Annotated in this window: 47 protein-coding genes and 1 pseudogene; 31 read left to right on the top strand and 17 right to left on the bottom strand. The window is 66.3% G+C overall.

Annotated features, from left to right (window positions below; all coding sequences use genetic code 11):
- The first annotated feature begins 561 nt into the window (after positions 1 to 561).
- Positions 562 to 4,917, top strand: a complete 4,356-nt coding sequence (locus WJ16_RS18715; protein WP_069258543.1) for a YadA-like family protein — start codon at positions 562 to 564, stop codon at positions 4,915 to 4,917.
- Here WJ16_RS18715 and WJ16_RS18710 read toward each other — a convergent pair.
- Positions 4,905 to 5,372 carry a hypothetical protein gene (locus tag WJ16_RS18710; protein WP_157126813.1) on the bottom strand — a complete coding sequence of 156 codons (468 nt, stop codon included), beginning with the start codon at positions 5,370 to 5,372 and terminating at the stop codon, positions 4,905 to 4,907. The genes WJ16_RS18715 and WJ16_RS18710 overlap by 13 nt on opposite strands.
- Here WJ16_RS18710 and WJ16_RS18705 point away from each other — a divergent pair.
- The gene (locus tag WJ16_RS18705; RefSeq protein ID WP_208607005.1) at positions 5,341 to 5,748 is read left to right on the top strand and encodes a VOC family protein; all 408 of its coding nucleotides are present in this window, start codon (positions 5,341 to 5,343) and stop codon (positions 5,746 to 5,748) included. The genes WJ16_RS18710 and WJ16_RS18705 overlap by 32 nt on opposite strands.
- Positions 5,749 to 5,770: 22 nt before the next feature.
- On the opposite strand, the gene WJ16_RS18700 is transcribed toward WJ16_RS18705, so the two are convergent.
- The gene (locus WJ16_RS18700; protein WP_069258541.1) at positions 5,771 to 6,301 is read right to left on the bottom strand and encodes a P-loop NTPase family protein; all 531 of its coding nucleotides are present in this window, start codon (positions 6,299 to 6,301) and stop codon (positions 5,771 to 5,773) included.
- A gap of 632 nt (positions 6,302 to 6,933) precedes the next feature.
- On the opposite strand from WJ16_RS18700, the gene WJ16_RS18695 reads away from it, so the two are divergent.
- The 4 genes from WJ16_RS18695 (at position 6,934) to WJ16_RS35595 (ending at position 12,822) form a co-directional block, all read left to right on the top strand.
- Positions 6,934 to 8,631 carry a M4 family metallopeptidase gene (locus WJ16_RS18695; protein WP_069258540.1) on the top strand — a complete coding sequence of 566 codons (1,698 nt, stop codon included), beginning with the start codon at positions 6,934 to 6,936 and terminating at the stop codon, positions 8,629 to 8,631.
- A gap of 557 nt (positions 8,632 to 9,188) precedes the next feature.
- A complete protein-coding gene (locus WJ16_RS18690; RefSeq protein ID WP_226243058.1) occupies positions 9,189 to 11,306 on the top strand; it encodes a putative bifunctional diguanylate cyclase/phosphodiesterase in 2,118 nt (705 codons plus the stop codon).
- A gap of 53 nt (positions 11,307 to 11,359) precedes the next feature.
- A complete protein-coding gene (locus WJ16_RS18685) occupies positions 11,360 to 12,394 on the top strand; it encodes a hypothetical protein (protein ID WP_236858242.1) in 1,035 nt (344 codons plus the stop codon).
- Positions 12,395 to 12,516: 122 nt separating this feature from the next.
- Positions 12,517 to 12,822, top strand: coding sequence for a hypothetical protein (locus tag WJ16_RS35595; RefSeq protein WP_226242727.1), 306 nt, complete (start codon positions 12,517 to 12,519; stop codon positions 12,820 to 12,822).
- Between the two features lie 418 nt (positions 12,823 to 13,240).
- Here WJ16_RS35595 and WJ16_RS35590 read toward each other — a convergent pair.
- A pseudogene (locus WJ16_RS35590) lies at positions 13,241 to 13,357 on the bottom strand (hypothetical protein); the annotation flags it as partial.
- 168 nt (positions 13,358 to 13,525) lie between these two features.
- On the bottom strand, positions 13,526 to 14,440 hold the full coding sequence (locus WJ16_RS18675) for a LysR substrate-binding domain-containing protein (RefSeq protein ID WP_069258537.1): 915 nt from the start codon (positions 14,438 to 14,440) through the stop codon (positions 13,526 to 13,528).
- A 190-nt stretch (positions 14,441 to 14,630) separates the two neighbouring features.
- Here WJ16_RS18675 and WJ16_RS18670 point away from each other — a divergent pair, with 190 nt between their 5' ends.
- The 5 genes from WJ16_RS18670 to WJ16_RS18650 all read left to right on the top strand — a co-directional run bounded on the left by WJ16_RS18670 (position 14,631) and on the right by WJ16_RS18650 (position 18,748).
- Positions 14,631 to 15,290 (top strand): RraA family protein, encoded by a 660-nt coding sequence (locus WJ16_RS18670; protein ID WP_069258536.1) that lies wholly within the window; start codon positions 14,631 to 14,633, stop codon positions 15,288 to 15,290.
- A gap of 28 nt (positions 15,291 to 15,318) precedes the next feature.
- Positions 15,319 to 15,999 (top strand): RraA family protein, encoded by a 681-nt coding sequence (locus WJ16_RS18665; protein ID WP_069258535.1) that lies wholly within the window; start codon positions 15,319 to 15,321, stop codon positions 15,997 to 15,999.
- Positions 16,000 to 16,002: 3 nt separating this feature from the next.
- The gene (locus WJ16_RS18660) at positions 16,003 to 16,647 is read left to right on the top strand and encodes an RraA family protein (RefSeq protein WP_069258534.1); all 645 of its coding nucleotides are present in this window, start codon (positions 16,003 to 16,005) and stop codon (positions 16,645 to 16,647) included.
- A complete protein-coding gene (locus WJ16_RS18655; protein ID WP_069258533.1) occupies positions 16,644 to 17,861 on the top strand; it encodes a pyridoxal phosphate-dependent aminotransferase in 1,218 nt (405 codons plus the stop codon). The genes WJ16_RS18660 and WJ16_RS18655 overlap by 4 nt, the downstream gene beginning before the upstream one ends.
- Positions 17,862 to 17,941: 80 nt before the next feature.
- Positions 17,942 to 18,748: an alpha/beta fold hydrolase gene (locus tag WJ16_RS18650; protein WP_069258802.1), complete on the top strand. Its 807-nt coding sequence runs from the start codon at positions 17,942 to 17,944 to the stop codon at positions 18,746 to 18,748.
- A 115-nt stretch (positions 18,749 to 18,863) separates the two neighbouring features.
- Here the strand turns inward: WJ16_RS18650 and WJ16_RS18645 are convergent, their stop codons facing one another.
- Positions 18,864 to 19,598 carry an IclR family transcriptional regulator gene (locus WJ16_RS18645; protein ID WP_069258532.1) on the bottom strand — a complete coding sequence of 245 codons (735 nt, stop codon included), beginning with the start codon at positions 19,596 to 19,598 and terminating at the stop codon, positions 18,864 to 18,866.
- A 165-nt stretch (positions 19,599 to 19,763) separates the two neighbouring features.
- Between WJ16_RS18645 and WJ16_RS18640 the strand changes: the two genes are divergently transcribed.
- The 10 genes from WJ16_RS18640 to WJ16_RS18595 all read left to right on the top strand — a co-directional run bounded on the left by WJ16_RS18640 (position 19,764) and on the right by WJ16_RS18595 (position 30,868).
- A complete protein-coding gene (locus WJ16_RS18640; protein ID WP_069258531.1) occupies positions 19,764 to 20,462 on the top strand; it encodes an RraA family protein in 699 nt (232 codons plus the stop codon).
- Positions 20,462 to 21,409: an NAD(P)-dependent oxidoreductase gene (locus WJ16_RS18635; protein ID WP_069258530.1), complete on the top strand. Its 948-nt coding sequence runs from the start codon at positions 20,462 to 20,464 to the stop codon at positions 21,407 to 21,409. Before WJ16_RS18640 ends, WJ16_RS18635 begins: the two co-directional genes overlap by 1 nt.
- Before the next feature lie 21 nt (positions 21,410 to 21,430).
- Entirely contained in the window at positions 21,431 to 22,360 is a 930-nt protein-coding gene (locus tag WJ16_RS18630; RefSeq protein ID WP_069258529.1) for an SMP-30/gluconolactonase/LRE family protein, read from the top strand.
- A gap of 91 nt (positions 22,361 to 22,451) precedes the next feature.
- Positions 22,452 to 23,831 (top strand): MFS transporter, encoded by a 1,380-nt coding sequence (locus WJ16_RS18625; protein ID WP_069258528.1) that lies wholly within the window; start codon positions 22,452 to 22,454, stop codon positions 23,829 to 23,831.
- Positions 23,832 to 23,878: 47 nt separating this feature from the next.
- Entirely contained in the window at positions 23,879 to 25,030 is a 1,152-nt protein-coding gene (locus tag WJ16_RS18620) for a porin (RefSeq protein WP_069258527.1), read from the top strand.
- A 10-nt stretch (positions 25,031 to 25,040) separates the two neighbouring features.
- On the top strand, positions 25,041 to 26,087 hold the full coding sequence (locus WJ16_RS18615) for an amidohydrolase family protein (RefSeq protein WP_069258526.1): 1,047 nt from the start codon (positions 25,041 to 25,043) through the stop codon (positions 26,085 to 26,087).
- On the top strand, positions 26,084 to 27,364 hold the full coding sequence (locus tag WJ16_RS18610; RefSeq protein ID WP_069258525.1) for an MFS transporter: 1,281 nt from the start codon (positions 26,084 to 26,086) through the stop codon (positions 27,362 to 27,364). Before WJ16_RS18615 ends, WJ16_RS18610 begins: the two co-directional genes overlap by 4 nt.
- Positions 27,361 to 28,599: an MFS transporter gene (locus WJ16_RS18605; protein WP_069258524.1), complete on the top strand. Its 1,239-nt coding sequence runs from the start codon at positions 27,361 to 27,363 to the stop codon at positions 28,597 to 28,599. Before WJ16_RS18610 ends, WJ16_RS18605 begins: the two co-directional genes overlap by 4 nt.
- An 11-nt stretch (positions 28,600 to 28,610) precedes the next feature.
- The gene (locus tag WJ16_RS18600; RefSeq protein WP_069258523.1) at positions 28,611 to 29,933 is read left to right on the top strand and encodes an MFS transporter; all 1,323 of its coding nucleotides are present in this window, start codon (positions 28,611 to 28,613) and stop codon (positions 29,931 to 29,933) included.
- Positions 29,934 to 29,935: 2 nt separating this feature from the next.
- Positions 29,936 to 30,868 carry an amidohydrolase family protein gene (locus tag WJ16_RS18595; RefSeq protein WP_069258522.1) on the top strand — a complete coding sequence of 311 codons (933 nt, stop codon included), beginning with the start codon at positions 29,936 to 29,938 and terminating at the stop codon, positions 30,866 to 30,868.
- Between the two features lie 169 nt (positions 30,869 to 31,037).
- On the opposite strand, the gene WJ16_RS18590 is transcribed toward WJ16_RS18595, so the two are convergent.
- Together WJ16_RS18590 and WJ16_RS18585 are read right to left on the bottom strand one after the other, a co-directional pair.
- Entirely contained in the window at positions 31,038 to 32,021 is a 984-nt protein-coding gene (locus WJ16_RS18590; protein ID WP_418219856.1) for a porin, read from the bottom strand.
- A 239-nt stretch (positions 32,022 to 32,260) separates the two neighbouring features.
- On the bottom strand, positions 32,261 to 34,687 hold the full coding sequence (locus WJ16_RS18585; RefSeq protein WP_069258521.1) for a membrane-bound PQQ-dependent dehydrogenase, glucose/quinate/shikimate family: 2,427 nt from the start codon (positions 34,685 to 34,687) through the stop codon (positions 32,261 to 32,263).
- A gap of 758 nt (positions 34,688 to 35,445) precedes the next feature.
- Here WJ16_RS18585 and WJ16_RS18580 point away from each other — a divergent pair.
- Genes WJ16_RS18580 through WJ16_RS18540 form a run of 9 tightly spaced genes read left to right on the top strand, consistent with a single transcriptional unit; the run spans position 35,446 to position 44,523 of the window.
- On the top strand, positions 35,446 to 37,026 hold the full coding sequence (locus WJ16_RS18580) for an acetolactate synthase large subunit (protein ID WP_069258520.1): 1,581 nt from the start codon (positions 35,446 to 35,448) through the stop codon (positions 37,024 to 37,026).
- Between the two features lie 48 nt (positions 37,027 to 37,074).
- Entirely contained in the window at positions 37,075 to 37,887 is an 813-nt protein-coding gene (locus tag WJ16_RS18575; RefSeq protein ID WP_069258519.1) for an SDR family NAD(P)-dependent oxidoreductase, read from the top strand.
- Positions 37,888 to 37,902: 15 nt separating this feature from the next.
- Positions 37,903 to 38,940, top strand: coding sequence for a WD40/YVTN/BNR-like repeat-containing protein (locus WJ16_RS18570; RefSeq protein WP_069258518.1), 1,038 nt, complete (start codon positions 37,903 to 37,905; stop codon positions 38,938 to 38,940).
- Between the two features lie 12 nt (positions 38,941 to 38,952).
- Positions 38,953 to 39,468: a VOC family protein gene (locus WJ16_RS18565; protein WP_069258517.1), complete on the top strand. Its 516-nt coding sequence runs from the start codon at positions 38,953 to 38,955 to the stop codon at positions 39,466 to 39,468.
- Positions 39,469 to 39,518: 50 nt separating this feature from the next.
- Positions 39,519 to 40,124: an amino acid synthesis family protein gene (locus WJ16_RS18560; protein WP_069258516.1), complete on the top strand. Its 606-nt coding sequence runs from the start codon at positions 39,519 to 39,521 to the stop codon at positions 40,122 to 40,124.
- Positions 40,125 to 40,151: 27 nt separating this feature from the next.
- A complete protein-coding gene (locus WJ16_RS18555; protein WP_208607004.1) occupies positions 40,152 to 41,030 on the top strand; it encodes an alpha/beta fold hydrolase in 879 nt (292 codons plus the stop codon).
- A gap of 3 nt (positions 41,031 to 41,033) precedes the next feature.
- Positions 41,034 to 42,665, top strand: coding sequence for a bifunctional 3-(3-hydroxy-phenyl)propionate/3-hydroxycinnamic acid hydroxylase (locus WJ16_RS18550; RefSeq protein WP_069258514.1), 1,632 nt, complete (start codon positions 41,034 to 41,036; stop codon positions 42,663 to 42,665).
- Positions 42,666 to 42,684: 19 nt separating this feature from the next.
- On the top strand, positions 42,685 to 42,987 hold the full coding sequence (locus WJ16_RS18545; RefSeq protein ID WP_236858241.1) for an NIPSNAP family protein: 303 nt from the start codon (positions 42,685 to 42,687) through the stop codon (positions 42,985 to 42,987).
- A gap of 54 nt (positions 42,988 to 43,041) precedes the next feature.
- A complete protein-coding gene (locus WJ16_RS18540) occupies positions 43,042 to 44,523 on the top strand; it encodes an NAD-dependent succinate-semialdehyde dehydrogenase (RefSeq protein ID WP_069258512.1) in 1,482 nt (493 codons plus the stop codon).
- Positions 44,524 to 44,555: 32 nt separating this feature from the next.
- On the opposite strand, the gene WJ16_RS18535 is transcribed toward WJ16_RS18540, so the two are convergent.
- Complete coding sequence (locus tag WJ16_RS18535) at positions 44,556 to 45,284, bottom strand: IclR family transcriptional regulator (protein ID WP_069258511.1); 729 nt, start codon at positions 45,282 to 45,284, stop codon at positions 44,556 to 44,558.
- A gap of 302 nt (positions 45,285 to 45,586) precedes the next feature.
- On the opposite strand from WJ16_RS18535, the gene WJ16_RS18530 reads away from it, so the two are divergent.
- Positions 45,587 to 46,642, top strand: coding sequence for a porin (locus WJ16_RS18530; protein WP_069258800.1), 1,056 nt, complete (start codon positions 45,587 to 45,589; stop codon positions 46,640 to 46,642).
- A gap of 68 nt (positions 46,643 to 46,710) precedes the next feature.
- Here the strand turns inward: WJ16_RS18530 and WJ16_RS18525 are convergent, their stop codons facing one another.
- The 9 genes from WJ16_RS18525 to nthA all read right to left on the bottom strand — a co-directional run bounded on the left by WJ16_RS18525 (position 46,711) and on the right by nthA (position 57,662).
- Positions 46,711 to 47,859: a porin gene (locus tag WJ16_RS18525; protein ID WP_069258510.1), complete on the bottom strand. Its 1,149-nt coding sequence runs from the start codon at positions 47,857 to 47,859 to the stop codon at positions 46,711 to 46,713.
- Positions 47,860 to 48,052: 193 nt separating this feature from the next.
- Positions 48,053 to 48,616, bottom strand: coding sequence for a cytochrome b (locus WJ16_RS18520; protein WP_069258509.1), 564 nt, complete (start codon positions 48,614 to 48,616; stop codon positions 48,053 to 48,055).
- A gap of 161 nt (positions 48,617 to 48,777) precedes the next feature.
- Positions 48,778 to 50,142: an aspartate aminotransferase family protein gene (locus WJ16_RS18515; protein WP_069258508.1), complete on the bottom strand. Its 1,365-nt coding sequence runs from the start codon at positions 50,140 to 50,142 to the stop codon at positions 48,778 to 48,780.
- Between the two features lie 55 nt (positions 50,143 to 50,197).
- Complete coding sequence (locus WJ16_RS18510) at positions 50,198 to 51,643, bottom strand: aldehyde dehydrogenase family protein (protein WP_069258507.1); 1,446 nt, start codon at positions 51,641 to 51,643, stop codon at positions 50,198 to 50,200.
- 274 nt (positions 51,644 to 51,917) lie between these two features.
- Entirely contained in the window at positions 51,918 to 53,357 is a 1,440-nt protein-coding gene (locus WJ16_RS18505; RefSeq protein ID WP_069258506.1) for an APC family permease, read from the bottom strand.
- Between the two features lie 281 nt (positions 53,358 to 53,638).
- Positions 53,639 to 54,583: a helix-turn-helix domain-containing protein gene (locus WJ16_RS18500; RefSeq protein WP_069258505.1), complete on the bottom strand. Its 945-nt coding sequence runs from the start codon at positions 54,581 to 54,583 to the stop codon at positions 53,639 to 53,641.
- Between the two features lie 458 nt (positions 54,584 to 55,041).
- On the bottom strand, positions 55,042 to 56,253 hold the full coding sequence (locus WJ16_RS18495) for a GTP-binding protein (protein WP_236858325.1): 1,212 nt from the start codon (positions 56,251 to 56,253) through the stop codon (positions 55,042 to 55,044).
- Positions 56,254 to 56,330: 77 nt separating this feature from the next.
- The gene (gene nthB / locus WJ16_RS18490; RefSeq protein ID WP_069258504.1) at positions 56,331 to 57,023 is read right to left on the bottom strand and encodes a nitrile hydratase subunit beta; all 693 of its coding nucleotides are present in this window, start codon (positions 57,021 to 57,023) and stop codon (positions 56,331 to 56,333) included.
- A gap of 39 nt (positions 57,024 to 57,062) precedes the next feature.
- Positions 57,063 to 57,662, bottom strand: coding sequence for a nitrile hydratase subunit alpha (gene nthA, locus WJ16_RS18485; protein WP_069258503.1), 600 nt, complete (start codon positions 57,660 to 57,662; stop codon positions 57,063 to 57,065).
- Positions 57,663 to 57,671: the final 9 nt, after the last annotated feature.

Below are 57,671 nucleotides of genomic sequence, written 5' to 3'. Positions count from 1 at the left end.
ATTGGATTTTACAATCTATAAAGAATGTCGCCTTCAATAATTTTAGATCGTGTCTCATAATTCGTCGGACTTTGAATGCGGGGTTGCACGGAGCAGTGCAGGGCAATACGGAGCGTGACGGACGTTGTGCGAATCGGTTCAGATGCATCAATTGATGCGTGATCGACGAGCGCGCCGGCCGTGTGCAAGCGAAACTCCGATTGCCGTGGATGAAATAAAAGAAACGGGGTTGGTCGCGGTCTGCGCGACATCCAATCGGGAATGTCCATAACGACGGATTGAATCTCCGGATTCATCCGAGGGGCGAGTTCGCCCATATAAAACAATATGCATTCCTAATGTGTTGCCTGAATGAACGGAACGGACCGTCACACGTACGGCAGGCCCGGGTTTTCGGCCGCGCCGTCGCGACGGGCGGGCGATGCGTGTCGCCTGCGACACGCCCGGCCGGGTGCCGGAGCCGGGTTCCGCACTGAAGTCGTAATCGCAATCGCAACTGAAGTCTTCAATAAAAAAGTCGTTCGTATTCAAACCAAACGCTACAAAACGGAGCAGAAGACCATGAAGAGGAAGCAGATTTCGGCGCTGGCCGCCGCGATGTTCACGGGGGCGGGGGTCCTGATCGCGGGCGCCGCGCATGCGGACAATTTCGTCGACCGCGGCAACCCGGACAACGCGCTGAGCGGGCAGTGCATCGACGGGACGAACCCGCTGTGCGTCGCGACCCGGAACGGCAGTTACGCGGCGGTCAGCACGACGAACGTGACGATGGGGACGAACGCCAAGGCCGGCGCCAGCGGCATCGCGATCGGCGACCAGTCGAATGCGGGCAGCAAGAGCGGCACTAGCAGCGGCGGCTCGATCGCCGTCGGCGTCGGCGCGCAGGCGCTCGCGAACTCGGCCACGGCGATCGGCACGGTAGCCGTCGCGCAAGGCAATACGTCGCTCGCCGTCGGTCGCCAGTCGGCCGCGGTCGGTGATTTCTCGATGGCGATCGGCAACGTCGCGGATGCGCACGGCACGAGCTCGATCGCGCTCGGTCACTCGGCGCTGGCGAGCGGCGATCGTTCGGTCGCGATCGGCGGCGCGAACCCGACGTCGAGCGACGGCGTATCGAACGGCGCCGCGTACGACGCGGCCACGCAGACGCGCGCCGGCGGCACGCAATCCGTGGCGATCGGCGCAGGCGCGCAGACGAACGACAACAACCAGGTGGCGATCGGCTCGGGCAGCGTCGGCGCGAACAATGGCGGCACGCCGGTATTCGGCGGCACGGCCGCGCCGGTGGGCGGCGCGGTGTCGTTCGGCGCGATCGGCAAGGAGCGCCAGCTCAAGAACGTCGCGGCGGGCGCGGCCGATACGGACGCCGTCAACGTCCAGCAGCTGAAGAACGTGAACGGCGCGCTCAGCACGAGCATCGCCACGGTCGACGCGCGCGTGACGTCGGTCGGCAATTCGCTGTCGACCTCGATCTCGAACGTCGACCAGCGCGTGACCAGCGTGGGCAACAGCCTCAGCACCAGTATCGTGACCGCGACGAAGAACGTCGTGAAATACACCGACGATTCGCATGCGGCGATCGCGCTCGACGGCAGCAACGGCACGACGATCAACGGCGTCGCGGCCGGCGTGGCGGACACCGACGCGGTCAACGTCGGTCAACTGAAGGGCAGCGTTGCACCGCTGCAATCGTCGATCTCGACGGCAGCGTCGAACATCACGAACCTTCAGGTTAACGTCACCGGCATCAATGCATCGCTGAGCACGGCAACCACCAACATCAGCAACCTGCAGGCAGCCGACGCGCGCAACGTGAAGTACGACGGCCAGAGCGGATTCGACTCGGTGACGTTCGCGGGCACGAACGGCACGACGCTGCGCAACGTCGCAGCCGGTGTCGCGAACACCGACGCGGTGAACGTCGGGCAACTGAACGGGGGCCTGTCGTCGCTGAGCACGAGCGTGACGGACAACATCAACACGACGCTCGGAAACCTGAGCACGTCGATCAACAACCAGATCGGCAACGCGACGAAGAACGCCGTGCAGTACGACGATGATGCGCACAGCGGCGTGACGCTCGGCGGCAAGGGCGCACAATCGCCGGTCGGCCTGCACAACGTGGCGGACGGCGTTGCCGCGAGCGACGCGGTGAACGTCGGCCAGCTCGGCAAGGCCACCGACACGTTGAACCAGTCGATCACGAACGTCGGCAACAGCGTGACGACGCTCGGCAACCAGGTGACGACGAACACGGGCAACATCGCGGCGCTCCAGCAGGACGCGCTGCTGTGGAACGGCACCCTCGGTGCGTACGATGCGAGCCACGGCGGCAATGGCCCGCAACGCATCGGCAACGTCGCAGCCGGCGTGGCCGACACCGATGCGGTCAACGTCGGCCAGTTGAAGGGCAGCGTTGCACCGCTGCAATCGTCGATCTCGACGGCAGCGTCGAACATCACGAACCTTCAGGGTAACGTCACCGGCATCAATGCATCGCTGAGCACGGCGACCACCAACATCAGCAACCTGCAGGCAGCCGATGCGCGCAACGTGAAGTACGACGGCCAGAGCGGATTCGACTCGGTGACGTTCGCGGGCACGAACGGCACGACGCTGCACAACGTCGCAGCCGGGGTTGCAAACACCGATGCAGTGAACGTCGGGCAACTGAACGGGGGCCTGTCGTCGCTGAGCACGAGCGTGACGGACAACATCAACACGACGCTCGGCAATCTGAGCACGTCGATCAACAACCAGATCGGCAACGCGACGAAGAACGCCGTGCAGTACGACGATGACGCACACAGCGGCGTGACGCTCGGCGGCAAGGGCGCACAGTCGCCGGTCGGCCTGCACAACGTGGCGGACGGCGTTGCCGCGAGCGACGCGGTGAACGTCGGCCAGCTCGGCAAGGCCACGGATACGCTCAACCAGTCGATCACGAACGTCGGCAACAGCGTGACGACGCTTGGCAACCAGGTGACGACGAACACGGGCAACATCGCGGCGCTCCAGCAGGACGCGCTTCAGTGGAACGCAAACCTCGGCACCTACGACGCAAGCCACGGCGGCAACGGCCCGCAACGCATCGGCAACGTCGCGGCCGGCAAGAACGGGACCGATGCGGTCAACGTCGACCAGCTGAACGCGGCGGTTCAGAACGGCACGAGCCAGCTCGATGCGCTCGCCGTGAAGTACGACGATGCGAACAAGAAGCAGGTGTCGCTCGGCGCGGGCAACGGCGGGAGCCCCGTGCATCTGACCAACGTCGCGGAAGGCAGCGTCGCGGCCGGCAGCACGGATGCGGTCAACGGCGCGCAACTGCGCCGCGCAATCGACGGCACGGCGGCCGCACTGGGCGGCGGCGCGACGGCAAATCCGGACGGCTCGATCAACGCGCCGGCCTATAAAGTCGGCGGCGGTTCGTTCAACAACGTCGGCGACGCGCTCACGAACCTCGACGGCCGCGTCGGCAGCAACACGGCGACGCTCGAGAACCACGAAACGCGCATCGGCAATGCCGAAACGAACATCGCCGGCAACACGGCCGCGATCGCCGGGCTGAAGCAGGACGCGCTGCAGTTCGACCCGACGCTCGGCGCATACAGCGCGGCGCGCGGCGGTGCGCCGACGAAGCTGACCAACGTGGCCGACGGCAACGTCGCCGCGGGCAGCACGGATGCGGTGAACGGCGGCCAGTTGTCGGGCGTGAAATCGTCGCTCGAACAGCAGATCACGCAGGTGTCGAATCAGGCCGGCGAGGCCGTGAAGAACGTCGTCAAGTACGACGTCGACGCGAACGGCAACCGACTGAATTCGGTGTCGCTGATCGGCGGCGACACGAACGCGGCCGTCGTGCTGAAGAACGTCGCCGCGGGCACCGACGATACGGATGCGGTCAACGTGAAGCAGTTGAAGGGCGTGCAGTCGAGCCTCAACCAGCTCGGCGCGCTCGCGGTGCAGTACGACGACGGCTCGAAGAGCACGATCACGCTCGGCGGCGCCGGTGGCACGCGCATCACGAACGTGCAGGCTGGTGCGCTAAGCGCGACCAGCACGGACGCGGTGAACGGCTCGCAGCTCTACGCGACCAACCAGCAGGTCGCGAAGAACACGACCGACATCACGAACCTGCAGGGGAATGTGACCGACATCGCGAACGGCAAGACCGGCCTCGTGCAGCAGCAGGACCCGAACGCTGCGATCACGGTCGGGAAGGACTCGGGCGGCACCAGCGTGAACTTCTCCGGCACGGCAGGCGACCGCGTGCTGACCGGTGTCGCGGCGGGCGTGAAGGACAACGACGCAGTCAACATGGGGCAGTTCAACTCGGCGCTGAAGAACGTCGCGGCGAACGACCAGATCCGCGCGGCGGCGACCGATGCGAACACGACGTGGATCGCGCGCGCCGATGCGGGCGCCATCGGGTCGACGGCCACCGTGACCGGCAAGAACGCGGTGGCGGTCGGCCAGGGCTCTGTCGCCGATCGCGACAATTCGTTCTCGGTCGGCGCGAAGGGTAGCGAACGCCAGGTCACGAACGTCGCGGCCGGCACCGCACCGACCGACGCGGTGAACGTGCAGCAACTGAACGACAACCTGTCGGCCGCGACGAATCAGGCGAACGGCTACACCGACCAGCGCATCGGCCAGGTGTACAACTCGTTCAACGACCTGAAGAAAGACATGTACGGCGGCGTGGCATCGGCAATGGCGGTGGCCGGCCTGCCGCAGCCGACGGGCGCGGGCCGCTCGATGGTCTCGGCGGCGACGTCGAACTATCACGGCCAGCAGGGTTTCGCGGCCGGGTACTCGTACGTGACGGAAAGCAACCGCTGGGTCGTCAAGGCGTCGGTCACGGGCAACACGCGTTCGGACTTCGGTGCGGTGGTGGGGGCCGGCTACCAGTTCTGACGTCGTTCGCGCAGCATCGATCGACCGGTGGTGCCGGGCAGCGGTAGTGCGCCCGGCACCGGCCGGAGATCCGTGGCCCGGGGTGCGTCCATCGACCCCGGGGCCTTCGCATTGGGTGCGTCGCGAAGATCGACGCGGCTGCGCGGGGTGCAGCGGATAGCCGATGCCGCGCGTCGGACGGTCGGGTCTTGCATCGCCTGTTTCGCCGTGTCGTCGTCGTGCTCGCCATTCCCGACCGAATGCGAGTTGCGCAATCCGCGGCGATCACATTCGCGCCGCGGGCCGCCGTGTCGCACGGGTTCGCGCGCCGTCGAATCGTGCGTCCAATGCGAGTTGTCGAATGCGAGCCCCGGCTCGTATTCTGCATGCGTCTGGCGGAACGGCGTGGGGCCGCCGCCGATCAACCCATGACAGAGACGCGCAATGACTGCCAACACGCAAACCATGAAACTCAATCACCTGAGCTTTCCGTCGGCCGACACGCTGGCGACGGCCCGGTTCTTCGAGCGGTATCTCGGCTTCACGATCGCCGGGAACTGGGACCAATCCTGGATTCTCAAACGTGCAGGCTTCGACGTGGTGATCGATCACGCCGGCGACGAAGTGCCCGCATGGCCGACGAATTTCCACGTCGGGTTCGAACTGCCGAGCCTCGATGCCGTTCGCGCGCTGTTCGAGCGCTTCAACGGCGAGGGCGTCGAGATGGTCACGGATGTCTTCAACAACGGGCGCGGTTCGCGTTTCTTCTGCCGCGCGCCGGGCGGCGTGATGTTCGAGCTGAACACGCGCGCGGATGCCGCGCCGGAATATCGCGGCACGTTCGACGACTGACCCGATACCCGTCGCGACGCATTCAGCCGCCGGCGCGGGTCAGCATGTCGATGACCGCGCGGGTGCGTGACGGTTGGGTGATTTCGATCCAGTGCAGATGCGCGTATTTCGGGTCGTCGCGCAGGCTCGCGAATTTGACGCGATTCTTCGCGAACGTGGTGAACGACCAAAGCAGCACGGACTCACGGGAGAATGCCATGCGCAGCGACTCGCGGTTTCCGTGCGAGAGCTCGGTGCGCATCAGCCCGCGGCTCAACGTGCGCCAGAGCACCCGGGAGAACACCGTTCGACGTCCGAAGTTGAGCCAGATCACGTGCGTGGCGCTCGACCAGAGCACGTCGCGCACGACGCTGTAGTTGCCGTCGGCGACCCACCGGTCGCCGGCCGTCGCGGCTCGCACCGCGCGCTCGAACTGTTCCGGCGGCACCGCAGTCCAGTCGGGGCCCCAGTAGAGCCGATCCAGTTCGATGTACGGGCAGCCGGCGGCTGCCGCCAGTGCGCTGGAAAAAGTGGATTTTCCCGCGCCGCTGGTTCCAACGACGACGAAGCGCATGGGGCTGCCCGCGGTTGAATGACGAAGCCGCGTATTCTGCCTGATGCATCGATGCCGCGCAGCGTTTTCGGTCCAACATTCCGACTGCGGTAGCGGCGTTGCATGCAGGTGCCGGACGATGCGTCGCACGCGTCGAATGAAAGATTCGTAGAAAGCGTTTTCTCGCGCGTCGGGCGTCATGCTTTTACTACGAAGTCAAAGGTTCCGTCATTTAAATCCCGAAGGGATGCGGTATTGAAAAGCTGCGTTGAGTCGCGCGGAACGGCAACAATCAAAATCAATATTTAATAAAGCAAGTAGTATCCGGCGCTTCGCCGCCGCATTACGTCGTCCGCCCCGTTGAAACCGCGCCACGCGTTGAGAGCCAAGCCGCGCGGGGTTCTCCGCACACATTTCACCGCTGCAATAGTGTCGATACCGTCATCGCGACCGACGAGATCATTGCAAATTCCTCACCAAATCATGACTCGATTCACATTGACGACAGTTAAAATTAACCTATCAGAAAATATCTTGTAATAATCGAATTGACCTTCTAGCATCCCTCTGCTGTTCGTGACATGTGTTGGATAAACGTCTTTCCTCCTTGATGCATTCCTCGCACATCACCCATTCATAATCCGGGGGATTACATGAAGAAACTGTCCCGTCTGCTGTCCATCACCGCGATTACCGTCGCGAGTCTCAGTGCTTTTGCGCAGGCCGGCGACCCGTCGGCCACGGTCGACAAGGCGCTGCAACTGATCCAGCAGAACCCGTCCGCCTTCAGTCTCGCCGTTGGCGGCACAGCACGCACGCTGAAATTCGCGGGGCCGCTGGCGAGTGCGCCGACGGACGGCGATCAGTTCCAGGTACGCGACGTGATCGTCGATCCCGACGGCACCGAGCACGTGCGTTTCGATCGCTTCCACGCGGGCCTGCCCGTGATCGGCGGCGACGTCGTCGTCCATTCGAGCAACGGGCAGTTGAAGCAGGCGAGCGTGACGCAGCTTGCGCCGATCCGTCTCGCCGGCACGATCGGCAAGGTCGGCAACCGCTCCGTGGTGCGCAATGCGCCCGACATCGGCGCCGACAGGGTCCGGCGTATCGCGGCCGCGCGTTTCGGCTCGGACGTGCGCCGTGTCGATGACGCGGAACTCGTCGTGTTCGCGCGCGACGTCACGCCGACGCTGGCCTACGCGGTGCGCGTCTACGGCAAGGCGACCGACACGCACGGCGAAGCGGTGCTGTACTACGTCGACGCGCGCACCGGCACCGTGCTCGACGCGCAGGACCTGATCAAGACCGCCGCGGCGACGGGCACCGGCCGCTCGCTGTACTACGGCAACCTGACGCTCACCACGGACCAGACGGGCACGAATGCATACCGGATGCTCGATCCGAGCCGCGGCTCCGGCTCGGTCTACGACGGTCGCGGCCTGACCTCGGACGACGTCGAACGCGCGACCGACCTGCCGATCTTCACGAGCAGCACGAACGTGTGGGGCAACAACACGACCACCGACCGGCAGACCGTCGCCGCGGACATCGATTATGGTCTAGCGCTTACTTGGGACTACTACAAGACCACGCACGGGCGCAACGGCATCTTCAACGACGGCCGCGGCGTGAAGAGCTATGCGCACGTCGTATTCGATACCGGCAGCGGCACGACCGGCGCGAATGCGGCCTGGCTGTCGTCGCGCGTGATGGTATACGGCGACGGCCAGCCCGGCACCAGTCTGCCGAAACCGGTCGTTTCGGTCGACGTCGCCGGACACGAGATGAGCCACGGCGTGACCGAGGCCACCGCGAACCTGGACTATTCGGGCGACGCGGGCGGCCTGAACGAGTCGACGTCCGACATTTTCGGCACGCTCGTGAAGTATTACGCCAACAACCCGAACGATCCCGGCAACTACGTGATCGGCGCGCGCGTGGTGAGCGGCGGCCTGCGCAAGATGTACAAGCAGGATCTCGACGGCCGGTCGTTCAGCTGTTACCCGTCCGGCGGCTTCTCGTGGTCGAATCCGCGCCATGATCCGCATTTCACGTCGGGCGTCGGCAACCGCCTGTTCTACCTGCTGGCCGAAGGCCCGACGGTGCCGTCGACCGATACGGGGCTCACGAAAGCGCAACTGGTCTGCAACGGCGACACGACCTTCAGCGGCCTGGGCCGCGAGAAGGCCGGCAAGATCTGGTACCGGACGCTGACCGTGTATCTGAACGCCAACTCCAGCTATCCGAACGCACGTCGCGCATCGATCCAGGCGGCGAAGGACCTTTACGGCGCGAACTCGGCGGAAAGCGCTACCGTCGCGCGTGCATGGAGTGCGGTCGGGGTGAACTGACCGAGTCTGGGCCGGTAGGTTGAACGCCTGAAGCGCGCGTGGCGGTGCGCCCGCATCGGAGCAATGCGGGAGCCACGCGACACACGCGGGCGAACGGCGGACGGAGGGAGATCGACGGGCTGCGATTGCAGGCCGTCGATCTTTGCACATTTGGCTTTCGTCGCATCTGCCGTCTGTCCGGCTGAGATCGTCACGATTGGCCATCCGTTGCGACACGCGCCGAGCGCGTTCTCGGGCGAGCCGTGTCAGCCGGATGAGCGCGGGCGACGCGGCTGCCTGCCGCGATAGCAGCGGCCGTGATGGCGTCTGCCGCCACATCGAGATACGGAATGGTTGCACCGGCCGCCTACCGCAACCTGACGCGCGTGTCGTTCCGGCATTGCTCCCGAAAAAATATCTTCCGTGCAATCGTTTGCGCGCAGCCGCCCGGCGTTCAGTTTGTTCATCCGCTGCCGATATCTCGAAGGCGCTCCCGAACGACGCGGCATCGCCCCTGCGTCCGCGCTGCGTTCAGGACCGCCATCAACCCATGCGACGGAAAGGGAAGTAAGGCTTTGGTGACAGTTTTCGGGTGCATCGTTCATCGGCACAATCACTGGCTGGTGCTGCTTGCGGCGCTGTTGTGCGGGACCGGCTCGTGGGTCACCGCACGCCTGTTCCAGCGCACGGCGAGCACCGCCGGCACGCAGCGGCTCGGCTGGCTCGTGCTGACGGCCATCTCGGCCGGCGTCGCGATCTGGTGCACGCACTTCGTCGCGATGCTCGGCTTCGACGCCGGCGCGCCGGTGCACTTCGACCTGCCGCTCACGCTCGTGTCGCTGCTGATCGCGGTCGGCGGCAGCACGATCGGCTTCGCGCTCACGACCCGCCGCACCGTCAGGGCCGCGCCCGCGCTTGGCGGCGCGATCGTCGGCATCGCGATCGTGCTGATGCACTACACCGGCATGCTCGCGTGGCGGGTTGAAGGTTTCGTGTCGTGGGACCCCGGCTACCTGATCGCGTCGGTGCTCCTGTCGCTCACCCTCGCGGCGCTCGCGCTGCACCTCGCACTGCGGCCGTCGCCGCACGCCGTCAACCAGATGGCCGGCGTGCTGTCGCTCGCGATCCTCGCGCTGCATTTCACAGGGATGTCCGCACTGCGCATCACGCCGCTGACGCTCGACGGCGCGTGGGACGACATGAACACGCTGCGTCCGCTTGCGCTGGCGGTGGCGGGCACCTCGCTCGTGATCGTCTGCACCGGGCTCGTGAGCTACCTGATCGACAGCAACGTGCGGGCCGAATCGCTCGAACACCTGCGCCGGCTGGCGCTGAGCGACATGCTGACCGGCCTGCCGAACCGGGCCGGCTTCAACGAGCGGCTGGACCTCGAAATCGAGCTTGCGCACGCGCAGGGCACCAAGCTCGCACTGATCGGCATCGACCTGAACCGCTTCAAGGAAATCAACGATCTGCGCGGCCACCATGCCGGCGACGAGGTATTGCGCATCCTCGCGCGGCGCATGGCGAACCTGCTGGGCGACGGCGAATTCGTGGCCCGCGTCGGCGGCGACGAATTCGCGGCGCTCTGCCGGATGGACGACGACACGCGCGTGATGGCGCTGCTCGAGCGGCTCGAGCCGGCGCTCTACAAGCCGGTGCGGCTGGACGACTACGAGGTCGTGCCGGGTGCGAGCTTCGGCGTCGCGATCTACCCGGACGACGCCGCCACCAAGGCCGCCCTCATCAACAACGCGGACCTCGCGATGTACCGCGCCAAGGGCAGCATCGCGCAGTCGATCTGCTTCTACGAGCCGGCGATGGACCTGATCGTCCGCGCGCGCCGCAGCCTTGCGGCCGACCTGCGGCGTGCGGTGGCCGACAACCAGTTGAGCATCCACTACCAGGTGCAGACGTCGCTCGCGACCGGCGAGATTCGCGGCTACGAGGCGCTGCTGCGCTGGCAGCATGCGACGCTCGGCCCGATTTCGCCCGCCGAGTTCATTCCGCTCGCCGAGGAGAACGGCATGATCCTGGACATCGGCGAATGGGTGCTGCGCGAGGCATGCGCGCGGGCGGCCGCGTGGGAGCCGCCTTATGCGGTCGCGGTAAACGTGTCGGCCGTGCAGTTCATGCACGCGGACCTGACGACGCTCGTGGCGGACGTGCTGGAAACCACCCGCCTGCCGGCGTCGCGACTGCAGCTGGAGCTGACCGAATCGACGATCTTCGCCGGGCGCGAGCGCGCGCTGGACACGCTGCGGCAGATCAAGGCGCTGGGCGTGAGCATCGCGCTCGACGATTTCGGCACCGGCTATTCGTCGCTCGACACGCTGCGCTCGTTCCCGTTCGACCGGATCAAGCTCGACCAGTCGTTCGTCGCGGACGCGCAAGCCCGGCCGCAAGATCGCGCGATCATCCGCGCGGTGCTCGCGCTCGGCAAGAGCCTGGGCATTCCGATCCTCGCCGAAGGCATCGAGACACGCGCCCAGCTCGCGCTGCTGGCCGACGAGGGCTGCGACGAAGCGCAGGGCTTCCTGCTCGGCCGGCCCGCCCCCTTGAGCGAGATCGTCGGCAGCGGGCAGATCGCGCTGACCGGGGGCAACCGCGCCGGCGCGCCGGCTGCCGCGTCCGGAACGATCGCCGCAGCCGTCGAGACCGTCGACGCCGACGCGGAACCGGACCCGCGCGGCTAGCCGCCGACGCCGGCCACGGCAACCCGAACGCGGGTTGCAGCATGCACGCTCACATGAAAGCCCATTACGCACGGATCGCAAGACTGGCGCGCATTGCCGCGCCGGCCCGCAACCCGGCGCTGCTCGCGGCGCAATTCCGGGTATTCGCCGGGCAGCTCCCGGTGATGTACCAGATCCTCATCTCGAGCACCTGGAGCCTCGCCGTCACGCACCTGGGCAGCACGCCGTGGTGGCTGTCGGTCGCGATGCCGGCCGCGATGACGCTCACGGTCACGAACTGGCTGGTGATCCCGATCGCGGCGACGTTCACCACGTGGGCGCTGCTGCTGTTTCCGTACGGCGACGCGTGGCAAAAGGCGCAGGTCGCGTTCTTCCTGTCGACGCACGAGCCGACGCTCGTCGCCACCGCGATCAACATGGCCTGCGTGTCGGCGGCGCTGATCGCGGTCATCTCGGTCAACGACCGGTGCTTCCTGAACACCGTCGACGCACAGGCCGAATCGCGTCTGCGCGAGCACGCGCAGACTCGGCTGGCGCGGATGATCGACGACATGCCGGTGGCCGTGATGACGGCCGACCCGCAGACGTTCCGCATCAACTACCTGAACGCGACCCCGCGCAACCTGCTGCGCTCGATCGAGCACCTGCTGCCGATCCGCGCGGACGAGGCGCTCGGCGCGCCGATCGACTTCTTCCCGCCGGGCCTGCAGCAGCGCCGCCTGCTCGCCGATCCGGCGAACCTGCCGCATTGCGCCCGCGTCCGGCTCGGGCCGGAAGTGCTCGACATCCAGGTCTCGGCCGTGCGCGATGCGGAAGGGGGCTACATCGGCCCGATGCTGTCGTGGTCGATCGTCACGCAGCAGGCCGAGGCGGAAGCGCGCATCCAGCAGCTCCCGCATCACGATTCGCTCACCGGCCTGCCGAACCGCACGACCTTTGTGGCCGAACTCAACGCGAGCCTGCGCCGCCCGGACACGACGCTCGCCACCTACGTGAGCAAGCTGCGCACGAGCCTGGGGCCGAGGCCGAAGAACGGGCTCGCGATCACGACCGTCTACAACTACGGGTATCGACTCGAGCGTACGTGAGCGTCGTGGCACCGTGACGCCGCTCGTCAAGTTGACGGTGTCACGGAACTCGAACGGTTCCCTGAAGTCCATGAAGGATTGCTTGCTGGCGTGCCGGCGCCACCGCGCTGCACGGCGATAGGGTGGCAAAGGATTCGCGTCGCCCGCCGCGTCATCGCAGCGACATCTTTCTCGCGTACATCTATGTCCATGGCACTTCGCCAGTCTGCGGGGTGTCGAATTTTCAAGGAATACCGACCATGGCGGCAAAACGTCTTCGCATCAACATGATTACCCGTCGCCAGTCGACGTTCGATGGCCGACATCTCGACAACGAAGCAGTCCGCCGTTCCGATGCACACGTGCAGGACGCGGTTCCCGCGCACCTGAAAGGCACGCAGGGCGCCGAGGCGGAGTGGCTGCCGCGCGTGAAGGTCAGCCAGCGGTAATCTGCTTGCTCGATCTCGCCGCCCGGCCGTTCGCGCTGTGTCGATCGACATGAAACGCGGCCGCCGGAGGGCGGCCGCATGACGGCGCGATGAGTGCGTCTCGTCGTCGGTGAATGATTTGCCGGCGGCCGGTTCTGCTGCGGGAACCTTTACGACGGGCGCCAAACCAGTCATGCGCGGGTGCGCTGTCGGTATTTGACGGCACCGTTCCATTTGTGCGAACGCTCGCGCCCATCATTCCACCGCATGTACAGGCTTCAAGCCTGTGTTCACCACCGCCGCCAGTTCCCGATACACGCGCTCGACGCGTTAATGATTGTCTCGCCAGCCTTCCCGGCGAAGCATCACGTACACGCGGGGCGCACCGTACCGACGTGTCGACACCGCCGATCACGATCTCGTCCAATGCGATTCGCATCCGTGCGATGGCCTCGTCACGTGTACGGCCGTGAGCGAGCAGCTTCGCTATCGGCGAATCGTAGGCAATGGGCTGGATCGGCAGGCCCGGCTCGGCGTCAGCCGGTCTGGATGTCAATGAACTGCTCGCGCGCCCGGTCGTCTCGATGAGCCGTGGATCGCAGCCCTATCTCGTACGCCGGGACGTATTCAAGCGGGCGGACGTGCCGATGGGTACCCGTGCCGTTCTCGCAGGGTTGAACATTGCAGTCGAAGCATCCGGGCAGGTCACTGGCACGCAGATGGTTCAGAGGCGGCGGGTCGCCTGCTTTTTCAACGAAGCAACGACTTCGTCGACCATCGGGTGGTAGCGGTTCGAGTTCCATACCAGTGCCGCCGTCACCACCATCACCCTTTCTTTCAAGGGTCTCACGACGACGTTTCCGGGTACCAGCTTGCGCATTGACGACGGCACCAGGGCAACCCCCTGTCCGCAACCGACGTAGGCCACCTGCGACGTAATCGATCGGACCTCATGCATGACACGCGGTGCCAACCCGTGAGATCGGCAAACGGACATCAGCAAGTCGAAATAGTCCGGGGCGACCTGTCGCGAGGAAACGACCATTTGCTCACCCGCCAAGGATCGCAATCGTACTCTCGGCAAGGACGCAAGCGCGTGATCTTTGGGAAGCGCGACGGCCAGGCGATCTTCGGCAAGCGGCATCGTCAGGATGCCGTTTCCGATTTCCTTGTCGACGCGCACGAATGCGAGGTCAAGCTCTCCCGCTTCGAGTGCGGGAATTGCGTCGACGCTGTCAATTTCCTTCACGAAGACCGTCAGGTCCGGATACGCGCGCTTGAGCTCGTCCAGCAGCGGCGGGACGGTTTCCAGCATCGCGGACGTAATGGCTCCCACGTGCAGGACACCGGACCGTCCTGATGCGACCTCACGGACGACGCGCTCCAGCCGTTCGACCTGACTCGTGAATTGTCGTACGGCAGGCAGGATCGCGGCGCCAGCGGGGCTGAGCTGCGTGCCCTGGCGGGAGCGATAAAAAAGCTGAAGCCCTAGCGATTGCTCGAGAATCTTTATCTGGGCCGTCAATGGCGGCTGAGATACGTTCAAGCGTTTCGCCGCTCGTCCGAAGTGCTGTTCTTCGGCGACGGCCAGGAACATCCACAGCTGGCGAATTAGCCTGAAGTCGATTGTATTGCTCATGCGGGTATCTCCGTCCTCGATGTTCGGCGATAGACCAGATGTGCCGAAGGCGGATATTTTCCGCCTGCGTGGCCCCACAGCACTGTTTTTCGCTGATCCGAAAATGGTATCAGGCAGATACGAAATTAGAAATTTACAGATCAACGTGGCAACGCGACGATTGTGACACCTGTCAACGAACGCTACCGCGATGAACTTCACCTCCATCCTCGATCGCCTTGCCGCGCTCGACACCAACACCGTTTCCGATGCGCTCGATTTTCTCGATCTCCCGGGGGCGACTTACGGCCTTCGCCCGCTGTGGGACTGCCCGAAGATCGTCGGTCGCGCGAGTACGATTCAGCTCGGCCCGAAAGTGGATGCCGGGCCTACCGTGCATTTGATCTCGCCTGTCATCGACGCGGTGACCACGACCGACCGAGTGTTGGTGATCGCCGGCGGTGCCGACGGAATTTCCTGCTGGGGCGACATCCTGGCCAATGCCGCCACGGCGAAACAAATCCGCGGGTCGGTGATCGACGGCCTGAGCCGCGACATCGAGGGCAGCGAGTCGATCGGCTACCCGGTCTACGGCCGTGGCGTGACGATGATCAGCGCGCGCAATCGCGTGATCCAGGTCGACTCGGGCAAAGCAGTCCAGATGGCGGGCGTCACCGTGCTCGACGGGGACTACGTCATTGCCGACCGCTGCGGCACGGTGTTTGTACCGGCAGCGCGTATCGACGAGGTGCTGGATTTCGGCGAGCGCATTGCGCGTCGGCAGGATGGGATGGTCGCCGCCGTGCGCGCAGGCCGCTCCGTTGCCGAGGTCATGCACGACAAGGAATTCGAGGCCATCGCGGCCCGCTGATTCGACACCATTCGGGGAGCGTTTTCATATGAAAAATCCGAACAGGACGAGCGCGGAAGATCGGGAATGGGTGTCGTTGTTCGCCGGGCTGAACACCCCCGGTGTCTCCGATGCGATGGACAAATTGGGCTTGCACGGGCAGTCGCTCGGCATCATGCCGCTGGCGAACTATACGAAGGTCGTCGTAGGGCCGGCATTCACCGTCAAGTACGTGCCGGCCAGCAATCCGCCCGGCACCGTGGGGGACTTCATTGATGACGTCGCTGAAGGCGACGTAGTCGTGATCGACAACGACGGTCGCACCGATTGCACGGTCTGGGGCGACATCATGACCCAGTACGCCGGGCTGCGCGAGATCGCCGGCACCGTGATCGACGGTGTCTGCCGCGACGTGAACAAGGCGCTGGCCGACAACTATCCGCTATTCACGGCTGGTCGCTTCATGCGGACAGGCAAGGACCGCGTGCAGGTCGAATCGGTGAATACCACGGTGGGGATTGGAACCGTGCGCGTTGCAGCGCGGGACATCGTGGTGGCAGACGCGAACGGCGTCGTCGTCGTGCCGCGCGGCCGCGCCCGCGAAGTAGCCGAAATCGCCCGCAAGATCGAGGAAGTCGAGCTGCGCATCCGTGAGCAGATCGCGGAAGGCAAGTCTCTCGGTGACGCGCGCGCCGCACTGGGCTATCACACACTTCAAACCAAGGACTGAGTCATGACCCACGCTCGTTCGTACGACCCGCTTCTGCTGGCGCAAGCGTGCACGCTTGGTACATCGACGCTGCACGAAGCGTCCGGTCTCGCCACTAGCTCGGTCGATCCCGCGATTCGCACGGTATGGCGGGGGGCCTCGATTGCCGGGCCTGCGTATCCGCTCGAATGTTCCCCCGGCGACAACCTGTCTATCCACATCGCGATGGAACAGGTGCCGAGGGGGAGCGTGCTCGTCGTGTCGACCGGCGGTTTCGTGTCGGGCTACTGGGGCGAAGTGCTGACCGTGGCGGCCGAAGCTGCCGGCGTCGTCGGTCTGGTCATCGACGGAGGCGTGCGTGACATCGCGGCCCTGATCAATCGGCGGTTTCCCGTGTTTGCCCGCGGCATCTGCATGCGCGGCACGATCAAGGCCAGCGCACCGTCGGTCGGGCAGCCGATCAGCTTTGCCGGCACGCCGGTGGCGCCCGGGGATCTGGTCGTTGCCGACGACGACGGTGTCCTCGTCATTCCGGCGGCGCACGTCGAGGGGACGCTCGCTCAGGGGCAGATCCGTGCCGACAAGGAAGCGAAGATGATGAATGCGTTGCGTGAAGGCCGCAGCACGCTGGAACTGATGGGGCTCACCAGCTGGAGGGCGGCGCAATGACCGTATCGGCAGACGTTCTGAATCGCTTCCTGGCCGAAGCCCGTCCGTCGGCCACCTATATGGTGATGGATCGGGTGGCCGCGCGGCGCGCCAGCGGTGCGGCGGCGATTTCGCTGAGCGCCGGCGAGCCGGATTTCGATACTCCGGAACACATTCGCGAAGCCGGCATCGCCGCGATCCGGGCGGGCCATACGCGCTACACGCAGGTGGCGGGGTTGCGCGCGCTGCGCGAGGCCATTGCCGCGAAGTTTCAGCGCGAGAACGGCCTGAATGTCGAATGGCGCGACACGCTCGTGTGCAATGGTGGCAAGCAAGTGATCTTCAATGCATTGGCAGCCACGCTTAACGAGGGCGACGAGGTGGTGGTGCCGGCGCCGTATTGGGTCAGCTACCCTGAAATCGTGCAACTCTGCGGCGCGAAGTCAGTGATCGTTCCATGCGGGGCGGAAAGCGGTTTCAAGCTTTCGGCAGACGCGCTGCAAGCGGCGATCACGCAGCGTACGCGCTGGCTGATTCTGAATTCGCCGTCGAACCCGACAGGCGCGGTCTACAGCCGTGCGGAACTGCTGGCATTGGCGGAGGTGTTGCTCGCGCACCCGGGGGTGCTGGTGCTCTCCGATGACATCTACGAGCATTTGATTTTCGACGGCATCGAGTTTTGTACGCTCGCCCAGGTCGAACCGCGTCTACGCGATCGCGTGCTGACGATGAACGGCGTATCCAAAGCCTATGCGATGACGGGCTGGCGCATCGGCTTCGGCACCGGTCCCGGCTGGTTGATCGAAGCGATGGAGAAGCTGCAAGGGCAGCAGACGTCGGGCGCATCGACCATATCGCAGCATGCCGCCGTCGCGGCATTGACGGGGCCGCAAGACTTCATCCAGCGCTCGCGCATCGCATTCCAGCGCCGGCGTGATCTGGTCATTGAACAGCTCGCCGAAGCGCCGGGCCTGCATTGCGCGGTACCGCAGGGCGCGTTCTACGTATTTGCGTCATGTGAAGACCTGATCGGCAAGACGACGCGTGCGGGCGTACTGCTCGACAGCGACGAGACAGTGGTCAATGCGTTGCTCGACGACGCTGGTGTCGCCACGGTGCATGGCAGCGCGTTCGGGCTCGGGCCTTACATTCGCATCGCATATGCGCTTGACGACAAGTCCCTGGCGCGCGCTTGCGCTGCCATTCGGGATTTCTGCGCGACGCTGGCGGATTGAACGTAGTCGCAGTGCGCGGGCCCGGTTACCTTCAGTGAATCGAGCCCGCGCCGCGGCGATATTGGTGCAAGGTGATTGAGATGACTCGTGAATTTACCCGGTCGCAGTTTCGATTCAACGTCGACGGCACGGTGCTGGACGTTTCGGCCATTCATCGCGACGGAAAAAAAGCACCGATCGTGTTCCTGCACGGCTTCGGTTCCACGAAAGAGGACTATGCCGACATCGTGCGTCATGCCGCATTTGACGGGCATCCGTTCATTGCATACGACGCACCGGGGTGCGGCGAGACCCGTTGTGCCGATCTGTCGCAGATCAATATCCCGTTTCTGGTGAAAACTGCGCGGGCTGTTCTGGGCCATATCGGTTTCGATCGGTTTCATCTAATCGGGCATTCGATGGGCGGCCTGACCTCGTTGATGCTCGCACACCAGCAACCGGAGCGTGTTCTGAGCTTTGTCGATATCGAAGGAAACATCGCCCCGGAAGATTGCTTTCTCAGCCGACAGATCGTCGACCATGCACGGGACGACGCGCAACTGTTCTTCGACGACTTTATCGAACGGACGCTGCACTCGCCCGCCTATGCGAGCGCGCTTTACTCGGCGAGTCTACGTCACAAGGTTCGCGCCGAAGCCGTCGGCGGGATCTTTCGATCGATGGTCGATCTGTCGGATAACGGTGACCTTATGGCGAAGTTCCTCGGTCTGCCGATGCCTCGGATGTTTATGTACGGCGAGCAGAATGCATCGCTTTCCTATCTGAAGCACATACAAGAGAACGGCGTTGAACTGGCCGAAATCCCGGATTGCGGACATTTTCCGATGTATTCGAATCCGGTGTCGATGTGGGAGGCGATTGCAGCATTTCAAAACCGATCAAGCTGAAACAACAGCGGTTCGCGGTGTTTCGGGATGTGATCGAGGCAGCCAAGGCACACGGTGCGGCAGATGTGCGCCGGGAATATCCGTCATTGCACCGCGCAATGGCATGCTGCGACGGCTATCGTGCGGACGAAGCTGGTGTCGATCTGCCGTAGAACCTTTCGCAGAATGCCGAACTCGCGCCGAGCCGGCGGGACAGATCGGCAGCCGCATCCAGCTGCAGGCGATCCAGCTCACCCGTTTCGTGGGCCGAACTCAGACGCGATGCGGGTCCCGAAAGAGTGAGGGCTGCCATGAACTTGTCGCCGACACCGAAGACAGGCGTTGCGAACGCCGCCGTATGGACATCGCGCGCGCCGGCGGTGAACATCGGCAGTGCAGGCGGCTCGTCATAGATCGGCTCGTCGAGTCCCCAGTAACGGATCACCTGGCTGATGGCCGTGTCGTCGAGCGGCAGTATCGTCCCCGCGAGCCGCGTTTCACGTAGCCCTTCGGACGGCTCGGCCCGAAACAGGCAAAGCCGCTGACCGTTGTCGTGCACGTAGTACGATGCGCTTTCCTTCGTCAGCGCGGCCAGCGCATGCAGCGCCGGTTCCACCACCGTCGACAGATGGAAGGACTGCTCGTACAGCTTGCCGAGGTACAGCACGCGATGTCCGAGCGAATAGTTGCCGGACTGCGCGCGCACGACATAGCCCATTCGCTCCAGCGAGTTCATCAGCCGATAGACCGTCGTCTTGTGCATGCCGGATGCCTGCGACAGCATCGCGAGCGATTGCGATTCGGCGCCGGGCTTGAAGCAGTCCAGCAGCGAAAGCGCCTTTTCCACAGCAACCACGCCGTCATTTCCCATTCTTTCTCTCCCGTCGACACTCTCAGGGAATTGTACAGAGTAAAACGCTGGTTTGCCACGTAAAAGGGTAAACGCCAGTGCCATGACGTATGTCCTCTGGTTATAGTGATTTCACTACGTACACCATCGTTGTACAGAGTACAACATCCAACCCGAGGTCGAATCATGAGCCAGCCATCCGTCAGCCCTTCTCCGATCAATCGCGACATCGAGCGCGTGTCTCCCGAACTCGTCCAGGCCGCCGCGCGCTTTCAAGCCGCGATCCTGGCCGATGTCGCCGGCCGCCGCGGCACGGTGCATGGCCGCGTGCGGCCGCTGTCGCCGAAGATGAAGGTTGCCGGCCCCGCAGTCACGGTCGAAGTCCGTGTGGGCGACAACCTGGCGATCCATGCGGCGCTTGCCGTCGCGAAGCCGGGCGACGTCGTCGTGGTCGACGGCAAGGGCGACATCTCGTGCGCGCTGCTCGGCGAAATCATGGCGACGCAGGCGAAGGCGAGCGGTATCGCCGGCATCGTTATCGACGGCGCGGTGCGCGACGCACACGAACTGGCCAACGGCGACTATCCGGTCTTCTCGGCCGGCCTCAATCCGTGCGGCCCGACCAAAAGCGTGGCAGGGCGCGTGAATGCGCCGATCTCGCTGGGCGGCACCGCGGTCAATCCGGGCGACCTGGTGGTCGGCGACACCGACGGCGTCGTCGTCATTCCGCGCGCTGACGTCGCGCGCATCGTCGAGCTTGCGCAGAAAAAACTCGACGCCGAAACCGCGCGTATCGCCGCGATCCACAAGGGCGACGTTCGTCCGGGCTGGATCGAGAAGGAACTGCGCGCAGTGGGGATGCTGGCCGAAGGCGAGGCACTCTGATGCAGGCCGGTTCGCATAAACCCGTCATTCTCGTGACCGCCGCCGACCTCGCGCCGCAAGCGCTCGACATGCTGGCGCAGTTCGACGTCGTGTTCGCCGGCAAGCAACCGACCGAAGACGACATCGCGGCGCTCTGCACCCAGCACAAGCCGGTCGCGATCATCGTCCGGTACGGCAAGATCAACGAACGCATCATGGACGCCGCCGAAAACCTGCAGGTGATTTCGAAGCACGGCAGCGGCATCGACGTGATCGACCAGGACGCTGCCGCCGCACGCGGCATCGCGGTGCGCGCCGCGGTCGGCGCGAATGCGGCCGCCGTCGCCGAGCACGCATGGGCGCTGCTGCTCGCCTGTGCGAAGTCGGTTCCGCAGCTCGATATCCGCATGCGCGAAGGCCATTGGGACAAGTCGACGCACAAGTCGGTCGAACTCGACGGACGCACGCTTGGCCTCGTCGGCCTCGGCGCGATCGGCCGGCGCGTGGCCGCGATCGGCACGGCGTTCGGCATGAAGGTACTCGCGTTCGATCCGTTCGCGAAGGAAGCGCCTGCCGGTGTGAAGCGGGTGCCGCTCGACACGCTGTACGCGGAGTCGGACTTCGTGTCGCTGCATTGTCCGTTGACGGCCGACAACCGCCGGATGCTCAACCGCGACGCGCTCGCGCGTTTCAGGCGCGGCGCGATTCTCGTCAATACCGCACGCGGCGGGTTGATTGACGAAGCCGCGCTCGCCGACGCGCTGGCGAGCGGCCAGTTGCGCGCGGCCGGGCTCGACAGCTTCGACGTCGAGCCGATGACGGTGCCGCACCCGTTCCAGCAGATCCCCAACGTGATTCTGTCTCCGCATATCGGCGGCGTGAGCGACGCCGCGTACGTGAACATGGGGAAGGGCGCCGCCGCCAACATTCTCGCGGCGCTCGACGAACGCGCGCACAGCGCGGCCTGAACCCCGAACATCGAGGTATGCATGTTTTATCTGACGAGTCCCGAAGTGCGCGAAGCTGAAGTGTTCACGCGCATGCCGGAGAAGTTTCGCAAGCCGGACGTTCGCACGGAATGGGCGCGCGCGAACCGCGGCGGCATGGTCACGGATTCCTTTCTCGAAGGGCCGGTGTGGGATCCGGACGGCTATCTGTTCGTGACCGACATTCCGCACGGGCGCATCTTCCGCATTTCGCCGTCGGGCGACTGGGATCTCGTCGTCGAATACGACGGCGAACCCAACGGGATGAAGCGCTTCGACGCATCGCACCTGATCATCACCGACTACCGGAACGGCCTGATGCTGCTCGATATCGAGCGCGGTGAAGTTCGTCCGTATCTCGAGCGCCGCAACACCGAGCGCTTCAAGGGCGTGAACGACCTGACGTTCGACTCGGCCGGCAACATCTACTTCACCGACCAGGGGCAGACCGGGCTGCACGATCCGACGGGCCGCGTGTATCGGCTGTCGCCCGACGGCAAGCTCGACATGCTGCTTGGCACCTGCCCGAGCCCGAACGGGCTCGTCCTGTCGCGCGACGAGAAGGTGCTGTTCGTCGCGATGACGCGCGGCAATGCCGTGTGGCGCATGCCGCTGCAGGCCGACGGGTCGGTCACCAAGGTCAGCCAGTTCTTCACGTCCTACGGACCGAGCGGCCCCGACGGCCTCACCGTCGATCTCGAAGGCCGCCTGTTCGTCGCGAATCCGGGGCTCGGCCGCGTGTGGGTGCTCAATCACTGCGCGGAGCCCGTCGAGATCCTGACCGGACCGAAAGGGGCGTCGCTCACGAGCGTGTGCTTCGGCGGCCCGGACATGAAGACGCTTTTCATCACCGAATCGACGTCCGGTTCGGTCCTGAAAGCGGAGATGGCCATTGCCGGTCCGCTGCCGAAACAGGCCGCTAAGAAGGACTGAGACCCACGAGCCGAACCGGGAAGCCGCTCGCCGGCTTCCCGCCCGCCTGCCGAAAGATCGCGCCGCCAGCCGCGCGACGAAGGAGACAAGCATGACCATTTCGCACGCGCTGCATGCCGGCGACGACGCACCGCGCGCCGACGCGCCAAGCGCGGAGCGCCTGGCCGGCGACGATTACGCGGCCAGCGAGCGCACGCTCGCCAAGGCGTTCCGGCGCATTCTGCCGTTCATCTTCGCCTGCTACGTGATCAGCTATCTCGACAGAACCAACGTCGGTTTTGCCGCGCTCACGATGAACAAGGATCTCGGTCTCACGGCCGAGCAGTTCGGTTTGGGCGCCGGCCTCTTCTTCATCGGCTACTTCCTGTTCGAGATCCCGAGCAACCTGATCATGCAGAAGGTCGGGGCGCGCGTGTGGATCGCGAGAATCATGATCACGTGGGGCCTGTTCTCGATGGCGACGGCGTTCGTCGTCGGGCCGAAGAGCTTTGCGGCTGCGCGTTTTATGCTCGGGCTCGCCGAGGCGGGGTTCACGCCCGGCATCTACCTGTATTTCACGCACTGGTTTCCCGGCAAGTGGCGGGCGAAGGTGACGGCCGCCTTCCTCGTCGGCATTCCCGTCGCGAACATGATCGGCTCGCCGATTTCCGGTGCGCTGCTCGAATTCGGCGGCCTGCATGGGCTGCGCAGCTGGCAGTGGCTGCTGCTGATCGAAGGCATCCCTGCGGTGCTGCTCGGCATCGCGTGCCTGTTCGTGCTGGCCGACCGTCCCGAGAAAGCTGCATGGCTCAGTGACGAAGAGAAGGCATCGCTCGCGAAGCGACTTGCGTTCGAGCAGCGCGACATCGGTGCGAAGCACGGCAGCAACCTGCGCGACGCGATGACGAACTGGCGCGTGTTCGTGCTCGCGTTCGTCAACTTCTGCGGGATCGTCGGCTCGCTTGGCGTCGGCTTGTGGATGCCGCAGATCATCAAGCAGTTCGGCGTCGAACACGCGGTGGTCGGCTGGCTGACGGCCATTCCGTATGCGATCGGCGCCGTCGCGATGCTCTGGTGGGCGCGTCTCGCCAATCGCGCGGCCAACCGCATTCCGTACGTTGCCGGTGCGCTGGCCATCGCCGCCGTCGCGTTGTGCGCGAGCGCCTTCATTCATGCGCCGGCTTTCAAGCTGATCGCACTGTGCGTCACGGTGAGCGGGGTCCTCGCGTTCCAGGCGACGTACTGGGCGATTCCGTCCGGATTCCTCACCGGCCGGGCCGCCGCGGGCGGACTCGCGCTGATCGTGTCGGTCGGCAATCTCGGCGGCTTCGTCGGGCCGTCGATGATCGGTGCGCTCAAGCAATTTTCCGGCGGCTTCACCGCGCCGCTCATCGCCGTGTCGAGTGTGCTGCTGCTCGGCGCGTTGACCATCGCGTGGCTCGGCGATCCGGGCTCGGGCGCCGGCGAAGCGCCTGCCGCCCGCGAGCCATGAATTTTCGTTCGTCGGATCTACCCACAAAAAAACAGTTTGGAGACTCCATGTTGTCGAATCAGGCCCGCCAGAATGCCCTCCCGTCATCCCGTTTCGTGCTGGGCGCCGTCACCGTCGCGAGCGCGACCTTGTGGTGCGGTGCCGCGCATGCGCAAAGCAGCGTCACGCTGTACGGCATCGTCGACGTCGGCATCGAGCACATCAACAACACGAGTACCGGCGGCGCGCAGACGCGCGAAGCGTCGGGCAACCTGTCCGGTTCGCGCTGGGGACTGAAGGGCGTCGAGGATCTCGGCGGCGGCATGAAGGCCATTTTCCAGCTGGAGAGCGGCTTCAACGTCAATGACGGCACGACTGCGCAGTCGACGAAAGGCCTCGGTTCGAACGCCGCCACGACGTCGAGAATTTTCGGGCGGCAGGCGTGGGTCGGGCTGTCGTACCGAGGTCAGCAACTGACGTTCGGCCGCCAGAACTCGCTCTTCTACGAACAGGCCGTGGCCTTCGACCCGATGGGCGCGTCGTCGCGATACTCGGTGCTGTCGCTCGACTACGCGGCGGCCGCGCGGATCGACAATTCGGCGAAGTACACCGGCGTGTTCGGTCCGCTGACGGCGCAGGCCATGTATAGCACCCGCTACGATACCGGATACGGCGCCGAGGTGCCGGGCGCGCAACTCACCGGCCGCTTCTTCAGCGGGGCGTTGAGTTTCGCGCAAGGGCCGCTCGCCGCGAGCGTGTCGTACGAGCAGCGCAACAGCAACACCGTCGCGACGAACACGGGCACCGAGCGGCGCGCCACGGCCGCCGCGTCGTATGCGATCGGACCGGTGAAGGGATTCGCCGGTTATCGCTTCCTGCGTGCGTCGAACGCGTTCCTGCCGGCGAATCCGATCCGTGTCGGGAACGGCGCCGAAGCCAGCGCGGCGAACCTGTACTGGGCCGGCGCGCAATACACGGTGTCGCCGGCGTTCGTGGTCACGGCAACGGCCTATTACCAGGACGTGCATTCGACCAGTGCCGATCCATGGCTTGCCGTGCTCTGTGCGGACTATCTGCTGTCGAAGCGCACCGATATCTACGCGACGGCGGCTTTCGCGCGCAACAAGGGCGGCTCCGCGCTGGGCGTGAACGGCTACGGCACGGTCGCACCCGATCACAACCAGACGGGCGTGGTGATCGGCATGCGCCAGAAGTTCTGAGGCGAGTGCGATGCAGACCGTTCATGCGCCCCATCTGCCCGTCAGGCCCGAGTGGCTCGCATTGCGCGACGAGCCCGTGCTCGAACCCGAGCTGGCCATCGTCGACGCCCACCATCACCTGTGGGACCGCCAGACCGGGCGCTATCTCGCGGACGAGTTCGGCGCGGACGTGCATAGCGGGCATCGGGTCGTGTCGACGGTCTACGTGCAGTGTCGATCGATGTTGCGCGCGAGCGGGCCCGACGCGTTCAAGCCGGTCGGCGAAGTGCAATTCGCGAGCGGCATCGCCGCGATGTTCGACAGCGGCGCGTACGGCCCCGCGCGATGCTGCGAGGCCATCGTCGGCGGCGCCGATCTGTCGCTCGGCGCGGAACTCGACGCGGTGCTCGACACGATGCTGCAGGTGTCCGGCGGGCGATTGCGCGGAATCCGCAATCCGCTCGCGTGGCATGCGAGCCCCGACGTGCGATCGAGCCCGGTGACGCCGCCGCGCGACCGGATGTCGGATCCGGCTTTCCGGCAGGGCGTGACGACGCTTGGCTGCTACGGGCTGTCGCTGGACGCGTGGGTCTATCACACGCAGCTCGACGACCTGTACGAACTCGCGCGCGCATGCGAGCACGTCATCGTCGTCATCGACCATTTCGGCGGCCCGGTCGGCGTGGGTCCGCATGCCGGCCGGCGTGCCGAAGTGCATGCGCAATGGAAGCGGCAACTCGAGCGTCTCGCCGCGCTGCCGAACACGCGCATGAAGCTCGGCGGCGCGGGCATGACCGTGTTCGGTTTCGACTTCGCCGCGCGCGCGCTGCCGCCGTCGTCGCAGGAACTGGCCGCGGCGTGGCAGCCCTGTTTCGACACCTGCGTCGAACTTTTCGGCGTCGATCGCTGCATGTTCGAGAGCAACTTCCCCGTCGACAAGGGGATGTTCGGCTATCGCGTGCTGTGGAACGCCTTCAAACGACTTGCGTCCGCGATGTCGGCCGATGAAAAGGCCGCACTGTTCAGCCGCACGGCCGCATCGACGTATCGCATCGCGATTCCCGGAGACAATCCATGAAGACGAGTGCAACCGTAGCGACGCAGGAGAGGGCGTCCGCGGCCGCGGAAAAAGCGCTCACGCGCGTGACCGGTATCGAGTGGCGTTCGCTGTCGCTCGCGGGGCTCGGCTGGACGTTCGAGAGCTACGATTCGTTCCTGCTTTCGCTGCTGCTGCCGACGCTCGCGCTGCAGTTCGGATTGAGCAAGGCGCAGCTCGGCATTTTCACGAGCGTAACGGCGGCCGGCCAGATCGTCGGCGGCATTCTGTTCGGCTTCGTGTCGGACCGGATCGGGCGCGTGCGCACCGCGCTGCTGTGCGTCGGCATCTACTCGCTGTTCTCCGGCCTGATCGCGTTTGCGCCCGACGCGCACTGGTTTGCCGCGCTGCGCTTTTTCGGCGCGCTCGGCATGGGCGGAACCTGGACCGCCGGCGCGGCGCTCATCGCGGAGACCTGGCATCCGAGCCGCCGCGGCAAGGGCGGTGCGCTGATGCAGATGGGCTTGCCGATCGGCGCGATTCTCGCGATCGCGATCTCGGGCATCGTCGGTGCCGCGCATGGCGGATTGGCCGGCGACAGCTGGCGTCTGCTGTTCCTGATCGGTGCGTCGCCGTTCTTCATTCTGTTCTGGGTCGCGCGCAAGACGCCGGAATCGCCGATCTGGCTCGAACGCAGGCACGCGAAATCGCAGGCGCGCAAGCTCGACAACGCAAGTCACGAGAAGCTGAACGTGCGCGGCCTGCTCACCGCCTTCTGCTTCATCTTTTTTCTGCAGTACCTCTACTGGGGCGTATTCACGTGGACGCCGACGTTCCTCGTCACGGTGAAGCACCTCGACTTCGTGCATAGCCTGAAGTTCGTGCTGGCGCTCCAGTTCGGCGCGATCGCCGGGTTCCTGCTGTTCTCGGCATGGGTCGACCGGCTCGGTCGGCGGCCGATGTTTCTGGCGTACCTGCTGGTCGGCGCGATGGCCGTCGGCGTGTACATCGTGTCGGCGAATCCGTTGCTGCTGATGGCCGCGATCTTTCTGACCGGGTTCAGCGTGAACGGCATCTTCGCGGGTGCCGGCCCGTTCCTCGCGGAGATCATCGGCAATACCGCATCGCGCGGGTTCTTCATGGGCCTCGCGTACAACGGCGGCCGGCTCGGCGGCTTCATCGCGCCGCTGGTCATCGGTGCGCTGGCGTCGACGCCGCACGGCTTCGTGCTCGGACTCGCGACGACGATCGTGGCGTTCGTCGCCGCGGCCGCTGTCGTGCTGTTCGCGCCCGAAACGCGCGGAAAGGCGCTGTCATGAGCGTGGCAACTGAAGCAGGGTGGGTGAGCCGGCTGTTTCCCGCGCTGTCGGAAGCATCGCTGCGGCGCTATCTGAGCGGACAGGTCGCGTCGGTGCTCGGCAGCTGGACGCAGAACGTCACGCTCAATCTGCTGATCTATCACCTGTCCGGCTCGGGCGCGATCCTCGCGCTGCTCAACTTTCTGCTGTACGGGCCGCAACTGATCGTCGCGCCGGTGGCGGGCTCCCGCATCGGCTCGGCCAACGCGCGCCGCGTGACGCTCTGCGTGCTGACGACGTCGCTGCTGCTCACGGGCAGCCTCTTCACGTTGTCGCTGCTCGGCCTGCTCGGCGTGAAGCTGATCCTCGCGCATGCGCTGGCGATCGGCGTGTCGAGCGCGGTCGAAACGCCCGCGCGGCAGGTGCTGCTGCTGACGAGCCTCCAGGATACGACGCACACCTCCAACGCGGTCGCGATGAACACGATGGTCTACAACGTCGGGCGCATGGTCGGCCCGACCATCGCCGGCTTCGTCTATCCGACGCTCGGGCCCAGGACGTCGTTTGCGATCTATGCGCTCGCGCTGTGCTTCATGGCGGCGTGCGTGCGGTCGATCCGGACCGCGTCGGCGAACCGCCCGTCGCGCGCGGAGAGCGGCCTGCGCGACGCGGTCGGCTACGTGCTGTCCGATGCGTTCTCGGCCCGCTATCTGCCGATTCTCGCGTGCATCGGCCTGTTCGCCGGCAGCTACCAGACGCTCGTGCCGCTGCTCGCGGACCAGGGCTTTCACGACGCGGCGCACTTTACCGGCGTGTTCTTCGCGTGCGCCGGCGCCGGCTCGTTGAGTGCGGCGGTGCTGCTGTCGTCGGCGTTCGGGCCGCGCGCGTCGCACCGGTTCATCGCATACGCGCCGTGGACCGCGGTCGGCGCGCTGGCCGTGCTGGCCGCGACGACCGGTGCGGCGGGATCGATTCCCGCGTTCTATGCACTCGGCTTCAGCCTCACGTTCGCGGCCACGTCGACGAACGCGACCATTCAGCGCCAGTGTCCGGAACACGTGCGCGGCGGGCTCGTCGGGATGTACGGCATGGCCTACAACGGCACGATGCCGTTCGGTTACCTGCTCGTCGGAAGCGCATCGGAGGCGCTCGGCGTGCGACACACCTTCGCCGCCATGGCGTCCGTGCTCGCGTGCGGCGTCGTTGCGGTCATCGCATGGCAACGGTTCACAGGAACGCGCTCAGGCGCACAATAAACGGAGACAACATGCAAACGGGTTTCATGGACGCGTCCGCGATCGAGCGCCGGACCATACGAAAGGTCGTCTGGCGACTCGTTCCCTTTTTGATGATCTGCTACCTGCTTGCCTTCATCGACCGGGGCAACGTGGGGATGGCGTCGCTGCAGATGAACGAGGACCTCGGGATGTCGGCGAAGGTCTTCGGCTTCGGCAGCAGCCTGTTCTTCATTTCGTATTTCTTTTGCGAAGTGCCGAGCAACCTCGCGCTGCAGAAATACGGCGCGCGGATCTGGATTGCCCGGATCATGATCACGTGGGGCATCGTGTCGGCGGCGACCGCGCTCGTACACAACGCGACGACGTTCTACGTGCTGCGTTTTCTGCTCGGCGCGGCCGAGGCCGGCTTCTTTCCGGGCGTGCTGCTTTATTTGTCGTACTGGATTCCCGCGCAGTATCGTGCGCGGATCGTCGCGACGTTCATGGTCGCGATTCCGGCCGCGAGCTTCATCGGCTCGCCGCTCTCCGCGCTGCTGTTGCAGATGGACGGCGTCTGGGGCCTGCGTGGATGGCACTGGCTGTTCATCCTCGAAGGCATTCCGACCGTGCTGCTCGGCGTCGCGTGCCTGTTCATGCTGACGAACAAGCCGGAGAACGCGACGTGGCTCGACGACGACGAGCGCGCGTGGCTCTCGGGCGCGCTGGCGGCCGGCAACAAGACCCGCAAGAAGGTGCCGTCGCTGCCGCTCACGCAACTGTTCCGCAATCGCTACGTGCTGTGTCTCGCGCTCGTCGACACGTGCGCTTCCGCGGCAGGCAGCACGCTGTCGGTGTGGCAGCCGCAGCTGCTGAAGTCGTTCGGCCTGACCGTCATGCAGACCGGCCTGCTGAACTCGGTGCCGTATGCGCTGGCCTCCATCCTGATGGTCTACTGGGGCCGGCGCTCGGACCGCGTCGGCGAGCGGCGCTGGCACACGGTCGTGCCGATGCTGCTGATCGGCGTGGGCCTGTTCGCGACGTCGCTGAGCGGATCGCTGCTGCCGACGATCTGCATGCTCTGCGCGGTGCTGGTCGGCGCGTATTCGTTCAAGGGCCCGTTCTGGGCACTCGCCACCGACATGCTGTCCAACAGCACCGTGGCGGCCGGGCTCGCGACGGTCAACGCGATCGCGAACCTGCTCGGCGGCGGGCTGATGGTGAACGTGTACGGGTGGGTGAAGGCGGCGACGGGCAGCTACGCGCTCGCGTTGATGCCGCTCGCGATCCTCACGCTCGTGAGCGTCGCGACGCTGTTGCTGCTCACGCGCAATCATGCGGCCGGCAAGCTGGTCGGCAAGACGGAGACCATCTGATCATGGCGCGCATCGCGAGACGCGGATTCCTCCGGATCGCCGGCGCGACGCTCGCTTCGGCTGCATTGCCGAGGCCGGCCGCCGCCGGCGAAACGTGGTCGAGCGGCACCGGGCGGCCGGCGTTCCGGCTGCCCGAAGGGGCGATCGACTGTCACATGCACATCTACGACGACCGGTTCCCGGTCGCGCCGGGCACGACGCTGCGACCGCCGAATGCGACCGTCGCGCAATATCGGAGCGTGCAGGCGCGCATCGGCGTGAAGCGCAACGTGGTCGTGACGCCGTCGACGTACGGGACCGACAATCGCTGCACGCTGGCCGCGATCGCGCAGTTCGGCGCCGACGCGCGCGGCGTGGCCGTCGTCGACGGCACCGTGAGCGACGACGAACTTCGGGCGCTCGATCGCGGCGGTATCCGCGCGATCCGGTTCAACCTGAGCTATCCGGGCGCGACGACGCTCGACATGCTGGCGCCGCTCGCCGCACGCATCGCGAACCTCGGATGGCATATCGAGCTGGTGGTTCAGGGCGCGCGGCTGCCGGAGCTGGAGCCGCATCTTGCGGCGCTGCCTTGTCCGCTCGTCATCGACCATATCGCGCATGTGCCGCAGCCCGGCGGGCTGGCGTCGGCCGCGTTTCGTACCGCGCAACGCCTCGTTGAAAAGGGCAATACGTGGATCACGTTGTCGGGACCGTATGTCGACAGCAAGACGGGCGCGCCTGCGTACGACGACGTTGCACCGGTCGCGAAGGCGCTGATCGACATGGCGCCGGAACGCATGCTCTGGGGCACCGACTGGCCGCACCCGACGCAGAAGGCGGACAAGCCGGACGACGCAGGCATGCTGGACGTGATCGCCGGCTGGATCGGGCGTCCGGACTGGCAACGAATGATATTCGTCACGAATCCGGAGAAGTTGTACCGCTGGAACTGAAGGCTGATCGCACCGTCGCTTTTTTGATTCGCATGGACCGCGAATCGATCCTCGAACAAGAAGTCGCGATGCTCATCTCGGGGATGAAATCTTCGGAAACTGGACGTCGACCTCGCCGTCGATTTCGATCCACTTCGCCAGCTTGGCCGGATTTCGCTGCCTTCGTCTTCTAGAACCGATCGATCATCCCGAACTGGATGCCTCTCACCGATGCCCCCGGCCACGACGGCGGGAGGCCGGTCACGTTGACGCCTTTCAGCGTGAACGACGCGTGGCCGCGGTTACGCAGCCACGCGGCGCTCGCATACAGCAGGATCCGCTTCGACACGTCGTACTCGCATGCGGCGCTGAACTGGTCGACGTCGTTGTCGCCGCCCGAGCGGTCGCGCAGCCACGTGTAACCCAGCGACGTGCGAAAGCGCGCATTCACCGCGTAGCGCGCCGACGCCGACACGCCGTCGTTGTGATATCGGGGTGTTCCTCCGTCGCCGTTGAAATACGACAAGAAGGCGGTCACCGGGCCGAATGCGTAGGACACGCCGCCGAGGTTGGCGCGCAGCGCGCCGCTGCCGTGGGTTTGCTGATGCGCGTACGAAACGCGCAGCGGGCCGCCATGCCACGAGAACGTCTCGATGTGCCCCGCGAGGCCGTTGCCGTCGCCGTCCGTTGCGTCGCGCAACGACGCCATGATCGTGGTCGAGAAGCCGTGGACTTCCGGCGAAAGATACGTGATCGCGTTGCTTGCGTACGGCGTGATTTTCGACAGGTTGTCGAGCCCCGACGCGATCGTGCCCGCGCCGAACGCGTCGAGCTGCCCCTTGAACGGGATATAGATCGGCGAATACTGGCGGCCGACCCGCACCGTGCCGTAGCGCGAACTCACGCCGATCCATGCCTGGCGATTGAACACCGTATTGGCGACGGCCTGCGTGCCGTTAGTCGAGCCGAAGCCGCTTTCGAGGTCGAACAGGATCTTGGCGCCGTTGCCGATATCCTCGGCGCCGCGCATGCCGATGCGCGAACCGCGATACGCGCCGGAATCCATCCGCGCGACGTAGCCCGCGCCGGGATTCGTGAGTTCGATGCTCGTGTCGATCGCACCATACAGCGTCACGCTGCCTTGCGCGTGGGCCGGCGACGAATGCGCGGCCACGATCGCTGCGGCCGCACCGATATGCGCGGCGAAGCGGATGCGGGCGACCGACCGGCGTGGCCGGCGCGGTCGTCCGTTTCCCGACGCGACGTCGTGGCAGTCGGGACGGGAGGCGGGACAGGAATGACTCATGGGGGAGGCAGGGAGGGCGCCGCAGCAGCGGCATGACGCGCCGGATGCGGCGTGGCGCGGCAACCTTCGCCGCGCCACGCCGCGCATGATCCGGCCGGATCGCGCGCTTACTTGTTGTCGGGCAATGCGTAGGCGATCACGTAGTCGCCGCGATCGGGCGACTGGCGCGCACCGCCCGCCGAGATGACGATGTACTGCTTGCCGTCGATCGTGTAGCTCATCGGCGTGCCCTGGCTGCCCACCGGCAGGCGTGCCTTCCACAGTTCCTTGCCCGTCGAGCTGTCGAACGCTCGCAGGTAGTAGTCCTGCGTCGCCGCGAAGAACACGAGACCGCCGCCGGTCGCGAGCGAGCCGCCGATGGTGGGCATGCCGATCGGTGACGGCATGTGCATCTGCACGCCGTAGAGGCGCGTGTCCTTCACCGTGCCGAGCGGCACCTGCCATGCGATGCTGCGCGTCTTCAGGTCGACCGCGGTGAGGCTGCCGAACGGCGGCTTCTGGCACGGAATCCCGAGCGGCGAGAAGAAGCGGTCCTTCAGCACCGAGTACGGCGTGCCGCCGAGCGGCACCGCGCCCATGCCCGCATTCACCGATTCGTTGCCGTCGGACGTGCCGCTACGGTTCTTTTCCTTCTCCAGATGGACCCAGAGGCCGAGCCGCATGTCGTTCACGTAGATCACGCCGGCGTTCGGATCGTACGACAGGCCGCCCCAGTTCATCCCGCCGAGCGAGCCGGGGAAGCTGAGCGAGCGATCGGTGTCCGGCGCGGTGAAAAGACCGTCGTAGCGCATCCCGCGGAAGATCACGCGGCACATCAGCTGGTCGATCGGCGTGACGCCCCACATGTCCGAATCCTTCAGCACCTCGGCGCCGATCTGCGGCATGCCGACCGACAGCGGCTGCGTCTTCGAATACGGCTCGTTCGGAATCGACGCGGTCTTGACCGGATGCTCGACGACCTTCGTCAGCGGCTCGCCGGTCGCGCGGTCGAGCACGAACAGCTGGCCCATCTTGGTGCCGACGATCAGCGCAGGCACGTGCTTGCCGTCTTCCATCGGGAAGTCGACCAGCGTCGGCTGCATCGGCACGTCGTAGTCCCAGAGGTCGTGATGCACGGTCTGGAAGTGCCACTTCTCCGCACCCGTCGTCGCATCGAGCGCGAGGATCGATGCGCCGTACTTTTCGTCGAGCGCGGTGCGCTTGACGCCCCACAGGTCGATCGCTGCGTTGCCGACCGGCATGTAGATCGTATTCGACGTCGCGTCGTAGGTCATCGGCGCCCACACGTTCGGTGTCGAGCGTGTGAAGAGCTTGCCTTGGGCCGGCTCGGCGTGATCGTCCGGATTGCCCGGATCGAATGCCCACTTCATCTTGCCCGTTATCACGTCGAAGCCGCGGATCACGCCGCCGGGCATGTCGAGCGACACGTTGTCGGCGACCCGGCCGCCCGTGACCACGGTGGTGCCCGCCACTGTCGGCGGCGACGTGAGTTCGTACAGCGGGCTTTTCGCGTTACCGAGGCCGGCCTTCAAGTCGATGACGCCGTGATCGCCGAAGTCGTCGCACAGCTTGCCCGTGTCGGCATCGAGCGCGACGAGCTTCGCGTCGATCGTGTTCATGAAGATGCGGCGGCGGCACATGGCCGGATCGCCGGACGCGGCGATCGGCGACACCGGCGTCGAGCCGGCGACGCTCGGCTGCACGAGCGGCTTGTCGGCGTCGAAGTACGCGAGGCCGCGGCAGCGCACCCAGACCGTCGTCTTGGTCGGGAACGCGTGGCGCCATTTTTCCGTGCCCGTCGCGGCATCCACGGCGATCACGGTGTTGTGCGGCGAGCACAGGAACAGCGTCTTGCCGACCTGCAGCGGCGTTTCCTGATCTTCCGAGCCGCCGCCGTCCGGGCTGAGCGGCGTGTCGCCGGTGCGGAACGTCCACGCGACCTGCAGGTTCTTCACGGTGTCGCGATTGATCTGCGCGGCGCCCGCGAAGCGGTCGCCGCCGGCGGAGCGCCCATAAGCGGTCCAGTCGTCGGTGCCGGTGTGGCTGGCTGCCGGGAGCGGCGCTTCGGTGCCGAACGTGCCGTGCGGCACGAACATGCCGTAGACGAACGCGCCGTTGCATGCGAGCAGCACGGCGGCGATGCCCCAGGCCGTGCCGCGGGCGGCCGCCTTGCCTTCGGCACGGCGCAGCAGCGGCCAGACCGCCGCGAGCAGCATGCCGATCATCGAGAACATGAAGATCCGCGTGTTGAGCGGCCAGAAATCGAAGCCGGCTTCCCACACGGCCCACAGCGCGGTGGCGATCAGCATCACGAGGTAGATCGGGACCGCACTGGAGCGGCGTCGCGCGAGCTGGACGCCGGTCGCGCACAACGCGAGCCCGGCCAGCAGGTAATACCAGCTGCCGCCGCGTGCGATGAGCATGCCGCCGCCGATCGCGAAATAGATCCCTAGAAGCACGCAGGCCAGTCCGGCGAGGGCAAACCCGATTCGGGCCGCACCGCGAACGGGCGCTGGATGTGATTGGATGGACATGGTTGTCTTCTCTCGGTTTGCGCCGGGCGGGGAGCGAAGGGGAGACGCGCGCGGCACGGGAGTGCGGCCGCGCATGCACCCCGGAGCGACAGGCGGCGTTGCACGCATGCCTTCACAGGCTCCGGAGGCGAACCTTCTCTTTCCCGACGTCGAGTTAGTTCAGGAAATTAACCAAATAGTGCATTTTATATCAATCGACGAATTGCTTCATGTTTTAACTATCTGACGAGACGATGACGATGGCGCGCGCGGAGGGGATGCCGGGTTCTTCGCGGCACGCGCGCGAACTGCGCAGCGGTTACGCCGAGCCGTTCGGTCGCACGTCCACGCATCAAGCCCGTGCCCACCCCACACAGCCTTGGATTACCTTGAGTCGATCAGGCTCTCGCATCGTCAGTGCCGCCCATCCGGATGGCTGCATGGTCGGCTCCGCGCTCGCTCAACGAGACGTCCAGCATGCCAGACGCATTTGCAATCGAAGGGCGATGGTGCCGCGTCCATGGCGAAGTGGCCGGCAACGGGGTGGCGGGCGAAGCGTCGGCTCGATTGAGGAATCATAAAATTCCGAATAACGGGAATAGCGATAATTTTTGGAGGTGCTTCTGGAATCGTGGATGTACGGAATTCCATGAAATTGTGAGGAATGGATCGGGTAAACGTGTGTGCGACAAACGTGACGTCGACGTTTTGCTGTTTGACAAATCCCGTAATTCGGGATTACAGTAAAACCCATCCCATTCAAACCGTCGAGCGGCCGCATGAACATCCCACAGTTGGACACCGATACCGGAACCCGAAGCGGGGCGAGCGTCGTGCTCGAGACGGCGCGCGACGCCGGCGTCGACGTCTGTTTCGCCAATCCCGGCACCACCGAGATGCCGTTCGTCGGTGCGCTCGACACCGTGGCGGGCATGCGCTCGATCCTCGGGCTGTTCGAAGGCGTGTGCACGGGCGCCGCGGACGGCTACGGCCGCATGACCGGCAAGCCCGCGATGACGTTGCTGCATCTCGGGCCGGGCCACGCAAACGGCATCGCCAACCTGCACAATGCGCGCCGCGCGCGCACGCCGATCCTGAACATCGTCGGCGATCACACGCGCGATCATCTGAAGTACGACGCGCCGCTCACGTCGGACATCGAGTCGCTCGCCCGCCCCGTTTCGGTGTGGTATCGCAGCGTCGCGCGCGATACGGATCTCGCGACGGATACGGCCGACGCGATTTCGGCCGCGATGGGCGCGCAGCGCGGCGTATCGACGCTCGTGCTGCCGGTCGACCTCCAGTCGGCCAAGGTGCGCAATGCGGCGTCGCCCGCCGTCGTTCGCCCGGCCACGGTGTCGTTCGACCCCGCGCAGGTCGGGCGGGTCGCGGATCTGCTGCTCAGCGGCCATCGCGCGGTGCTGCTGATGGGCGGCCGTGCGTTGTCGGCGCGCGGGCTGCGCGCGGCGGCGCGCATCGCGGCGGCGACCGGCGCGACCTGCTTCAGCGAAACCTTCCCGGCGCGCGCCGAGCGCGGCGGCGGCCTGCCGGACATCGACCGGCTGCCTTACTTCCCCGAGCCGGCGCTGGCCGCGCTGGCCAGCCGGCGCGTGGTGCTGGCGGGCGCGCTCGCGCCCGTCACCTACTTCGGCTACGAAGGCATTCCGGGCGAACTCGCGCGCCCTGAAGACATCGTGACGCTCGCCGCGCCGGGCGACGCTGCCGACGATGCGCTCGAAGCGCTGGCGGATCGCATTGGCGCACCGGAGCACGCCGACGGCGTGCCAGTCGAATGCTGGCAGGTCGAGGAGGGGCCGCTGACGCCGCAGGCCGTCGGCCGCGTGCTGGCGAATGCGTTGCCGGACGATGCGATCGTGTCGATCGAGGGCGGCACGTGCGGCTATCCATTCGTCACCGCGTCGGCGCGCGCCCGCCGTCACACGATCCTCACGAATACGGGCGGCGCGATCGGCCAGGGTTTGCCGGTGGCGCTCGGCGCCGCCGTCGCGTGCCCGGAGCGCCGCGTGTTCGCGCTGCAGTCCGACGGCAGTGCGCAGTACACGATCCAGGCGTTGTGGACGATGGCGCGCGAGCGCTTGCCGGTCGTCATGCTGATCGCGTCGAACCGGCGCTACGGCATCCTGCAGACCGAACTCGCGCGCAGCGGCTTGCCGGCCGACACGCCGCACGCCAGCCGCCTGACGCTGCTGGACGATCCGCCGATCGACTGGCTCGCGCTGTCGCGCGGCTACGGCGTGCCGGCCGAGCGCGCGAGCACGACGCAAGCGTTGGTGCAGGCGCTCGACGACGCGCTCACGTACGCCGACGGGCCGACGCTCATCGAAATGTGCGTGGCCTGATCGCGCACCCGCTTTCCCCTTCAATCCGGACTCTCACCTTTCATCGCTATGGATCTGCAACTCCACGGAAAAGCCGCGTTCATCACCGGCGGCAGCATGGGCATCGGCAAGGCCGTCGCGCTCGAGCTGGCCCGCGAAGGCGTCGATGTCACCCTCGCCGCGCGGCGCATCGAACATCTCGAAGCGGCCGCCGCCGAGCTTCGCGCGGAACTCGCGCCGCTGGGCGACACGGCGGGTGCGATCCTGCCCGTCACGTTGGACACGACCGACATGGCGTCCGTCGAAGCGGCGATGGCCGCGAGCGTCGAGCGCTTCGGCCGGCTCGACATCCTGCTGAACGGCGCCGCGCATCCGGGCGGCCTCGTGCGGGCCGAGCTGGAACACGCCGACCCGCAGGGGCTGCTTCAGGACATCGACATCAAGGTGGTCGGCTACCTGCGCTGCGCGAAGGCGGCCGCGCCCTACATGCGGCGCAACGGCTTCGGCCGGATCGTCAACATCGGCGGCCTCACGGGCCGCGGCAGCAAGCAGCTGTCCGGCATGCGCAACGTCGCGATCGTGCACCTGACCAAGACGCTGTCCGACCAGCTCGGCCCGTTCGGCATCACGGTCAACACGATTCACCCGGGCGTCGTCGAGACGCCGCACATCCACGAACTCTACGAGAAAGAGGCGCAGAAGCAGGGGCTCACGGCCGCGGAGGTCGAGGCGAACTACGTGAAGGTCACGCCGATCCGGCGCGTGCTGCAGCCGGAAGAAATGGGGTGGATCGTCGCGTTTCTCGCATCGCCGAAATCCGGCGCGATCACCGGCGAGTCGATCGGCTGCGACGGCGGCCTCACGCGCGGCATTTTTCTCTGACACGAGGAGCATTTCATGACCGCAACCGTACTGGTCGCCACGGCCGGACAAGGCATCCTGCGCTCGAACGACGACGGCAAGACCTGGCATCGCCTCGGGCTCGCCGAGCCGATCGAATTCGACGGCATCGTCCGTGCGCTCGCAGTGGACCCCGCGACCCCGTCGCGCGTCTATGCCGGCGCCGATGCGGGGCTGTGCATCAGCGAGGACGGCGGCGCGCACTGGTTTCGTCCGGAGAACCTGCTGAACGGGCAGACGGTCTGGTCCATCGCGATCGATCCGGCGAACCCCGCGGTGCTCTATGCGGGCACCGGCGCACCGTCGCGCGCCGCGCTGTACAAGTCGAGCGACGCGGGCCTGACGTGGGAGAGAACGGCGCCCGAGTTCCCCGAGTTCTGCGCGGGCGTCAATCGCCAGCGGTTACTGACGATCTGCGTGGATCCGGACGACGGTCGCAACGTCTGGTACGGCGTGGAGGAGGGCGGCGCGTGGCGCAGCCGCGATGCCGGCGCGAGCTGGGCGCGCGTGGACGGCCCCGGCACGGCGATCCGCAACAGCGACATCCATGCGATCGCCGTGCTGTCCGCCACGGCGGACCGGCCGAAAACCACGGTGCTGCTGACGGTCAACGCGGTGTACGTGAGCGAGGACGACGGGCAGACCTGGGACGGCAGACAGTCGCGCGACCGCTTCGACGGGCTGTACTACACGCGCACGGTCGTGCAGCTGCCGGAGCCGGAAGGCGACCTGCTGATGGCGATCGGCGACGGCACGCCCGGCACCCGCAGCCGCATCTACCGGTCGACCGATCGCGGCTACGCGTGGCACGAGACGGACCTGCAGACGCCGCCGAATTCCACGTTCTGGGCGTTCGGCGTCCATGCGGCCCGGCCGGCGCTCGTCTATGCGGGCACCAAGTACGGGCACCTGTTCCGTTCGCGCGACGGCGGCCGGAACTGGGCCAAGGAGTGGCGCGATTTCAGCGAGATCACGGCCGTCGCGTGGACGCCGTTCGAAGCACCGCTCGTCGCGCACGCGCAGTCGATCAATTGAGGGGAGCGAACGATGACACCGTCCGACATCCAGCGGCACGCCGAGCGCGCGAACGCGAGCGGATTGCCGCTGCCGACCCCGCGCGTCCAGCGCACCCACCTGTCGCTGTTCGTGCGCGACCCCGTGCGCTCGAGCACTTGGTACGCCGAAGTGCTCGGCATGACGGAAACCGCGCGCGGCGAGCAGTGGGTGTTCATGTCCTTCGGCCAGAAGCACCATGACATCGCACTGATCCGCGCGGCGTCCGACGCGGAGCTCGGTACGATCGGCCTGCAGCACTACGGGCTCGAGATCGCCGGCGGACTGACCGCACTGCGTCGCCTGTACGGCATGCTGATTCGCCGCAACGTGCCGATCGTCAAGATCACCGATCACAAGGTCGGGATCGGCGTGTACTTCACGGACCCGGACGGCAACCGCCTGGAATTCTTCTGCGAAACCGTCACCGACGACGAAGAGGGCAAGCGCGTGCTGCACCGGTACAACGCACCGAGCGACCCCGCGCAACTCGATCCGCTGTTCGACTGACGCGCCGGTCTTCCATTTCCCCATAACCGACATTTAACAGAGGATTCCTGATGAGCAAGATCGCCAATTTCGAGGGGTTTCATATCCGCAAGTGGTACACGCAGATCGAGGATTCGCTCGCGAACGAATCCGGCCAGCTCGCGGACGGCGAGCCGCTGCGCAAGATCGTGATCGCCGCGGCCGTTCACAACCCGTATGCGGGGCGCTTCAGCGAAAACCTCGACGACCTGGTGCGTCCGTCGCCCGCGCTCGGCAAAGAGTTCGCGCGGCGTATCGAAGCGCTCGCCGCGGACCGTGCGATCGAGAGTTACGGCAAGGCCTGCCTGGTTGGCTCGGCCGGTGAATACGAACACGGCAACGCGTTCCTGACGTCGATCTTCGCGGAGCCGATCCGTGCGGCGCTGGGCGGCGGCAAATCGTGGGTGCCGTCGAGCGGCAAGCGCGGCCCGGTCAATACCGTGATCGACGTGCCGCTCGCGCACAAGGATGCGCTCTACGTGCGCTCGCACTACGACACGGTGACGTGCCTGTTCCCCGATGCGCCCAACGACGACGAAGTGCTGGTGATCTTCGCGTTCGCGACGCGCGGCCGCCTGCATGCGCGGCTCGGCGGGCTGAAGGCAAGCGAGATCGTCGGCAACGACGGTCTGGTCTGATCGCCGATGCAGGCCGGGGAGGAGAGGATGAATACGGCATCCGTGAAGGATGGGTGGGTCGACAGCGACGGGCTGCGGCTGCGCTACGTGAGCTGGGGGCGCGACGATGCACCGGCCGTGGTGATGCTGCACGGGTTGCGCAGCTACGCGCACACGTGGGAGCCCGTCGCCGATGCGCTGGTCGACCGCTACCGGGTCGTTGCGCTCGATCAGCGCGGCCGCGGGCTGAGCGACTGGGATCCGCAGCGGGACTATTACGCGACGGCCTACGTGCGCGATCTCGACGCGCTGGTGCGCGCGCTCGGCCTGCAACGATTCGTGCTGGTCGGGCACTCGATGGGCGGCGCCAATGCGTTCGTCTATGCCGCAGCGCAGCCGGAACGGCTCGCCGGCCTCGTGATCGAGGACATGGGCCCCGGTGCGTCGGCCGGTTCGCAGGGTTCGGAGCGCATCAAGCGCGAGCTGAAGGAAACGCCGGACGCGTTCGCGTCGTGGGACGACGCGCGCGTGTTCTGGCGACGCCAGCGGCCGAACATCGCGGAATCCGCGCTCGATTCGCGCGTCGCGTACTCGCTGAAAGAGGATGCGCAAGGGCGGATCGTGTGGCGGCACGACGCCGACGGGATTGCGGCAGCGCGGCTCGCCGCGACGCCGGAGCAACTCGTCCATCTGTGGCCGCTGGTCCTCAACCTGCACGTGCCGACGCTGCTGTTGCGCGGCGGCGCATCGGATTTCCTGTCCGCGGAAGTGGCGGCCGAAATGGTCGCGGCCAATGCCGGAATCGACCGGATCGACATTCCCGGCGCGACGCATTACGTGCATGACGATCAACCCGCCGCGTTCAACCGCGCATTGCGCACGTGGCTCGATCGTCTCGACGATCCGGCGTGGCGCACGGGAGGCTGACGCATGAGCGCGAACCAACCGGAACGGACCTCGGTCGCGATCGTCGGCGCGGGGCCGAACGGCGCGGCGATGGCGAACCTGCTCGGACTCTATGGCGTCGCGACGGTGATCATCGAGAAGGCGCCGCAGATCGTCGAGTTTCCGCGCGCGGTCGGCATCGACGACGAGGCGCTGCGGCTGTTCCAGACCGCCGGCCTCGCCGACGAACTGAGCCGCGACATCATCCAGAACGTGCCGCTGCGGATGTTCAAGGCGAACGGCGAATGCTTTGCCGACATCCGCCCGTCGATGCGCGAATTCGGCTGGTGGCGGCGCAACATCTTCATGCAGCAGCTGGCCGAGCGAACGCTGCGCGACGGGCTGGCTCGCTACCCGCATGTGTCGCTGCGGACCGGCGAAGAAGTGGTCGGTGTCGCACAGGACGACGAACGCGTCACACTGCAGGTGCGCCGCGCCGACGGGCGGCACTACGCGCTCGAGGCCGACTACGTGGTGGCGGCCGACGGCGGCCGCAGCCCGATGCGCGAGTGGCTCGGCATCAAGCTGGCCGGCACCACCCATCCGATGAAGTGGGTGGTGGTCGACGTGAAGAACGCCGGGCTCGACCAGCCGTGCACCGCGCTGAACTGCGACCCGCGCCGTCCGAACGTCTGCATCTACCTGCCGTTCAATTTCCGGCGCTGGGAGTTTCTCGTGTTCCCGCACGAGGATGAAGAAGCGATCGCGCGGCCGGAATCGATCCGCGCGTTGATCGCGCCGTACGTCGACGATGTCGAGCGCCTCGAGATCGTGCGCGCGCGGACCTATACGCACCATTCGCGCATCGCCGAGCGCTTCGTCGTCGGCCGCGTGGCGCTCGTCGGCGATGCGGCCCACCTGACGCCGCCGTGGGTCGGCCAGGGCCTGAATGCGGGCTTGCGCGACGTCGGCAATCTCGCGTGGAAACTGGCAGGCGTCGTCAACGGCGCATTGCATCCCGGCGTGATCCGTAGCTACGAATCGGAGCGGCGCGACCATGCGAAGGCGATGATCGACCTCGCGGACACGTTCGGCGCGATGCTGATGCCGACCAGCCGGCTCGTCGCATTCCTGCGCGATCGTTTCCTCGGGCTCGCGCGGTTTGCGCCCGGCCTGAAGGACTACATCCTGCAGATGCGTTTCAAGCCGATGCCGAACTATACGCGGGGCGTCGTGCTGCCGGGGGTGCCGGGTGGTGCAGTCGGCAGGATGATCGCGCAGCCCGACGTCGAGACGGCCGAAGGCGTGCGCCGCAAGCTCGACGACGTGCTCGGCCCGTGGTTCTCGATCGTCGGCTGGCAATGCGATCCGCAGGCGTGCCTGAGCGACGACGACCGCGCGTACTGGGCAACGCTGGGCGCAACGTTCATTCAGGTCAATCGTTCGCGCAGCGGCACCGGCCGCGCGGGCCGGTTGGCCAGCGGCTACGGCAGCACGTGCGTCGAAGACGTCGACAACGCACTGGCGACCTGGTTCGACCGCCATCCGGGCCCGCTCGTGGTGGTGCGCCCGGATCGCTACGTGGCCGCGCAGACGGATGCCGCGGGGATCGCCGGTGTGACCGCGGCCTTTCAGGCGTTCGCGCCGCGACAACGGGAGGAAGTCGACGTTTGTTGAGCAACGCACGTACACGCTGGTGCCGGGCGGCGTCGCCGATTATCTGCGGCTGTACGCGGAATGCGGCCGCAAGGCGCAGGAGCAGGCGCTCGGCACGATGGTCGGCTGCTTTGCGACGGAAGTCGGGCCGCTGAACCAGCTCGTCTATCTGTGGGCGTTCGATTCGCTGGACGATCGCGCGCGGCGAGGTGCCGTGCTGATGGCCGATCCCGAGTTCAGGACGTTTCGCGGCAAGGTCCGGCATCTGCTCGTCAGACAGGAAAACCAGATTCTCCGGCAGGAAATCGGCGGCCTGTTGCGTGCGCCGAACCCGGCCGCGTGATGCGGTCGTCGCACCGTCCGCGCCCATCGTGCAGTCTCTACCGAGGTATCCGTCTTGATTCCGTTTACACCGTTGACGTCGCCTGTGACGCCCGACGCGCCACGCGATTACGCGCCGCTCCATCTGTATGTCGATGGTCGGTTCCTGCAGGCCGACGGCCGGCGCACGCAGCCCGTTCTCGATCCGGGAACCGGCCGCGTGCTCGGCGCGCTGCCGCATGCGACACCGGACGATATCGACGCCGCGGTGCACGCCGCGCACCGCGCATTCGCGGCGTGGCGGCGCGAGTCGCCGCTCGTGCGCTCGGACATCCTGCGCCGCGCCGCCGCGCTCGTGCGCGAGCGGGCCGAAACGATCGGCCGTCATATCACGATGGACCAGGGCAAGCCGCTTCGCGAGGCGATCGTCGAGGTCGCGTCGTCGGCCGAACAGCTCGAATGGCACGCGGAGGAGGGGCGCCGCACCTACGGCCGCGTCGTTCCATCGCGTTCTCCCGACGTCGCGCAGACGGTATTGCGGGAGCCGATCGGCGTGTGCGCGGCGTTTTCTCCGTGGAATTTCCCGTTCAGCCAGGCCATGCACAAGATTGCGGCCGCGCTCGCGTGCGGGTGCACGCTGGTACTGAAAGGGCCCGAGGAATCGCCGAGCGCGATCGTCGCGCTCGCACGCATCTTTCACGATGCCGGATTGCCCCCGGGGTGCCTGAACATCGTCTGGGGCGTACCGGGCGAAGTATCGAAGCAACTGATCGAGTCGCCGCTGGTACGAAAGATTTCGTTCACCGGCTCGGTGCCGGTCGGCAAGCAACTGGCCGCGCTTGCCGCGTCGCACATGAAGCGCATGACCATGGAGCTGGGCGGGCATGCGCCGGTGCTCGTCTGCGCGGATGCGGACATCGCGCGCGCCGCACCGATGCTGGCCGCGTACAAGTTTCGCAATGCCGGGCAGGTCTGCGTGTCGCCGACCCGGTTTTTCGTGCAACGCCCGGTGTTCGAGCGGTTCGTCGCCGCGTATCTCGAGGCGGTCGGCAAGATTCGCGTCGGCTACGGGCTGGAAGAGGCGACCACGATGGGGCCGCTCGCGCATGCGCGACGGGTATCCGAGATCGACGCGTTCGTCGCCGACGCCCGGGCGAAAGGGGCGGAGATTGCCGCGGGCGGAACGGCGCTGCCGGGACCGGGGCACTATTTCGCACCGACGGTCGTGCTGGGCCCGGCGCGCGACACGCGCCTGATGAACGACGAACCGTTCGGTCCGATCGTCGGGATCGTGCCGTTCGACGTGCTCGACGACGCGCTCGCCGAAGCCAACCGCTTGCCGTTCGGCCTCGCGTCGTATGCGTTCACCGAATCCGCACGCAACGCGCACCGGATCAGCCGCTCGCTCGAAGCCGGCATGGTCAACATCAATCACTTCGGGATGGGGCCGGCCGAGATCCCGTTCGGCGGCGTGAAGGACAGCGGCTTCGGCAGCGAGGGCGGAACGGAGACGTTCGACGGTTACCTGGTCACCAAGTTCATCACGCAGATGAATTGACCGTGGGCACGTCGGCCTTCACGCGCGACGCATCAGATGGCGTCGCCGATCCGGGCGGTGGCGTCGATCAGGAGTTTGCCGAGCACGTGCTCGTCGAACAGCGCGAAGTGTTCGGCGCGAAAGACGAGCGACAGGCTGCTGTTGATCTCGCCGCTGCTGGCGGTGCGGATCGGCGCGGCGATGCCGACGAACCCGGCGTCGAGCTCGCCGCGCGAGATCCAGTATCCCGCGTCGGCGATCTGCTGGCAGGCGCGCCAGAACTGCGTCCAGTCGGCCGCGAACTCGCCGAGTTCGTCGTTGTGCCGTTCGTGCAGGCGCTTCAGGCGCGCACGCGACATCGCGGCGACGATCACTTTCGACGACGCACCCAGGAACAGCGGCATGATGCGGCCGCGACCGAAACCCAGCTGCAGGTTATCCGCGCCGGTTTCGTGCATGACGTTGATGATCTGCTCGTCGAACAGCGTCGACACGAGCGCATCGCCGCCGGTGACCTGGACCAGCTTCTGGATGACGGGTTTCGCGGCGGTGAGCATCGGGTCCGACTGCCGCATGTTGTAGTCGAGATGGATGATGCGCGGGCCCAGCGTATAGCGGCCGTTGCTGCCGACGAGCAGGCCGACGGACGCCAGTTCCTTCACGTAGCGGTAGCAGGTGGTCCGCGAAAAGCCCATGTGTTCGGCGATTTCCTCGGCCGTCATCGACGTCGCGGACGAAGAGAAGACGTCGAGGATGGACAGCATTTTGGTGAGGCTCGACATGACGTGATCCGGGATTCAGGCGGCTTGCGGCAATGAAACGGGAAGGACGAACGCGGTTCGCACGGCCGGGCTGCGGCACCGCGAACGACAGGGTCGTAGTCTAACTTAAGTCGAGCTGGCGGGAACCGGAGCCGTGTCGGCGAATGCTCGGGAAGCAGGCCGGCCGAGGTGCAGCGGATCGCCGGGCCGTCTATTGATATGGATTCCTATTTTAACCGGAAAGGTCGTGCCGGATCGATGTCGTTGCCGTGGCGATCGGTTCACGCGCGCATCGGCCGGGAAAATTCGATGAGGAGAAGACGATGAAAGCGTGGTTCCGGATGGTGGCATTGTGCGGATGCGGTGCCGTTGCGCCGACGTTCGCACAATCGAGCGTGACGCTCTACGGTTCGCTGGACACGGGGGTGACCTATACGAGCGACGTGGCAGCTGCGCCGCGCGGCGGGCGCCAGCTCGCGCTGCAGGCGGGCGTGTCGCGCAACGACGTGTGGGGCCTGACGGGCAGGGAGGAACTCGGCGGCGCCAATTTCGCCGTGTTCCGGCTCGAAAGCCAGTTCCAGACGTCGGACGGGACGCTGACCGTGCCGGGCGCCGCGTTCAGTTCGCAAGCGTACGTCGGGCTCGGCGGCGACTGGGGCACCGTGACGCTCGGCCGCCAGTTCGATTTCGTCGGCGATCTCATGCCGTCGTTCGCGATCGGCGCGAACACGCCGGCGGGCCTGCTCGCGTGGGGGTTGCCGGCGAATGCGTCGGCCGGCGGCGCACTCGACAACCGCGTGTGGGGCGTCCAGGTGAACAACGCGGTGAAGTATGTGAGTCCGACGTTCGGCGGTATCGCGTTCGGCGGTATGTGGGGGTTCGGCAACGTGCCCGGCTCGGTCGCGCGCAGCAGCGTGCAGAGCGCGATGCTGTCCTACACGCAGGGCGCGTTCAGCGCCGCGCTCGCCTATTTCGGCCAGCACGACGTGACCGCCGGCGGCAATCTTCGCAATTTCTCGGGCGGAGCCGGCTACAACTTCGACCGGCTCCGCGTCTTCGGCATGGTGTCGGACGTGCGGATCGGCGCAGCCGCACCGTTGCGGGCCACCACCTACGACGCCGGGCTGACCTATTCGGTCACGCCGTCGTTGCAACTGGGCGGCGGCTTCCAGTTCCAGCAGCGCGGCGGCGACGTCGGTTCGGCCAATCAGGTCACGCTGAGTGCCGATTATTCGCTGTCGAAGCGTACCGGCCTGTACGCGGTGCTCGCACGCGGGCACGACAGCGCGTACGGTGCCCAGGTCGAGGCCGCGCTCGGCGGCGCGGCGGCCGGCTCGACGCAGACTGCGGTGCGCGTCGGCGTGCGGCATCAATTCTGACGGCACGGCGCCGCACGGGCTGCCGCGACCACGACATGACGCGCGAGCCCGTGCGTCACCCGCCCGGTTCAGAACCGATGCATCATCCCGACGCGCAAGGCCAGCTGATTGCGGCCCGACGACTGCCCGGCGGTGCCGAGCACGTGCGCATCGTCGAAATCGGTACCGGTGTTGCCGGTTGCATGCTGGTACGCGGCCTGGATGTACGTCGAGGTCCGCTTGCTGAGATCGTAGTCGAGCATCGTCGACAACTGGTGCCAGCTCGGCGATGCGTCGCCCGCCGCCGTCGTGACATGGGCGTGCGTGTAGGTGTACGCCGCGCCGAGCCAGACGTCCGGCCGGAAGAAGTACTGGCCGTTGACCTCGAAGTTGTCGAATTTCCACGCGTGCTGCGAGCCCGCCGCAGGCTGGTTCGCGAAGTAGAGATTCGACTCGGGCCGATACACGTCGACGTGCGAATACGCGGCGGACAGCGTCAGCTTGTCGCTGAACTTGTACGACGCGCCGGCATCGATGTTCTGCTGCGCGCGGCCGCTGAAGACCGTATCGTCGCTCGACAATGCGCCGCCCGCGTTCGTGCCGCCGTTGCTGGCCTTCAGGTACGCGACGGCCGCGGAGAACGCGCCCATCTGATATTGCAGCGCGGCACTGTGCACCCGGTTCCGGGCGAAGCCGCCCGCCTGGTTCGAGAGCCCGTAGAGCACTTCGCCCTTGAAGCCGGCGTACGCGGGCGACACGTACTTGATGCTGTTCTGGATGCGGTAGTCCCAGTCGGCATTGTCGTTGTCGTACGGGTGCGCGCCGAAATCGCCGAGCCAGTTGCCGGTGGCCGTGAACGGGCTCCACATGTCGAGCGTGGGATCGTACTGGCGGCCGAGCGTCAGCGTGCCGAATCGGTCGGAATCGAGCCCGACATACGCCTGCCTGCCGAACATCCGCGACGTCACGCCGAGCGCCCCGGTGCTCGCGTTGAAGCCGTTCTCGAGCTGGAACAACGCTCTCAGGCCGCCGCCGAGGTCTTCCGTGCCTTTCAGCCCCCAGTTGCTGCCGACGGTGTCGCCGCTCACCATCTGGTAGGCCTTGCTGCCGCCCGCGTTGCTCGTGAAATTGACGCCTTCGTCGATCAGGCCATAGAGCGTCACGGTGCTTTGCGCATGGGCAGTGAGGCCGAATCCCATGGCGCCGGCGGTCGAAACGACCGCGATCATCTTCTTCATTGTCGATCTCCAGGTGCGTGCCGGTATGGCGGTGCGGTACCGTTCCCGACGGCGTGCCGGTGCCCCGGACGCCCGGGACGGTCCGCATATAGTTAGTAAAACGAAATGTATGCATCAAAAGAAACCGGGCGCCACGATCGGGCGGCCCGGGTGCCGAACGTTGCCGGAAAACCGGAAACAGGCCGGGGCGGCGTTACAGCATGCGCCGCAGTACGTCGTTGTCGCGGTTCGAGTCGAGGAACCGGTGTTTCAGCGCGGCGAGAATATGCAGCACGACGAGCACGAGCAGTGTGTAGGCCAGTGTCCGGTGCAGCCACTGGAATGCCGCGAACCAGTGGTCGTTCTTCGGCAGCAGTTCGGGGACGCGGACGAAGAAGAACGGCACGCCGTCGCTCTGCGTATACGTGCTGGACATCGAATAGCCCATCAGCGGCACGATGATCGCGAGCGCATACAGCAGGTAGTGCGCGATCTTGGCGAGCTTGCGGTCCAGCTTCGGCAGGCTCGACGGCAGCGGCGGCAGCGGCTTCATCGACCGGATCGCCAGTTGCGTCAGGACCACCAGCAGCGTGAGCACGCCGAACTCCTTGTGCGTCGGGTAGTACCAGTCGAACTTGGCCGGCAGGTTGTCGTCGAGCCGGACCATCGTCCATCCGGTCCAGAGCTGCGCGCCGATCAGGATCGCCCTGACCCAGTGCAGCAGCCGCAGCACGAGCGGATATTTCTCGACCGTGAATGCAATGGCCTGGTTTTCCATGTGGCTAGTCTTCCTTGAAAGCGAAATTGCGACGGGCGGTACGCCGATCGTCGACGTCGATGCCCCGCGGCGACCTTCGTCGAGCCGGGGCCCGGGCTGAGCCGGATGGCGGTGCGCACGAACCCGCGACGAAAGATCCGTGCGCCCGGCTGTCCGCGCGGTCAGGCGATCGATCGCGAATCCGCACAGCACTCCTGCAGCGCCTCGCGCAACGTCACCGCGATGAAGTCGGCCTCGCTCTGCTGCAGCGTCAACGGCGGCGACATCACGACCTTGTTGGCGATCGCCCGGACCAGGACCCCGCGCCGGCGCGCGGCATCGGCCACGCGTGCCGCGAACCCGTTGCCCGGGTCGAGCGGCGTGCGGCTGGCCTTGTCGGTGACGAGATCGAGCGCCAGCATCAGCCCCTTGCCGCGGACGTCGCCGACGGTCTCGAAGTCGGCCTTCAGCGGCAGCAGTTGCTCGAGCAGCCGCTGGCCGACCCGTGCGGCGTTACCCGGCAGATCCTCGGCTTCGACGATGTCGAGCACCGCGAGCGACGCGGCGCACGCGAGCGGATGCCCGCTGTACGTATAGCCGTGCATGATCACGTGCGAGAAGCCCGGGCCCTGTTCGATCGCCTGCGCGATGCGCCCGTTGTACAGCGTCGCGCCGAGCGGCACGTAGCCGGCGGAAATGCCCTTGGCGACACACAGGATATCCGCGGCGACACCCCATCCGCGGCTGCCGAGCAGGCTGCCGGTGCGGCCGAAACCGGTGACCACCTCGTCGGCGATCAGCAGGATGCCGTTGCGGTCGCACACGGCGCGCACGCGCGCCCAGTAGTCGGCGGGCGGTACGATCAACCCGCCTGCGCCCTGTACCGGCTCCGCGACGAACGCGGCGATGGTCTGCGGGCCATGGAACGCGATCGTTTCCTCGAGCTGCCGGATGCAATGCTCGACGAGTTGCTGCGGATCGTCGCAGTTCCACGGGTTGCGATAGAGCCACGGCGTGTCGAGCAGCACGCAGCCGGGCAGCAGCGGACCGTGATTATAGTGATAGACGCCGTTGCCGCCGATCGACGTGCCGCCGACGTGCACGCCATGGTAGCCGTTGCGCAGCGACAGGAATTTCGTGCGCGACGGCTCGCCTGCGGCGACCCAATACTGGCGCGCCATCTTGAGCGCCGTCTCGATCGCGTCGGAGCCGCCGCTGCCGAACATCACCCGCTGCATGTCCTCCTGCGCGAACATCGCGCACAGGCGGTCGGCCAGGTCGTACACGCGCGGATGGGCGACGCCGTCGAAGGTCTGGTAGTACGACAGCTCGTCCATCTGGCGGGCGATCGCTGCCTTCACTTCCGGCCGGTTGTGGCCAACGTTGACGTTCCAGAGTCCGCCGACGCCGTCGAGCATGCGGTGGCCCTCGACGTCGTACACGTAGTTGCCGTCGCCGCGCTCGATGATCACGGTGGGGGTCGTGTGCCCGGCGGCTGCCGAGCTCATCGGGTGCCAGAATCGCTTTTGTCGCTTTTGGTAGTCCATGGTGTATCTCTCACGAAGTGCTTGAAGACAGTGCGGCGCGGCGTGCGCCGCGGAATCACAGGGCTGCGCTGATGATCTTTTCCTCGAGGTACGAGTCGAGCGCGGCCTTCGACAGGTCGCGCCCGATCCCGCTCTGCTTGGTGCCGCCCCAGGGCAGGCGCGCATCGATGGGGCTCCATGCGTTGATGGCGACCGCGCCGACGTCGAGCCGTTCGGCGACGCGGTGCGCGGTGCCGACGTCCTGCGTCCAGACCGAAGCGGACAGGCCGAACGGCGTGTCGTTGGCGACGCGCACGGCCTCGTCCTCGGTGTCGAACGGCATGACCATGCCGACGGGGCCGAACACTTCGTCGCGGGCGATCCGCATGCCCGGATGTACGCCGCCGAGGATCGTCGGACGCATGAAGCAGCCGCGCGGCGGCACCTGCTCATCGCCCGCGAGCATGACCGCGCCTTCGGCGAGCGCGCCTTCCACGTGCGCGCGCACGCGTGCGAGGTGATGCGGGTTGATGAGCGCGCCCATCTGCACACCGGGCTCCGACGGCGGGCCGACGCGCATGGCGCGGGCGGCCTCGGCGAGCCGCTCCTCGAGTGCGTGCGCGATCGAGCGGTGTGCGAGCACGCGCGAGCCGGCCGCGCACGTCTGGCCCTGGTTCGCGAACATGCCGGCCATCAGCGACGGGATCGCACGGTCGAGATCGGCATCCGCGAAGACGATCTGCGCGGCCTTGCCGCCGAGCTCGAGCGTGACGCGCTTGAAGGTCCGGGCCGCTTCGGCGGCGATCGTCCGGCCGACTTCGGTGCTGCCCGTGAAGCTGATCTTGCTCACGAGCGGGTGCGCGACCAGCGCGGCGCCGACTTCGGCCCCCACGCCGTGGACGATGTTGACGACGCCGGCGGGCAGCCCGGCTTCGCAGACGAGTTCGCCGAGACGGGCGAGCGCGAGCGGCGTGTCCTCGGACGGCTTGACGACCACCGGGCAGCCGGCCGCGAGCGCCGGTGCGAGTTTCCACACGGCGATCATCAGCGGCGCGTTCCACGGGATGATCTGCGCGGCGACGCCGACCGGCGCGCGCCGGGTGTAGTTGAGGGTCGGGCGGCCCATGAAGCCGTCGGTCGGAATCGTGCGGCCCTCGAGCTTGTCGGCCCAGCCGGCGAAGTAGCGCAGCGTGTCGATGCTCATCGGGAGGTCCATCATGCGCATCTCGGCAAGCGGGCGTCCTTGTTCGACGGCCAGACATTCCGCCAGCGCGTCGCGGTCGCGCTCGATCAGGTCGGCCAGCCGGAGCAGCCAGCGCGCCCGGGCCGCTCCGCCCGCGCGTGCCCAAGCGTCATCGTGCAGCGCGCCGTGTGCGGCGCGTACCGCGCGATCGACGTCTTCGACGGTCGACGCCGGCACGGCGGCGACGTAGTCGCCGGTCGCCGGCGCCAGCTTTTCGAAGGTACGGCCGGCAGATGCATCGCAATGCCGGCCGCCGATCAGGTTCTGAATTTTCATCATGATGTCCGTGTTTCACAGGGGCGAGTCGTCGGGCCGCGCCGGTTGCGGCGGTGAGGGCGGTTGCGGCACGGCTTCGACGTCGGGTTCACTGTATGTCGATGAAACGGCGGGCCTTGTCCGCTATCGGCAATCGTTGCCGCGTGATCGCGATAGGGAATACCCGTGCAGGGCCGTGCCGGCGGGATGCAGCGACGCATCGCGCGCCGGTCGTGGAGCAGCGGCGGGGTGGGGCAAGACGATGCCGGCGCCGCGAGCGGCGCCGGCAGGGCGGCGGTTACGGCGTGGCGCGTCCGAGTTCGCGATACAGGTCGGGATCGCTGCGCTTCAATCGCAAGGCCGCGCGGACGCCGAGCGCGCCGACGGCGACCAGGAAATACGGGAACATCGCGACGAAGGCCGAATCCGAGCCGCTCAGCACGGACAGGTTGCGCACGACCAGCACGAGGCACGCGCCGAGCGCGATCACGCTGACGAGCGGCGCGATCAGGCGGTGCACGAGACCGGCGTCCCGGTGATCGCGCGCGAAGAACGCGATCACCGAGGCCGCCACGAGGATCTGCACCGCGATGATGCCGATCGTGGCCAGCGCGCTCATCCACGAGAACACGACCGCGAACGGATCGAGCCGGCACGCGGCGGAGCCGACGATGGCCGCGAGTGCGATCAGCGTCTGCACTTTCCCGGCGACGTCGGGGCAGCGATGCACGGGGCACGTATGGCCGAGTTTGCGCCACAGCACGCGTTCACGGCCCATCGCGTAGAAATAGCGTGTGATCGTGTTGTGGAACGACAGGATCGCCGCGAACAGGCTCGTGACGAGCAACACGTTCATCGCATCCGTCGCGATGCCGCCGAGCAGCCGGCCGCTGACGGCAAACCAGAGATTGGCCGGATCGCGGGCCGCTTGCGCGGCGATCCGGCTCTCGCCCCACGCCTCGACGATTGCCCACGACGACAGCGCGTAGAACGCCATGATGAGGATCACGGCCACGTACGTGGCGCGCGGGATCGTGCGTTTCGGGTCGCGGGCCTCCTCGGAGAAGATCGCCGTTGCCTCGAAGCCCATGTACGAGCCGAGCACGAACACGAGCGCGGTGCCGAGCCCGGGTGCGAACACCATCGCGGGGCTGAACGGCTTCGCGCTGAAGCCGCCGGTGCTCGCGCCATGCGCGACGATCGCGAGATCGAGCAGCATCACGATCGCGATTTCGCCGATCATCAGCATCCCGAGCAGCCGGCCGCTGAACTCGATGCGCCGCGCGCCGCAGAAGTGGACGGCGACGACGCAGGCGAGCGCGAACGCCCACCACGGCACGTCGACGCCGTAGTGCCGCTGGATGCTGTCGTTCAGGAAGAAGCCGAACATGCAGTAGATCGCGATCTGCACGGCGTTGTACGCGACGATCGCGACGAACGCGCCGCCCACGCCGGCAGGACGCCCGAGCCCGTTCGCGATGTATGCATAGAACGCGCCCGCATTGGCGATGTGCCGGCTCATTGCCGCGTAGCCGATGCTGAAGATCAGGTACATGACGCCCGCCAGCACGAATACGCCGGGCACGCCGGCACCGTTGCCGAGCGAGAACGCGGCGGGGGTCGCGCCGACCATCGCGGTGAGCGGCGCCGCTGCCGCGACGACGAAGAAGACGATGTGGGAAAGTCCGACGGCGTTCCTGCTGAGGCCCGCTTCGGGCCGGGGTGACGATTCGTTCATGAGTAGTCCCGCTGACCGGATCGTCCATCGGGAATCGACACCGGCATGCCTGATCAATATCCCCGTGCCGCGGGCCGATCCTGACGAACCGGCCATCGATGCCGACGTGCGCCGACGGCACAGGGCTGCGCTTGGACGGCCGCCCGATGCAGTGCGATGCGGAACAGGCCGACGACAAAATTTACGGTGCCGAAAAAGCAGGCGTTGTCCGCTTTCGGCAATCCGCATGCGCCGGGCGGCAGGGGATTACCCGGATGCGCGGCCGCGACGCGTTCGCGGGCTCAGCTCAGGCGCGGCGTGTGCGACGGCAGTTCGTGGAAATGTTGCTGGTAGTACGCGGAAAAACGCCCGAAATGGCAGAAGCCGAATTGCGCGGCAGCGTCGCCAATCCGCATCGTGTCGGGCGTCGTCATCAGGAAGCGCCGCACGGCGTTCAGCCGGATCGAGCGGAGGTAGGCCGTCGGCGTGGTGCCGACGACGTTCTGGAAGCTGTATTGCAGCGTGCGGCGGCTGATTCGAAGGTGATGGCAGAGATCGATCACCGTCGGCACATCGTCGCTTTCCAGTGCGATCTCCTGGCTGCGGCGAACGATATAGCTTTGCGTCGATGCCGACGGCAGCGCGCCGGCCTCCGGATCGTCGGACTGCACGAGGTCGAGCAGGATGCCGACGACACTGTGCGCGAGCACGCGCTCGTCGAACCCGTCGCGCGCCGTGAGCGAACCCCTGTCGAGTGCCTGGCAGAGCACGCGTTCGAGGCCGTCCAGCGCATCGCGGTAGCGCGCGGGCGAGATCGGGAGCACCGGCTGCTTCAGCACGCGGGCGGGCAGGTTCGCGAGTTGGTCCAGTTCGCGATCGGCCGTGAGCGTGCGGTCGATCGTGAAGGCGAGCACTTCCGTGTCGCACGGCAGGTGGGCGACGAACTCCTCGCCGCCGCGCAAGGTCAGCAGGCTCGGGCGCTCGACGGTGCGCCCCTGGACCACCGGCGCGACGGTGCCGGCAATCGGCAGCGCGAAGCAAAGGCGGTCGCGCGGCGCCAGGCCGTGCTGCATCACGCGCTGGTTGATGCGTTCGCGAAAGACGTGAAAGCGCTGGCCGGCGACCTGGCGCAGCGTGGTCGTGGCCGTGCCCGGACTGATCTGGTCGTAGTGCTGCGACCAGTTCACGATCGCCTGGGAATGGAGGAACACATCCGAGAAGCACAGTGTTTCAGCGTGCAGGTTCATGGTGTGGCTAATGCATCCCGTCTCGAAATCGATGCTGGCCGAAGCCGGCTCATGCTGCCCGGGCGCGGTAGTACGACCGCGTCATGCGCGATCCGCCTGGGTGACTTCCGGTCGGTGCGGTGCAACACGCCGGGCCCCGCTGACGATCATATCCAGAAAAAAACACCGGGTGACGCGGAAGACACACCGCGTTGCCGCTCACCGGGCGGGCGCGCCTTTGCATGGCGATGGTTTTGTAGCGGAGATGAAAGACAACCCGTAATTCAGGACTGTGGCAAATATTTGTTGGAGCTAGGTGCGCACAATATATATATAATCCCATTATAAGGGATTTTGATTCGTTCGTAGAGGGAGTTTACGCAGGGTGCCGCCCGATGCGACGAGCACGAAAACCGCGCACAGGCGAGGCGCCCATGCGTCGGTCGATCCAGGTCGACTTTCCGCGCGCCGGCCCGTCGCTAGAGGGCCGAGAGCGCGTCGAACGTGCCGGCTTCCGGGAGCCGCGCCCACGATTCCGGTCCCGCGCCGATTTCCTCGACGGTCAGCAGGCACGCGTCGAGTTCTCGCCGCAATCGCTCGCCATCGATCGCTTGCCCGATGAATACGATCTCCTGCCGACAGTCGCCAACCGGCTCCTCCCATTTGTTCAGCACACCGTCGCGGCGATAGTCGTCGCGCGGCCAGTCCGACTGCGGGACGAACCGCCACCAGCGGCCGACATAGCCCCATCGGAACCGTCCCCCCGTCTGCACCAGCATGCCGATCTCGGCATGTCGGTGCGCGGCCCACAGGTAGCCCTTGCAGCGCAGCAGCCGGCCGTTGGTCCACGGCCGACTGAGCCAAGCGAGCAGGCGTGCCGGGTGAAACGGCGCACGTTCCCGATAGACCCACGACGCGATCCCGTACGACTCCGACTCGGACGGCCGTTCATCGATGTGCATCCGTTGCATCCACCCCGGAGATTCCACGAGTGCTGGAAGATCGAAACGTCGCGTATTCAGGATCACGGACGCGTCGATTTCTCCGTTTCGCATGGGCAGGATCTGCGCGGACGGGTTCAGCGACGCAAGCACTACGCGGAGCCGGTCGAACTGTGCGTCACCGATCCGGTCGACCCGGCTGACGAGAATCACGTTCGCATGCTCGACCTGCTCGATCAGCAGATCCGACAACGGGCGCGTCGCCGCGGTATCGCCATCATCCGGGTTGCGCGCATCTTGCGCGACGCCGTTCGTGACCGTCTGCGTCGACGCGATCCTCGCCTCGAAGGTCTCGCCGTCGACGACCGTCACGAGCGTGTCGAGCCTCGCGAGTTCGCTGAGGCTGAAGCCGTCGCGATCAAGGAACGCGAACGTCTCCGCGACCGGCATCGGCTCCGAAATCCCGCTGGATTCGATCAGCAAGTAATCGAAGCGCCGTTGCCGCGCGAGCGCGCTGATCCGCTCGAGCAGATCGGCACGCAGCGTGCAGCAGATACAGCCATTGCTCATCTCGACCAACTCGTCGTCGCCGCGATGCAGCTCGACGTTCCGGCGCACGTCGTCCGCGTCGAGGTTCACGTCGCTCATGTCGTTGACGATCACCGCGACCTTCAGCCCCGCGCGATTGCGCAACACGTGATTCAGCAGCGTCGTCTTGCCGGCACCGAGAAAGCCGGACAACACTGTCACCGGGATGCGCGCAGGCGGTTCGACCGGCCTGACGCGGGCGTCGGCAAGCGCGGTCCCGGCCGTGCCGGCCTGCGCGTTCACGCTGGGGTCTCCACCGCGTGGGACGCGGTACGTGAATCGGCAGCGCGCGCTGGCGCGCGTTTCAGATAGCCCTCGAAAAGGTCGACGACGACATAGCCGTCGTCGGCCGCATCGCCCCACAGATCCGTCGTGCGGAACTCGACGTGATAGGTCGGTTGACGGACCGCGCGCGTGTCGCCGTGGCCGATGCTATCCGGGAACGGCCAGGATTCCGTCGTCCGGTGCAGCACGACGCCTTCCTTGCCGCGCACGTAGCCCGGGGCGCGGATGTGCCCGCTCACGTATTCGTCGCGGACGACGACGCGGTCGCCGACTTCGAAGTGCGTGACGCCGACCGGCGCCGGGCGGCCGGTCGAATGCGGCGGGTTCGCGAGCTTGAAGTGCGAGCCGAGCGCGGCGTCGAGCTCCGCCTGTGTCAGCACGCCGGTCTCGACGAGCAGCGTCGCGGTCGCGATCACGTAGCGCTCGTAATACCGGGTACCGACATGCTGGCGCACATCGATCCGCTCGACCGCGTGACGCACCTCGTCGACACTGAATTTCTTCAGATGATCGACGCCGACGAACATCAGGCTGTAGGCGAGATGCTCCCAGTCTTCCTTGAATACCGGCTTGTAGCCGAGGCTGTTGATCGTGTGCGGAACGGGGCCGAAGCCCTGGAATCCGCCGAGGTCGTGAAAGCCGTCCATTGAAGTCTCCGAAACGAATATCGAGGGTAGAGGCGCGGGTCAGCCGACGCGCGGCAGCGCGACGCCGATCAGCACGTCCTTCGTGATGAGCGCCTGCAGTTGCGCCTCGCTCATCCCGTCGGTGCCGGCCGGACGCACCGGCAGCACCAGATAGCGGCTCTCGGCCGTGGTGTCCCAGACCTTCACGACCATGTCGTCCGGCAAATTCGTGCCGAGCTCCCGCAGCACCGTTCGGCCTTCGCGCACCAGCCGCGCGCGATACTCGAAGCCCTTGTACCACTCGGGCGGCAGGCCGAGAACCGGCCAGTTCGTGCACGAGCACAGGCTGCAGACGATCACGTTCTTCAGTGTCGGCGTGTCCTCGAGCGCGACGATGTATTCGCCTTGCGGGCCGGTGTAGCCGAACTGCGCACACGCGGCGGTGCCGTCCTTCAGCAGCAGTTCGCGGAATGCCGGATCGACCCAGGCGCGCGCGACGACGCGCGCGCCGTTCGCCGGATCGAACTGTGCCGACATCAGTTGCGTCATTCCTTCGACGTAGCCGTCGGGGATCAGGTGCTTCTCTTGCATCACGCGGAACAGCGCCCATGCTCTTTCGCCGGGCGTCGACGTCGTGTCGGTGGAGGGTGTCGCGCTCATTATTGGAAC

The organism is Burkholderia metallica, assembly GCF_001718555.1.
Taxonomy (GTDB): domain Bacteria; phylum Pseudomonadota; class Gammaproteobacteria; order Burkholderiales; family Burkholderiaceae; genus Burkholderia; species Burkholderia metallica.
Note: the sequence above shows the minus strand (reverse complement) of the source record. Positions and strands in the feature narration are given on the sequence as shown.

Coding starts and splice junctions, on each gene's coding strand:
- WJ16_RS18715 (WP_069258543.1), top strand. CDS start 562: ATGAAGAGGAAGCAGATTTCGGCGCTGGCCGCCGCGATGTTCACGGGG.
- WJ16_RS18705 (WP_208607005.1), top strand. CDS start 5,341: ATGACTGCCAACACGCAAACCATGAAACTCAATCACCTGAGCTTTCCG.
- WJ16_RS18700 (WP_069258541.1), bottom strand. CDS start 6,301: ATGCGCTTCGTCGTCGTTGGAACCAGCGGCGCGGGAAAATCCACTTTT.
- WJ16_RS18695 (WP_069258540.1), top strand. CDS start 6,934: ATGAAGAAACTGTCCCGTCTGCTGTCCATCACCGCGATTACCGTCGCG.
- WJ16_RS18685 (WP_236858242.1), top strand. CDS start 11,360: ATGAAAGCCCATTACGCACGGATCGCAAGACTGGCGCGCATTGCCGCG.
- WJ16_RS18675 (WP_069258537.1), bottom strand. CDS start 14,440: ATGAGCAATACAATCGACTTCAGGCTAATTCGCCAGCTGTGGATGTTC.
- WJ16_RS18670 (WP_069258536.1), top strand. CDS start 14,631: ATGAACTTCACCTCCATCCTCGATCGCCTTGCCGCGCTCGACACCAAC.
- WJ16_RS18665 (WP_069258535.1), top strand. CDS start 15,319: ATGAAAAATCCGAACAGGACGAGCGCGGAAGATCGGGAATGGGTGTCG.
- WJ16_RS18660 (WP_069258534.1), top strand. CDS start 16,003: ATGACCCACGCTCGTTCGTACGACCCGCTTCTGCTGGCGCAAGCGTGC.
- WJ16_RS18655 (WP_069258533.1), top strand. CDS start 16,644: ATGACCGTATCGGCAGACGTTCTGAATCGCTTCCTGGCCGAAGCCCGT.
- WJ16_RS18650 (WP_069258802.1), top strand. CDS start 17,942: ATGACTCGTGAATTTACCCGGTCGCAGTTTCGATTCAACGTCGACGGC.
- WJ16_RS18645 (WP_069258532.1), bottom strand. CDS start 19,598: ATGGGAAATGACGGCGTGGTTGCTGTGGAAAAGGCGCTTTCGCTGCTG.
- WJ16_RS18640 (WP_069258531.1), top strand. CDS start 19,764: ATGAGCCAGCCATCCGTCAGCCCTTCTCCGATCAATCGCGACATCGAG.
- WJ16_RS18635 (WP_069258530.1), top strand. CDS start 20,462: ATGCAGGCCGGTTCGCATAAACCCGTCATTCTCGTGACCGCCGCCGAC.
- WJ16_RS18630 (WP_069258529.1), top strand. CDS start 21,431: ATGTTTTATCTGACGAGTCCCGAAGTGCGCGAAGCTGAAGTGTTCACG.
- WJ16_RS18625 (WP_069258528.1), top strand. CDS start 22,452: ATGACCATTTCGCACGCGCTGCATGCCGGCGACGACGCACCGCGCGCC.
- WJ16_RS18620 (WP_069258527.1), top strand. CDS start 23,879: ATGTTGTCGAATCAGGCCCGCCAGAATGCCCTCCCGTCATCCCGTTTC.
- WJ16_RS18615 (WP_069258526.1), top strand. CDS start 25,041: ATGCAGACCGTTCATGCGCCCCATCTGCCCGTCAGGCCCGAGTGGCTC.
- WJ16_RS18610 (WP_069258525.1), top strand. CDS start 26,084: ATGAAGACGAGTGCAACCGTAGCGACGCAGGAGAGGGCGTCCGCGGCC.
- WJ16_RS18605 (WP_069258524.1), top strand. CDS start 27,361: ATGAGCGTGGCAACTGAAGCAGGGTGGGTGAGCCGGCTGTTTCCCGCG.
- WJ16_RS18600 (WP_069258523.1), top strand. CDS start 28,611: ATGCAAACGGGTTTCATGGACGCGTCCGCGATCGAGCGCCGGACCATA.
- WJ16_RS18595 (WP_069258522.1), top strand. CDS start 29,936: ATGGCGCGCATCGCGAGACGCGGATTCCTCCGGATCGCCGGCGCGACG.
- WJ16_RS18585 (WP_069258521.1), bottom strand. CDS start 34,687: ATGTCCATCCAATCACATCCAGCGCCCGTTCGCGGTGCGGCCCGAATC.
- WJ16_RS18580 (WP_069258520.1), top strand. CDS start 35,446: ATGAACATCCCACAGTTGGACACCGATACCGGAACCCGAAGCGGGGCG.
- WJ16_RS18575 (WP_069258519.1), top strand. CDS start 37,075: ATGGATCTGCAACTCCACGGAAAAGCCGCGTTCATCACCGGCGGCAGC.
- WJ16_RS18570 (WP_069258518.1), top strand. CDS start 37,903: ATGACCGCAACCGTACTGGTCGCCACGGCCGGACAAGGCATCCTGCGC.
- WJ16_RS18565 (WP_069258517.1), top strand. CDS start 38,953: ATGACACCGTCCGACATCCAGCGGCACGCCGAGCGCGCGAACGCGAGC.
- WJ16_RS18560 (WP_069258516.1), top strand. CDS start 39,519: ATGAGCAAGATCGCCAATTTCGAGGGGTTTCATATCCGCAAGTGGTAC.
- WJ16_RS18555 (WP_208607004.1), top strand. CDS start 40,152: ATGAATACGGCATCCGTGAAGGATGGGTGGGTCGACAGCGACGGGCTG.
- WJ16_RS18550 (WP_069258514.1), top strand. CDS start 41,034: ATGAGCGCGAACCAACCGGAACGGACCTCGGTCGCGATCGTCGGCGCG.
- WJ16_RS18535 (WP_069258511.1), bottom strand. CDS start 45,284: ATGTCGAGCCTCACCAAAATGCTGTCCATCCTCGACGTCTTCTCTTCG.
- WJ16_RS18530 (WP_069258800.1), top strand. CDS start 45,587: ATGAAAGCGTGGTTCCGGATGGTGGCATTGTGCGGATGCGGTGCCGTT.
- WJ16_RS18525 (WP_069258510.1), bottom strand. CDS start 47,859: ATGAAGAAGATGATCGCGGTCGTTTCGACCGCCGGCGCCATGGGATTC.
- WJ16_RS18520 (WP_069258509.1), bottom strand. CDS start 48,616: ATGGAAAACCAGGCCATTGCATTCACGGTCGAGAAATATCCGCTCGTG.
- WJ16_RS18515 (WP_069258508.1), bottom strand. CDS start 50,142: ATGGACTACCAAAAGCGACAAAAGCGATTCTGGCACCCGATGAGCTCG.
- WJ16_RS18510 (WP_069258507.1), bottom strand. CDS start 51,643: ATGATGAAAATTCAGAACCTGATCGGCGGCCGGCATTGCGATGCATCT.
- WJ16_RS18505 (WP_069258506.1), bottom strand. CDS start 53,357: ATGAACGAATCGTCACCCCGGCCCGAAGCGGGCCTCAGCAGGAACGCC.
- WJ16_RS18500 (WP_069258505.1), bottom strand. CDS start 54,583: ATGAACCTGCACGCTGAAACACTGTGCTTCTCGGATGTGTTCCTCCAT.
- nthB (WP_069258504.1), bottom strand. CDS start 57,023: ATGGACGGCTTTCACGACCTCGGCGGATTCCAGGGCTTCGGCCCCGTT.
- nthA (WP_069258503.1), bottom strand. CDS start 57,662: ATGAGCGCGACACCCTCCACCGACACGACGTCGACGCCCGGCGAAAGA.